At 40.2% G+C, this 57,671-nt stretch carries 48 protein-coding genes, 4 tRNA genes, 5 pseudogenes and 1 other annotated feature (1 of these 58 cut by a window edge); of the genes and pseudogenes, 17 read left to right on the top strand and 40 right to left on the bottom strand.

Annotation, left to right across the window (positions count from 1 at the left end; translation table 11 throughout):
• The 12 genes from nuoL to Q9Q86_RS00775 all read right to left on the bottom strand — a co-directional run.
• Window positions 1-698 carry the beginning of an NADH-quinone oxidoreductase subunit L gene (gene nuoL, locus Q9Q86_RS00830; RefSeq protein ID WP_112987351.1) on the bottom strand. Its footprint begins 1,198 nt before the window's first position, so only the first 698 of its 1,896 coding nucleotides appear in the window; its start codon is at window positions 696-698; the stop codon falls past the left edge of the window.
• Window positions 695-1,003 (bottom strand): NADH-quinone oxidoreductase subunit NuoK, encoded by a 309-nt coding sequence (gene nuoK, locus Q9Q86_RS00825; protein ID WP_004914285.1) that lies wholly within the window; start codon window positions 1,001-1,003, stop codon window positions 695-697. The genes nuoL and nuoK overlap by 4 nt, the downstream gene beginning before the upstream one ends.
• Window positions 1,003-1,521 carry an NADH-quinone oxidoreductase subunit J gene (gene nuoJ / locus Q9Q86_RS00820; RefSeq protein WP_171053817.1) on the bottom strand — a complete coding sequence of 173 codons (519 nt, stop codon included), beginning with the start codon at window positions 1,519-1,521 and terminating at the stop codon, window positions 1,003-1,005. Before nuoJ ends, nuoK begins: the two co-directional genes overlap by 1 nt.
• Complete coding sequence (nuoI, locus tag Q9Q86_RS00815) at window positions 1,521-2,063, bottom strand: NADH-quinone oxidoreductase subunit NuoI (protein WP_004914290.1); 543 nt, start codon at window positions 2,061-2,063, stop codon at window positions 1,521-1,523. Before nuoI ends, nuoJ begins: the two co-directional genes overlap by 1 nt.
• 18 nt (window positions 2,064-2,081) lie before the next feature.
• Complete coding sequence (gene nuoH / locus Q9Q86_RS00810; protein ID WP_004914292.1) at window positions 2,082-3,098, bottom strand: NADH-quinone oxidoreductase subunit NuoH; 1,017 nt, start codon at window positions 3,096-3,098, stop codon at window positions 2,082-2,084.
• A 3-nt stretch (window positions 3,099-3,101) separates the two neighbouring features.
• Window positions 3,102-5,786: an NADH-quinone oxidoreductase subunit NuoG gene (gene nuoG, locus Q9Q86_RS00805; protein WP_004952451.1), complete on the bottom strand. Its 2,685-nt coding sequence runs from the start codon at window positions 5,784-5,786 to the stop codon at window positions 3,102-3,104.
• 11 nt (window positions 5,787-5,797) lie between these two features.
• Window positions 5,798-7,123, bottom strand: a complete 1,326-nt coding sequence (gene nuoF, locus Q9Q86_RS00800) for an NADH-quinone oxidoreductase subunit NuoF (RefSeq protein ID WP_004952448.1) — start codon at window positions 7,121-7,123, stop codon at window positions 5,798-5,800.
• Window positions 7,120-7,629: an NADH-quinone oxidoreductase subunit NuoE gene (gene nuoE / locus Q9Q86_RS00795; protein WP_004638051.1), complete on the bottom strand. Its 510-nt coding sequence runs from the start codon at window positions 7,627-7,629 to the stop codon at window positions 7,120-7,122. The genes nuoF and nuoE overlap by 4 nt, the downstream gene beginning before the upstream one ends.
• Window positions 7,630-7,641: 12 nt before the next feature.
• Window positions 7,642-9,429, bottom strand: a complete 1,788-nt coding sequence (gene nuoC, locus Q9Q86_RS00790) for an NADH-quinone oxidoreductase subunit C/D (RefSeq protein ID WP_112987352.1) — start codon at window positions 9,427-9,429, stop codon at window positions 7,642-7,644.
• A gap of 88 nt (window positions 9,430-9,517) precedes the next feature.
• Window positions 9,518-10,195, bottom strand: a complete 678-nt coding sequence (locus tag Q9Q86_RS00785; protein WP_004881335.1) for an NADH-quinone oxidoreductase subunit B family protein — start codon at window positions 10,193-10,195, stop codon at window positions 9,518-9,520.
• 6 nt (window positions 10,196-10,201) lie between these two features.
• Window positions 10,202-10,753: an NADH-quinone oxidoreductase subunit A gene (ndhC, locus tag Q9Q86_RS00780; RefSeq protein WP_004914305.1), complete on the bottom strand. Its 552-nt coding sequence runs from the start codon at window positions 10,751-10,753 to the stop codon at window positions 10,202-10,204.
• 342 nt (window positions 10,754-11,095) lie between these two features.
• The gene (locus Q9Q86_RS00775) at window positions 11,096-11,245 is read right to left on the bottom strand and encodes a hypothetical protein (RefSeq protein ID WP_227540271.1); all 150 of its coding nucleotides are present in this window, start codon (window positions 11,243-11,245) and stop codon (window positions 11,096-11,098) included.
• Here Q9Q86_RS00775 and Q9Q86_RS00770 point away from each other — a divergent pair.
• A pseudogene (locus Q9Q86_RS00770) lies at window positions 11,205-12,568 on the top strand (GGDEF domain-containing protein). The gene Q9Q86_RS00775 and the pseudogene Q9Q86_RS00770 overlap by 41 nt on opposite strands.
• Before the next feature lie 92 nt (window positions 12,569-12,660).
• Window positions 12,661-13,017 carry a hypothetical protein gene (locus Q9Q86_RS00765; RefSeq protein ID WP_004914312.1) on the top strand — a complete coding sequence of 119 codons (357 nt, stop codon included), beginning with the start codon at window positions 12,661-12,663 and terminating at the stop codon, window positions 13,015-13,017.
• A gap of 37 nt (window positions 13,018-13,054) precedes the next feature.
• Here the strand turns inward: Q9Q86_RS00765 and bfmS are convergent, their stop codons facing one another.
• Entirely contained in the window at window positions 13,055-14,695 is a 1,641-nt protein-coding gene (gene bfmS, locus Q9Q86_RS00760) for a sensor histidine kinase BfmS (protein ID WP_004952440.1), read from the bottom strand.
• Window positions 14,696-14,805: 110 nt separating this feature from the next.
• Window positions 14,806-15,522: a response regulator transcription factor BfmR gene (gene bfmR, locus Q9Q86_RS00755; protein WP_004914319.1), complete on the bottom strand. Its 717-nt coding sequence runs from the start codon at window positions 15,520-15,522 to the stop codon at window positions 14,806-14,808.
• A 546-nt stretch (window positions 15,523-16,068) separates the two neighbouring features.
• Here bfmR and Q9Q86_RS00750 point away from each other — a divergent pair.
• The 4 genes and pseudogenes from Q9Q86_RS00750 to Q9Q86_RS00735 all read left to right on the top strand — a co-directional run.
• Window positions 16,069-18,903 (top strand): ribonucleoside-diphosphate reductase subunit alpha, encoded by a 2,835-nt coding sequence (locus Q9Q86_RS00750; protein ID WP_039047413.1) that lies wholly within the window; start codon window positions 16,069-16,071, stop codon window positions 18,901-18,903.
• A 62-nt stretch (window positions 18,904-18,965) separates the two neighbouring features.
• Window positions 18,966-19,097 carry a hypothetical protein gene (locus tag Q9Q86_RS00745; protein WP_004914326.1) on the top strand — a complete coding sequence of 44 codons (132 nt, stop codon included), beginning with the start codon at window positions 18,966-18,968 and terminating at the stop codon, window positions 19,095-19,097.
• A gap of 137 nt (window positions 19,098-19,234) precedes the next feature.
• On the top strand, window positions 19,235-20,518 hold the full coding sequence (locus Q9Q86_RS00740) for a ribonucleotide-diphosphate reductase subunit beta (RefSeq protein WP_004952432.1): 1,284 nt from the start codon (window positions 19,235-19,237) through the stop codon (window positions 20,516-20,518).
• Window positions 20,519-20,868: 350 nt separating this feature from the next.
• Window positions 20,869-21,729, top strand: a pseudogene (locus Q9Q86_RS00735) (malate:quinone oxidoreductase); the annotation flags it as partial.
• Between the two features lie 39 nt (window positions 21,730-21,768).
• On the opposite strand, the gene Q9Q86_RS00730 reads toward Q9Q86_RS00735, so the two are convergent.
• Window positions 21,769-22,988, bottom strand: a protein-coding gene (locus Q9Q86_RS00730; RefSeq protein WP_100833221.1) for an IS3 family transposase whose coding sequence is annotated in 2 segments (ribosomal slippage) — window positions 21,769-22,712 and window positions 22,712-22,988 — 1,221 coding nt in all. Because the reading frame shifts where the segments join, the coding sequence is not laid out codon by codon here.
• Window positions 22,597-22,713 (bottom strand) — a sequence feature (AL1L pseudoknot). It overlaps the preceding gene by 117 nt.
• Window positions 22,989-23,035: 47 nt before the next feature.
• On the opposite strand from Q9Q86_RS00730, the pseudogene Q9Q86_RS00725 reads away from it, so the two are divergent.
• The 3 genes and pseudogenes from Q9Q86_RS00725 to Q9Q86_RS00715 form a co-directional block, all read left to right on the top strand.
• A pseudogene (locus Q9Q86_RS00725) lies at window positions 23,036-23,821 on the top strand (malate:quinone oxidoreductase); the annotation flags it as partial.
• 69 nt (window positions 23,822-23,890) lie between these two features.
• Entirely contained in the window at window positions 23,891-25,132 is a 1,242-nt protein-coding gene (locus Q9Q86_RS00720) for an MFS transporter (RefSeq protein ID WP_112987430.1), read from the top strand.
• A gap of 36 nt (window positions 25,133-25,168) precedes the next feature.
• On the top strand, window positions 25,169-25,624 hold the full coding sequence (locus Q9Q86_RS00715) for a hypothetical protein (RefSeq protein WP_112987429.1): 456 nt from the start codon (window positions 25,169-25,171) through the stop codon (window positions 25,622-25,624).
• Window positions 25,625-25,660: 36 nt separating this feature from the next.
• On the opposite strand, the gene Q9Q86_RS00710 is transcribed toward Q9Q86_RS00715, so the two are convergent.
• Window positions 25,661-26,644: an alpha/beta hydrolase gene (locus Q9Q86_RS00710; RefSeq protein ID WP_112987428.1), complete on the bottom strand. Its 984-nt coding sequence runs from the start codon at window positions 26,642-26,644 to the stop codon at window positions 25,661-25,663.
• Window positions 26,645-26,849: 205 nt separating this feature from the next.
• Entirely contained in the window at window positions 26,850-28,910 is a 2,061-nt protein-coding gene (locus Q9Q86_RS00705) for a choline transporter (protein ID WP_112987427.1), read from the bottom strand.
• A gap of 419 nt (window positions 28,911-29,329) precedes the next feature.
• Here Q9Q86_RS00705 and betI point away from each other — a divergent pair, with 419 nt between their 5' ends.
• The 4 genes from betI (at window position 29,330) to Q9Q86_RS00685 (ending at window position 34,046) form a co-directional block, all read left to right on the top strand.
• On the top strand, window positions 29,330-29,956 hold the full coding sequence (gene betI / locus Q9Q86_RS00700) for a transcriptional regulator BetI (protein ID WP_112987426.1): 627 nt from the start codon (window positions 29,330-29,332) through the stop codon (window positions 29,954-29,956).
• A complete protein-coding gene (betB, locus tag Q9Q86_RS00695; protein ID WP_112987425.1) occupies window positions 29,949-31,418 on the top strand; it encodes a betaine-aldehyde dehydrogenase in 1,470 nt (489 codons plus the stop codon). The genes betI and betB overlap by 8 nt, the downstream gene beginning before the upstream one ends.
• Before the next feature lie 77 nt (window positions 31,419-31,495).
• Window positions 31,496-33,190: a choline dehydrogenase gene (betA, locus tag Q9Q86_RS00690; protein WP_112987424.1), complete on the top strand. Its 1,695-nt coding sequence runs from the start codon at window positions 31,496-31,498 to the stop codon at window positions 33,188-33,190.
• Window positions 33,191-33,254: 64 nt separating this feature from the next.
• Window positions 33,255-34,046 carry a TorF family putative porin gene (locus Q9Q86_RS00685; protein WP_112987423.1) on the top strand — a complete coding sequence of 264 codons (792 nt, stop codon included), beginning with the start codon at window positions 33,255-33,257 and terminating at the stop codon, window positions 34,044-34,046.
• Between the two features lie 51 nt (window positions 34,047-34,097).
• On the opposite strand, the gene Q9Q86_RS00680 is transcribed toward Q9Q86_RS00685, so the two are convergent.
• Entirely contained in the window at window positions 34,098-35,273 is a 1,176-nt protein-coding gene (locus Q9Q86_RS00680) for a zinc-binding dehydrogenase (RefSeq protein WP_112987422.1), read from the bottom strand.
• A 339-nt stretch (window positions 35,274-35,612) separates the two neighbouring features.
• Between Q9Q86_RS00680 and prs the strand changes: the two genes are divergently transcribed.
• The 3 genes from prs to Q9Q86_RS00665 all read left to right on the top strand — a co-directional run bounded on the left by prs (window position 35,613) and on the right by Q9Q86_RS00665 (window position 39,145).
• Window positions 35,613-36,491 carry a ribose-phosphate diphosphokinase gene (prs, locus tag Q9Q86_RS00675; RefSeq protein WP_112987421.1) on the top strand — a complete coding sequence of 293 codons (879 nt, stop codon included), beginning with the start codon at window positions 35,613-35,615 and terminating at the stop codon, window positions 36,489-36,491.
• A 24-nt stretch (window positions 36,492-36,515) separates the two neighbouring features.
• Window positions 36,516-38,003, top strand: coding sequence for a nicotinate phosphoribosyltransferase (locus Q9Q86_RS00670; RefSeq protein WP_112987420.1), 1,488 nt, complete (start codon window positions 36,516-36,518; stop codon window positions 38,001-38,003).
• Between the two features lie 374 nt (window positions 38,004-38,377).
• The gene (locus tag Q9Q86_RS00665; RefSeq protein ID WP_112987419.1) at window positions 38,378-39,145 is read left to right on the top strand and encodes an NUDIX domain-containing protein; all 768 of its coding nucleotides are present in this window, start codon (window positions 38,378-38,380) and stop codon (window positions 39,143-39,145) included.
• A gap of 23 nt (window positions 39,146-39,168) precedes the next feature.
• Here Q9Q86_RS00665 and Q9Q86_RS00660 read toward each other — a convergent pair whose 3' ends face one another.
• The 17 genes and pseudogenes from Q9Q86_RS00660 to rpe form a co-directional block, all read right to left on the bottom strand.
• On the bottom strand, window positions 39,169-40,773 hold the full coding sequence (locus Q9Q86_RS00660; RefSeq protein WP_112987418.1) for a GMC family oxidoreductase: 1,605 nt from the start codon (window positions 40,771-40,773) through the stop codon (window positions 39,169-39,171).
• 185 nt (window positions 40,774-40,958) lie between these two features.
• Complete coding sequence (locus Q9Q86_RS00655; RefSeq protein WP_112987417.1) at window positions 40,959-41,594, bottom strand: nuclease-related domain-containing protein; 636 nt, start codon at window positions 41,592-41,594, stop codon at window positions 40,959-40,961.
• A 113-nt stretch (window positions 41,595-41,707) separates the two neighbouring features.
• Complete coding sequence (locus Q9Q86_RS00650) at window positions 41,708-42,175, bottom strand: DMT family transporter (protein ID WP_112987416.1); 468 nt, start codon at window positions 42,173-42,175, stop codon at window positions 41,708-41,710.
• A gap of 316 nt (window positions 42,176-42,491) precedes the next feature.
• Window positions 42,492-42,568, bottom strand: a tRNA-Pro gene (locus Q9Q86_RS00645).
• A 17-nt stretch (window positions 42,569-42,585) separates the two neighbouring features.
• A tRNA-His gene (locus tag Q9Q86_RS00640) sits at window positions 42,586-42,661 on the bottom strand.
• Window positions 42,662-42,699: 38 nt separating this feature from the next.
• Window positions 42,700-42,776 (bottom strand) — tRNA-Arg (locus Q9Q86_RS00635).
• A 69-nt stretch (window positions 42,777-42,845) separates the two neighbouring features.
• Window positions 42,846-42,922, bottom strand: a tRNA-Pro gene (locus Q9Q86_RS00630).
• Window positions 42,923-43,054: 132 nt separating this feature from the next.
• Window positions 43,055-44,119 carry a quinolinate synthase NadA gene (gene nadA / locus Q9Q86_RS00625; protein ID WP_112987415.1) on the bottom strand — a complete coding sequence of 355 codons (1,065 nt, stop codon included), beginning with the start codon at window positions 44,117-44,119 and terminating at the stop codon, window positions 43,055-43,057.
• Between the two features lie 145 nt (window positions 44,120-44,264).
• Window positions 44,265-45,485, bottom strand: a complete 1,221-nt coding sequence (gene argJ / locus Q9Q86_RS00620; RefSeq protein ID WP_112987414.1) for a bifunctional glutamate N-acetyltransferase/amino-acid acetyltransferase ArgJ — start codon at window positions 45,483-45,485, stop codon at window positions 44,265-44,267.
• Between the two features lie 362 nt (window positions 45,486-45,847).
• A complete protein-coding gene (locus Q9Q86_RS00615) occupies window positions 45,848-46,336 on the bottom strand; it encodes a methylated-DNA--[protein]-cysteine S-methyltransferase (RefSeq protein ID WP_112987413.1) in 489 nt (162 codons plus the stop codon).
• Between the two features lie 63 nt (window positions 46,337-46,399).
• The gene (locus tag Q9Q86_RS00610) at window positions 46,400-46,717 is read right to left on the bottom strand and encodes a multidrug efflux SMR transporter (RefSeq protein WP_004952367.1); all 318 of its coding nucleotides are present in this window, start codon (window positions 46,715-46,717) and stop codon (window positions 46,400-46,402) included.
• A gap of 167 nt (window positions 46,718-46,884) precedes the next feature.
• Complete coding sequence (locus Q9Q86_RS00605) at window positions 46,885-47,430, bottom strand: hypothetical protein (protein ID WP_004914366.1); 546 nt, start codon at window positions 47,428-47,430, stop codon at window positions 46,885-46,887.
• A gap of 1 nt (window position 47,431) precedes the next feature.
• Window positions 47,432-47,926, bottom strand: a complete 495-nt coding sequence (locus tag Q9Q86_RS00600; RefSeq protein WP_112987412.1) for a hypothetical protein — start codon at window positions 47,924-47,926, stop codon at window positions 47,432-47,434.
• An 82-nt stretch (window positions 47,927-48,008) separates the two neighbouring features.
• A complete protein-coding gene (locus Q9Q86_RS00595; protein WP_112987411.1) occupies window positions 48,009-48,908 on the bottom strand; it encodes a copper resistance protein B in 900 nt (299 codons plus the stop codon).
• Window positions 48,895-50,763, bottom strand: a pseudogene (locus Q9Q86_RS00590) (copper resistance system multicopper oxidase). Before Q9Q86_RS00590 ends, Q9Q86_RS00595 begins: the two are co-directional and overlap by 14 nt.
• Before the next feature lie 76 nt (window positions 50,764-50,839).
• Window positions 50,840-51,239: pseudogene (locus Q9Q86_RS00585) on the bottom strand (hypothetical protein).
• A gap of 393 nt (window positions 51,240-51,632) precedes the next feature.
• On the bottom strand, window positions 51,633-52,319 hold the full coding sequence (rpe, locus tag Q9Q86_RS00580; RefSeq protein WP_004914382.1) for a ribulose-phosphate 3-epimerase: 687 nt from the start codon (window positions 52,317-52,319) through the stop codon (window positions 51,633-51,635).
• Window positions 52,320-52,500: 181 nt separating this feature from the next.
• Here rpe and Q9Q86_RS00575 point away from each other — a divergent pair, with 181 nt between their 5' ends.
• On the top strand, window positions 52,501-52,779 hold the full coding sequence (locus Q9Q86_RS00575) for a DUF2218 domain-containing protein (protein WP_042892920.1): 279 nt from the start codon (window positions 52,501-52,503) through the stop codon (window positions 52,777-52,779).
• A gap of 28 nt (window positions 52,780-52,807) precedes the next feature.
• Here Q9Q86_RS00575 and fghA read toward each other — a convergent pair whose 3' ends face one another.
• From fghA to tsaB, 5 genes are all read right to left on the bottom strand, one after another.
• Window positions 52,808-53,650 (bottom strand): S-formylglutathione hydrolase, encoded by an 843-nt coding sequence (gene fghA / locus Q9Q86_RS00570; RefSeq protein ID WP_112987410.1) that lies wholly within the window; start codon window positions 53,648-53,650, stop codon window positions 52,808-52,810.
• The gene (locus Q9Q86_RS00565; RefSeq protein ID WP_004914392.1) at window positions 53,619-55,064 is read right to left on the bottom strand and encodes a C13 family peptidase; all 1,446 of its coding nucleotides are present in this window, start codon (window positions 55,062-55,064) and stop codon (window positions 53,619-53,621) included. Before Q9Q86_RS00565 ends, fghA begins: the two co-directional genes overlap by 32 nt.
• Window positions 55,065-55,275: 211 nt before the next feature.
• A complete protein-coding gene (locus Q9Q86_RS00560) occupies window positions 55,276-56,079 on the bottom strand; it encodes a class I SAM-dependent methyltransferase (RefSeq protein WP_004914395.1) in 804 nt (267 codons plus the stop codon).
• Window positions 56,079-56,900 carry an undecaprenyl-diphosphate phosphatase gene (locus Q9Q86_RS00555; RefSeq protein ID WP_004914398.1) on the bottom strand — a complete coding sequence of 274 codons (822 nt, stop codon included), beginning with the start codon at window positions 56,898-56,900 and terminating at the stop codon, window positions 56,079-56,081. The genes Q9Q86_RS00560 and Q9Q86_RS00555 overlap by 1 nt, the downstream gene beginning before the upstream one ends.
• A gap of 8 nt (window positions 56,901-56,908) precedes the next feature.
• Window positions 56,909-57,601, bottom strand: a complete 693-nt coding sequence (gene tsaB, locus Q9Q86_RS00550) for a tRNA (adenosine(37)-N6)-threonylcarbamoyltransferase complex dimerization subunit type 1 TsaB (protein WP_112987409.1) — start codon at window positions 57,599-57,601, stop codon at window positions 56,909-56,911.
• Window positions 57,602-57,671: the final 70 nt, after the last annotated feature.

The following is a 57,671-nucleotide window of genomic DNA, read 5'->3' as shown; positions in this document are numbered from 1 at the left end:
ATTTGCGCTGATTTACCTGCTGCACCCAAGAACAACATTAATGCTGTCCAAATTGACAATGATGAGCTTTGCGTCATTACAGTCGCTGCATTTTCAACGATGTACTGAGTATTCAAAGTACCAAATTGTTGATAAAGCAAGAACAATGCGATGAGTAAGAATACGTCACCGACACGTGTTACTGTAAATGCTTTGATTGCTGCCCAACCATTTGCAGGATTAGAGTAATAGAATCCAATCAGTAAGTAAGAGCAGAGCCCCACGCCTTCCCAACCCAAGAACAATAACGCTAAGTTATCACCGAGTACCAACAACAACATGCTAGCAACGAATAGGTTGAAATAAGAGAAGAAACGCGCGTAATCTTCTTCACCACGCATGTACCATGATGCAAAGATATGAATCAGAAAACCTACACCTGTGATCATGCCCGTCATTAATAATGACAAGCCATCAAGATGTAAGCTAATACCTGGCTCAAAACCGCCAACACTGAACCAAGTCCATAAATGTTGAACAAAAACGGTTTGACCACTGCTCGTAAAAGCAAGACCAGCAATTAAAGCAAATAGAGCAGATAAACCAACTGAACCAACACCAATAATGGCAGCTACATTTTCAGAAAGTTTATTGCGCCCTGCCGCTAAAAGGATAAAACCAATGAGCGGGAATAAAACGGTTAAATATAATGTACTCATCCGCGCATCTCACTAGCAGCATCAACATCCAAGTGATGGAAGCGATGATAAAACTGAAGGACGATCGCAAGACCGATACACGCCTCGGCAGCAGCAAGTGTCAAAATTAAAATAAACATCACTTGACCATCTGGCTGAGACCAAACGCTACCTGCTAGGACAAATGCTAATGCAGCAGCATTCATCATGATTTCAAGGCTCATTAGCATAAATAATAGGTTGCGACGCACCATTACACCGTAAAAACCCAGTGCAAAAAGGATGGTTGCGACAATCAAACCATGTTCTAAAGGGATGTGTCCCATTATTCTTTATCCTCTTCTGCACTTGGTTCACGTTTGCCTAAGTGATATGCAGCAACTAAGGCTGCAAGCAACAACATCGCGGCAACTTCTACCAATAATAGATAGTGAGTAAATAACGCTTGACCTACGGCTTTAGGACCTACGATTTCTAAGCCCATTGGTGCAGAAATCGTGGTGTATTCACCGTTTAACATCCAAACAAGTGTCAAACCTAAGATAAAACTCAACATTGCAGGATATGCCCATGCATCTGAGGTTAACCATTTACTTTCTTGTTCAACTGTTTCTTGACCTAGGTTGAGCATCATCACAACGAAGACAAACAAAACCATGATCGCGCCTGCATAGACAATGATTTCAAGTGCAGCCGCAAACGGTGCACCCACAATCATGAAAATACCAGCAACAGCGAGCAATGAAACAATCAAGCTTAATAACGCATGTACAGGGTTCGTGTTAGTTACAACACGAACTGTCGAAACAATGGCCACAAGTGCCATCAAATAAAATGGCCACATCATGGTAATAAGCTCCGTACATCAACTGGTGCACTTTCTTTTTGTGCTTGGCCTTTGTCTTTACCTGTTACAGCCATACCTGTTACACGGTAGAAGTTATAATCAGGATATTTACCAGGACCTGAGATGAGTAAGTTTTCTTTCTCATAAACCAAATCTTGACGAACGTATTCAGCAAGCTCGAAATCAGGCGTCATTTGAATAGCAGTTGTAGGACATGCTTCTTCACACATACCGCAGAAAATGCAACGTGAGAAGTTAATACGGAAAAATTCTGGATACCAACGCCCATCTTCTTTTTCCGCTTTTTGCAATGAAATACAGCCTACTGGACAAGCAACCGCACAAAGGTTACATGCTACGCAACGCTCTTCACCATCAGGATCACGCGTCAAGATAATACGACCACGAAAGCGTGGAGGTACAATTTGTTCAGCTGGTACTTCTGGATATAAAATCGTGTCACGTTTACGTGTGGCATGGCTAAATACCATCCACAACGAACGTACAATCGATCCAAATCCAGCTAGAATTTTATACATTTTGTACTCCCTGCTGTCCTAGGCCTGATTCATCAGAATCACAGCACCAGTCACTAACAAGTTGACCAACGCCAATGGCAAACAAACTTTCCAACCAAAATTCATGACTTGGTCATAACGTGGACGCATTAAAGAGCCACGCGCCAAGACAAACATCATCACAAAGAATGCTGTTTTAATTACGAACCAGAAAACTGGTGGAACAAATGGAATTTCTAAGTTAAATGGAGCTAACCATCCACCGAAGAATAAAGTGACGATCAAAGCTGAGATTAATACCACGTTGACATACTCTGCAACGAAGAACATCCCCCACTTCATACCACCATATTCAACATGGTAACCTTCAGCTAACTCTTGTTCAGCTTCTGGTTGGTCAAATGGATGACGGTGAGTCACTGCTACACCTGCGACCACGAAGATCAAGAAACCAATGAATTGTGGAATGATGAACCACATATCACGTTGAGCTTCAACAATCTCACGAAGGTTAAATGATCCCGCAATAGCAACCACACCCATTAATGAGATACCCAAGAACACTTCATAAGAAATAGTTTGAGCAGCAGAACGAAGACCACCAAGCAATGAGTATTTGTTGTTAGATGCCCAACCACCAAATAACACTGCATAGACTGCGATACCCGCCATTGCCATAAAGAACAACAGACCGATGCTCATATCAGCAACGCCCAAATATGGACTTACTGGGATAACCATAAATGAAAGTACGGCAGTTGCCATTGCAACTGCTGGTGCTAGACGGAAAGTCAATTTATCAGCAAACTTTGGTGTCCAGTCTTCCTTAAACATGATCTTGAGCATGTCAGCTACGATCTGGAACATACCTCCAGGGCCGACACGGTTAGGACCATAACGATCTTGCCACAATGCCAAGAGACGACGTTCGATAAATGACATCAATGCAGCGATAAGAACCACAACCAACAAGATCACGATCGCTTGAATCACTGAATAAGCGATTGGCCAGTTCTCAGCCCAAAGTGGCGTTTGACGTATAATTTCTTGATTCATGAATTACACTCCTACCGCCACAGACACAGGCTCAGCCAATGAAACTGTTGGTGCTAAACCAATTGGATAACCAATATAGCCTGTTGGTAAATATTCAATCACTTGTACAGGTAAGCTAATGCTTGTTTCGCCTGCTTGTACTGTAATACGTTGACCGTCTTGAACATTTAAACGTGTTGCATCTTGTTCACCAACAGCAAACATCGCTTCAGGAATACGAGATTCCATTGCAGGTGTTTTAATCGTAAATTCACCAGAACCAAAGATATGGTGCATTGGTACAAGACGGAAACTTTCAGGGTTCACTACAACAGCAGTTGGTGCCACATAGCTACGTGCAGGACGTTTAGCTAAACGATCAAATAAACGCACACCTGAATCACCGCCTTTTAAGTGACCACCCACTTCATCTTGGTATTTATTCCAAGCTTGTGGTGAGTTCCAACCTGCAGACCATGCGAAAGGTACTAGCGAAGAAGCTGTCTGATTACCGACATAACCTTCCATAGAGAATGTTAATGCTGAATCTAGATCAGTTGGCTGTTTAGGTTCATGAACAGATAATGGCGCGCGCATTGCTGTACGACCAGAATAACGACGTGGTTCACGCGCAATCTTCAAGCCATGGATACGATATCCTGCATCAGGTGCAACATCTTGAATGGCTTCAAGCACAGGAACATTCTTCACGATGTCATCAATCACATCATCAAGCAGTGTCCAATCTACAGCTTTGCCTTTGAGACCAGTCTCAACGGCATGTAACCAACGCCAAGATTCTTTGATTGCATATTCAGGCTTGTAATAGCTTGGGTCATACACTTGATAGAAACGTTGCGCACGACCTTCTTGGCTCACAACAGTACCATCACCCTCTGCAAAACTTGCAGCAGAAAGAACGATATCTGCTAGTTTCAGAGTTTCTGTTTCACTATGATCCAATACGATTACGGCTTCAGCTTTCTCAAGTGCAGCTTTGACTTGTGCAACTGGTAAACGACGAGTTAAGTCATTTTCAACCACAACAACAGCATCATACTCTTGAGCAAATGCCTGTTCTAAGCTTAAACCACCGAATAATGCTAGACCCATTGAGTTCACTTCAGGAACCGTCAAAGACAAACCAGCATTTTCACCAAGATTCTGTGCAACTTGTGCAGCAGCTTCCATAATCGCTGAGTCTTGCAAGCTTGTACCAGAGATAATCAATGGTTTTTTCGCCGCTTTTAAAGTGTCAGCAATCGTTTGTGCAAATGCTTTTGCATCATCGTCAAGACCAGATACTGTTTCACCTTTTACAGCAGCAGCGACAGCAAAACCTAAACGTGCAATATCGTTTGGAGAAGCAACAACTTCACCTGTTGCAACATCCGCTAAACGCGTTTGTGTTGCAGCAAGAATATAAATCGGTGATTTTGCTTCTTGGCCAATACGTTGCACAGGCTCTGCTAACCAGTCAGGAGTACGCGTTTTCGCAGCCATTTCTTTCGCTTTATTTTTCGCAGCTTGGCGAACTGATAAAGCCATACGTGGTGCTGTTTGCGTTAAGTCTTCACCCAAGATTAGAACTGCATCATAGCTCTCAATTTCACGCATGTTCGGGTTATAGATACCCTGTGTTTGCATGATTGAAGCAGCTAACTCAACCAAGTTCTGCTCTTTTTGAGACATACCTGTTGAATAGTTGGCTTGACCAACAAGTTGGCGAAGTGCGTAGTTTGATTCCAAGCTTGCACGAGGAGAACCGATACCTAGAACTTTCTTACCTTTAAGCTGTGCAATTACTTGATCAAGTGCCTGATCAACACTCACAGTTGCAACAGTTTCACCGTTACGGAATTGAGGTTGGCGTGGACGATCTTCACGATTGACATAACCCGTACCGAAACGACCTTTATCGCAAAGGAAGTATTGGTTTACTGAACCATTAAAACGGTTTTCTACACGACGGATTTCACCATAACGCTCACCTGGAGAGATGTTACAGCCCGAAGAACAGCCATGACATACGCTCGGAGCATACTGCATATCCCATTTACGGTTATAGCGTGCAGAGTGCGTTTTATCAGTAAATACACCTGTTGGGCAGACTTCAGTCAAGTTACCAGAGAATTCAGATTCTAAAGTACCTGATTCCGGACGACCGAAATAAACACGTGATGCATTCGCATAAACACCAAAGTCGGTACCACCCGCATAGTCTTTATAGTAACGAACACAACGGTAACAAGCGATACAACGGTTCATTTCATGTGCAATAAAAGAACCTAACTCTTGGTTATGATGTGTACGTTTCGTAAAGCGATAGCGACGACGATCGTGCTGAGTCATGACCGTCATATCTTGTAAATGACAGTGACCACCTTCTTCACAGACTGGACAGTCATGTGGGTGATTCGTCATCAAGAATTCAACAATCGATGCACGAAACTCTGTTGCTTCTTTGTCTTCAATCGAAATGTAAGTATTGTCAGCGGCTGGTGTCATACAAGACATTACCAAACGCCCACGTGTGTCCTCAGGATTCGCGTATTGAGTTACCGCACATTGACGACAAGAACCAACAGAACCTAAGGATGGGTGCCAACAAAAATACGGGATATCGATGCCAAGGCTTAAACATGCTTGTAGCAAGTTCTCTGAGCCATTGACTTCATACGATTTTCCATCGACATGAATTGTAGCCATAGTCGAATTCCTTAAACCTGTTCTACATCGCGAGTAGCTGCGTGGGTTTTAACCTTTGCCTCAAACTCATGACGGAAATATTTTAATGCGCCCATCAGTGGCTCCATCGCACCTGGTGCGTGGGCACAGAAAGTCTTACCAATCCACAACTTTTTAGTGAGTTCAGATAGATGTTGAATATCTTCCATCTTACCTTCACCACTTTCGAGTGCTTTCAGTGCTTTAACAGCCCATGGCAAACCATCACGGCATGGCGTACACCAACCACACGATTCACGCGCAAAGAATTCTTCTAAATTACGGGTCGCTGAAACCATACATTGGGTTTCATCTACCACCATCAACAAACATGTTCCTAAACGTGAACCTGCCTTCATGATGCTTTCAGCATCCATTGGTAAGTCAATATGTTCAGCAGCTAAGAAGTCTGTTGATGCCCCACCCGGCAACCATGCTTTCAGTGTTAAACCATCACGCATACCACCTGCATGATCTTCAATCACTTCACGTGCAGTTGTACCAAATGGCAACTCCCAAAGACCAGGGAATTTCACCTTACCTGATGCACCGTAGATCTTCGTACCAGGGTCTTTAGACTTATGTGCAGAAAGGTTGATATACCATTCTGGACCACGCAACATAATCGCTGGCAAGTTATTGTAGGTTTCTACGTTGTTTACAATCGTTGGACGACCCCATGCACCCGCAACTTGTGGGAATGGTGGTTTAGTACGTGGATTGGCACGACGACCTTCAAGCGAGTTGATTAATGCAGTTTCTTCACCGCAGATATAACGACCTGCACCTGTATGAACATACATTTCGAAGTTCCAGCCACTACCTAGGATGTTTTCACCTAGATAACCTTTGGCACGAATTTGCTCTAATGCTTCATTCAAGTATTGAGCAGCTTCGATATATTCACCACGAATGAAGATATAACCATGAGTTGCCTCTAAGGTATAACCAGCAATCAACATACCTTCGATCAATTGATGTGGAAGTTTTTCCATCAACAAACGGTCTTTGAATGTTCCAGGTTCCATTTCATCAGCATTACAGATCAAATATCGTGGACCACCATCATTTGGTGCCATCAATGACCATTTAATTCCTGCTGGGAAACCTGCACCACCACGACCTTTAACCGTTGCAGCTTTAATGACGTCGAGTACATCTTTTGGAGGCATACTAAGTGCTTTTTTAAAGCCTGCATAACCTTCTAAAGCTTCGTATTCATCAGCATTGCGTACTGCATCTTGCTTACTCAAACGCCAAGTTAGCGGATGAGTTTCTGGATTACCGTCGCCATAAATTGGTTTTGGTTCAGTATTCATACATACTTCTCCAATAACTGTTTAACTGATGATACATCCACTAAACCGTGAGTATCTTCATCAATCATTAACGTTGGACCTTTGTCACAATTGCCTAAACAGCAAATTGGAAGCAAGGTGAAACGACCATCTGCTGTAGTTTGTCCGTATTGAATGCCTAACTCGCGCTGAAATGCTTCTGCTAAAGTTTCTGCACCCATTAAGAAGCAAGCAATTGAATCACATAATAAAATTACGTGACGACCTACAGGTTGACGATAAATACGGTTGTAGAACGTTGCTACACCCTCTAAATCAGCCACACTGATAGTCAGCAATTGCGCAATTGCATTCATTTGAGCGTCATCTACCCAACCATTACGGCGTTGTACACACTTTAAAGCATCCAAAGAAGCTGCGCGTGGATACGGATAGTGACCAATGTGATGTTCAATTTCATGGATTTCGTCAGCAGTCAAAATCCCTTCAACATTCACACGTGGTTTTTTATCAGTCAAAATCATCATAATCGTTTACCCCTAGCGATCCACGTCAGCCATAACCACGTCAATGGTAGCCAAATAAATGATCAAGTCAGATACTAAGCTGCCGTTAATAACAGAAGGCATTTGCTGTAAATGAGTGAATGTTGGCGTACGAATACGAGTACGGTAGCTCATTGTTGACTTATCAGAAGTTAGGTAATACGTACTCGCACCTTTCACTACTTCAGTCATGAATGAAGACTCACCAGCAGGCATAACAGGACCCCATGACACGCTCAAGAAGTGCTTAATCAAGGTTTCAATATCTTGTAATGTCTTATCTTTCGGTGGTGGAACTGCCAATGGATGATCAGCTTTATATGGACCAGAAGGCATATTATCCAAGCACTGTTGAATGATTTTTAGTGATTCAGTGATTTCACGGAAATGCACTAAAACACGCGCATATGCATCGCCTTCATACTCAACTGGAACATCAAAGTCGAAGTTCTCATAACCACTGTATGGACGATATTTACGGACATCAAAATCAATACCAGTTGCACGTAAACCAGTACCTGTCACACCCCAAGCTAACGCAGACTTAGCATCGTATTGCGCTACGTTACGCGTACGACCGATAAATACTGAGTTTTTAAGTGCAGCTGTGTAGTACTCGTTCAAACGTTTCGGCATCCACTCTAGCAACTCTTTAACAAGTTTTTGCCAGTTGTTTGGAAGGTCATGCGCCGTACCACCGATACGGAACCATGCTGGATGCATACGGTAGCCCGTAATCGCTTCAACGATGTCATAGACTTTCTGACGGTCTGCGAACATATAGAATACAGGCGTCATACCACCGGCATCCTGAATCGCTGTACCACAGAATAATAAGTGGTTATTGATACGGAACAATTCGTTCAACATCACACGAATCACTTGCGCACGCTCAGGTACTTTAATCCCTGCAAGCTGCTCAACTGCCATTACATATGGCATGTTTTGCGCACAACCACCTAAGTAGTCAACACGATCCGTATAAGGAATGAATGAATGCCAAGTTTGACGTTCAGCCATCTTTTCCACACCACGGTGGTGATAACCGATATCAGGTACACAGTCTTTGACTTCTTCACCGTCCAACTGTAAAACCACACGGAAAGCACCATGTGCAGATGGATGGTTAGGACCTAAGTTGAGGAACATGAAGTCTTCATCAGCGTTACCGCGTTTTAGACCCCAGTCTTCTGGTACGAAACGTAAGTGTTCTTGTTCGAAATCTTGTTTCGCTTGATCTTGCATATATGGCGTATATTCTGTCGCACGCGCAGAATATTCTTTACGCAACGGATGACCTTCCCAATAAGTCGGCAACAAGATACGACGGAGCATTGGATGCCCTTCGAAATTGATCCCGAACATATCGTAAGCTTCACGTTCGTACCAGTTGGCATTTGGCCAAATGTTGGTTGCCGTTGGAATGTTTAAATCATTTTCATTCAACGCAACTTTGATACGGATATCACTATTACGCTCAAGCGATAATAGATGATAGAACACAGTGAAGTCAGATGGAGGCAACCCATCACGGTGAACACGTAAACGCTCATCAACCGCAGACAAGTCAAACAGCATCACATAAGGACGTTCCACTTTACGGAGGAACATGAGGACTTCTTGCACGCGTGCGCGCTCAACCCAGACAGTTGGAAACTCTTCACAAGTCGCCTGCACGTAGAAGTTCTCACCAAATTTGGTTTTGAGCTCTTCTACAATTGCAAATGCTGGGCGTGAATCAACCTGAGTCGATTCTGGCATAGCAATGTCAGTTTCAGCCATTGGCTTGGCTTCCTATTTAATACAAATTCTGTCAATTTCCACGATGACCATATCCAATAAGCGATATGTCAAAAACTCATCGTTTAAATTATTTAATTTCATCCATAGAGCGTAGGTTTTTTACCGCAATACGATCAGCATTTTTACGGTCACGTTCTGGCATCATCTTTGGCTTATAAACAGGCTGAAGATCATCACCAATAACCGCTGAAAGTGGACGGCGCTCTAGTTGAATTTGGTCTTGAAGTAACATCAATGCTTGGATTAATGCTTCTGGACGCGGTGGACAGCCTGGGATGTACACATCAACAGGAATAATCTTGTCTACACCTTGCACCACAGAATAGATGTCGTACATACCACCAGAGTTTGCACAAGCACCCATTGAAATCACCCATTTTGGCTCCAACATTTGTTCATACAAACGTTGAATTACAGGTGCCATTTTGACAAAGCAAGTTCCTGCAACGATCATCAAATCCGCTTGACGAGGTGAAGCACGAATAACCTCTGCACCAAAACGTGATAAATCATGAACGCCAGTTAATGTAGTTGCATATTCAACGTAGCAGCATGATGTACCAAAGTTGAATGGCCACAAGGAGTTCTTACGCCCCCAGTTCACAGCTGTATGCAACACATCTTCAAGACGTGTCATCATCACACTTTTATTAACTTCTTCCTCTAATGGATCAGTTACGATCTGACGATCTTGCAATGGATATTGATCGGCATCTGGATTCGCACGGGTTAAAGTATATTTCATCCCGACTTACTCCTGTTTAAATGATGATGTAGTCGGTGTTTTAGATTTAACACGACCAGAAGACTGTGCTGGAATATGACCTGTAGGATCGACAACCAATTCTTCAATGTTATTGAATCGAGTGATCTCAGCAATATTCATATTTGGCGAACCAATTTTCATTGCAACACCTGCAGATTTACGACGATCTACTGGCGCCCAGTTCAACGCACCAACAGAAATGGCATAAATCAAGGCAATCAAGAGATCAACCACAAAAATCACAACCGTGGTAAATCCAAACCACCCTACTTCACGCACAGATGTAGACCACGCGTAGAGATAGAGAGCTTCAAGATCAAAAACAACAAAGAAAATGGCAACGAGATAGAATTTGGCTGACAAGCGAATACGAGCACCGCCCGCACCTACTACGCCTGATTCAAACTGCTCTTGCTTGGCACGCCCCCATGCTTTACCCCCAAGGAGTAAAGGGACTGTCAGCATAAAAACGCAAAGAAATGTAACGCCGATCACGAAAGCGATAATCGCCCAATCGTATGGAGTAATGGCACTCATGCGGGGATAACTCCTGGCAGGCCTATTTTTAACAAAGAATGTATGTATTGGCCTTCAAATACACCAAACACAAAATTAATCCCGCCAATTGTACCTGATTTCTAATTTCTCATGCTAGTTGAAGCGCTTTAGTCTTTTGGATGATTTTGTTCATAAATTTACTGATATATATAAGATCAGTGTTAATTCACCCTCAAAAATCGATTAATCAAATCACGCATAAGTTATTAATCATTTTTTTCTATATTTATGCGCCAAAAACATTCTTCTTTTACAAGCCATGCGCAAAAATATAACAACATGAACCAAATGATTGCATAAGCATAAATTTATGGTGAAATTTTAAACAAAGTTTATATAATAGCGCCACTCAAAAGCCATCAGGAACAGCGTTAGAATGCCCTCACTTAAAGTCGCATCAAAATCTCTTTCGCTTTCCCAATTATTTCTATTGTTCAGTGCAGTTATCTTGTTCTGCTGTTTACTTGGCATCGCAACACGCCAACTTACATTTTTAGCTTCATTTTGGCCAGCTAACTCCGTTCTTTTAGGTATCCTGATTCGCTTCCCTCAAACACGCCACCCCATCAGTTTTATTGGCGCTATAGCAGGATATTTAATTGCAGATTCAATGCAAGATACCCTTTTTTGCTGAATGTATGTTTAACCTCAGCCAATTTACTTTATGTCATCACCACATTAGCGCTCTATATTAGATTTCGGAATTACATTCGCTCATTACATCAAGGTTACTTTTATCTCTTTTTATTTAGCTTTTGCTGTATTGGGGCTTTATCTAGTTCATTATTCGCAGCGATTTCACTCCCCTATTTTAATACTAAATTTGCTTTGGGTACGTTTTGGATCGATTTTGGCTATTGGTTTACGGCTGAAATCCAAAATGCCCTCTTACTTCTTCCTGCACTACTTAGTGCACCAAACTTTAAAGAGTTAAAACAACAATTTATAGAATTTAAAACTCAAACTGTTCAACAGAGTTTTCCGTTATTTGCAGTTCTTATTTCAATTGTGATTGCATATTACGATACAGGACCAGGTTCGCTACTTTACCCAATTGCACCCTTGATTTGGTGTGCGCTTGCTTATCGACATTTTTCTGTTGCAATCATTACTTCGATAACCTGTGCTTTTATCATTGATCATGTTTCAGAAAATTATTTACAACTCTATCCACATGAATATTTAAACAATACCATCTCTATTCGATTTGGCTTGATTATGATGACGATTGCACCTCTTACTGTGTCCAATATCAATATGGTAAGGTCAAAGCTCATTCAAGAATTACAACACATCATTGCACATGATGAACTCACCTCTAGTTTAACTCGACGGCAATTCCTCCAGTCAGTACAACTCCTACATGCTCAAGCTCAAAAAGCACAACAAACCACTGCATTTTTGATGCTCGATCTCGACCACTTTAAAAAAGTGAATGATACCTATGGTCATCAAATGGGAGACAAAGCACTGAAATATTGTGTACAGGTGATTCATTCATTACTCAGACCAAATGATTTACTTGGACGTTTAGGTGGTGAAGAATTCGCAATTTTTATGAGTGATATCGACCCTGATACAGCTTTTCAATATGCTGAAAATATACGTTTAAACATCAGTAAGATGCCTATTCCACTCAATGATCAGCAGCAGTTTTACATACAAGTCAGCATTGGAATCTGTTTGTGTACTCCTGAAAATCAACAGTCTATTGATGCACTATTTAAACAAGCTGACGATGCGTTGTATCAAGCCAAACATCAAGGACGAAACCAAGTTGTGATGTCGACATAATATGTTTCAATTCAGCTACATGCTTTAATTAAGTTTATACACTCTTGTCTTCATTCATCGGTATTCTAGAGTTATAAAACAAGGAGAAAAATATGCAGCTAGAATACACACATGACACAGACTATTTCTTTTTCTCACAACTCTTAATGCGTCATATCGAAACTTATATTCAAAAACATCCTGACGCAGACAATGCGATTTTTGACCTAAGAGATATTTATGAAGTTTTTAGAGAGGATTTTGCTGCGACCACTACAAATCTAGAAGGTATTCTAAATATTGCAGATACATATAAAGTCGAAACACTTGATGGAGATAAACCACTCATTCGAAACTATAAGATTGATGTAAAAAATAACTCTCTATTGATTGATTTTAATGCAGATGCATTACAGCGTTTAAAATCGGGGTATCCACTTATCGAACCAGATGCTTCTGTGCAAGAATAATTAATTGTGACAAAGAGAAACCTCAGATATCTGAGGTTTATTTTTTTGCAGGCTGTTTATAACGTTTTGCTGGCCATGTCATGATAAAACGCGCCCCACCGAGATTTGGGCTTTGATCGACTTGTATATCACCACCAAACCAATATGCGATACGGCTTACAATTGACAACCCCAATCCATAACCACCTGAGGCACGAGTACGACTATCATCTAAGCGTGCAAAAGCTTCGAAAATACGTGAGCGCTCTTGCTCTGGAATACCAGGACCATCATCTTCGACGCAGACATAAGCTTTACCATCTGCACGAACACCACCACTAATTCGCACTTTATTGTCACAATAGCGAACCGCATTCCCCACAAGATTTTGTACGACTCGATGTAAATAGCGTCTTTCAGCATCGACACGAAGCGCTAAAGGAGGTGCAATGAGTTCGATCTCTTTTTGTGTTTTCAGTGCTTCTGTTTCCATCGCCACTTGATCCAACACTTCAACTAGCACGACATCTTCAAAATCTAATGATGGTGTACCCTGCTCCAATTTGGCATAAGTCATAATCTCATCAATCAAGGTATTCAGCGCTTCAATGTCTTTATCAATCATATCCACTTGCTGAATCCGATAATTATAATCATCTTCTTCGGCAAGCATTTCCATCCCAAAGCGTATACGAGCAACAGGTGTGCGCAACTCATGAGAAACCGCACGCATCAACTCACGTTGTGCCTCGATTAAACGCTGAATATGATCGGACATATTGTTATAACTGGATGCCAAGTTTGCCATTTCATCGCTTCCCTCGATCGGGACACGCAATGACAGATCACCAGATTTCATTTTGTTTAAGGCATGACGAACCTGACGAATCTTTCGTTCTAAAGGTAAAATCAATCCATATACGCCTAAACTCAACAAGAATAAGCTAAATAGAGTAATCCCTGCTGCAAGCTGGAATGGCATCCAATTGAACATTGGGACTGGACCTAAGACCAAAACTTGTGCTGGATGATTCGGCATTGGTGAAACAATCGAAATAGTTGTACCTCGAACAGTCGCACTGTCCTTATACAACAGGACACTTTGATCTTGGCGTAAACGACCAATTTGCTCTGAATCGAGATTAATCTCACGAATATCTAAAATATCAATCGGATAATAGAAGTGCTTTTTAATTTTTTCTAAGTATTCACGCTCTTGTCCAGGATAGAAAATTAAATAATCCAAGACAAATATAGGCAACGCCTTCATCTGACGTTCGCCAATTTTATCTACTTTAATATAGATAAAATGCTTTGGGTCATCTTTTAGACCAATAATAATATAACCAACCCCGTTGTTCGCATCGTAGCGCACAACAGACTTTTGCTCAGAAATTCGTCTTTTCTCAGTTCGAGATAATTCAACACGCGCAGCATCAACATAATAAATTGGAAGCTCTAACAAATCAGAAGCATCAGAAATCCAATCTAGCTTTTGCTGCTTGGCAGGTTGGCGAGATACCCCTTCACTAATTACGAATGAAATCCCATCCGTAAGTGATTCACGATATTCTTGCGCACGTTGGTAGTTAATGATTTGAACCAGCAAATAACAAAATGCGGCAACCACAACCACTAAAACGACCAAACCAGCATAGATACGCAAGAATATGCTGTTTTTGAGTACTCGACTTACCATAAGGTCAATAATTCCAAACTAATTAAAGTCCCTCCTGAGCAGTAAACTGCACAAGTCCCTTTTTTCAAGGGAGCCATCCCCCTTTCATGAAAAAGAGGGATTCGGAGGATTTAGACCCCGTTGGTTTCTTTTACAAATAAATAACCTTTACTACGTACTGTTTTAATACGTTTAGGGTTTTCTGGATCATCACCGATTTTTGGACGAATACGTGAGATACGTACGTCGATCGAACGATCTTGTCCATCGTATTCAATACCACGTAAGCGTTCAAAAATGTCTTCACGTGATAAAATACGACCTGCATTAGATGCTAATAACCATAATAAGTCATATTCAGCACTAGTGAAGTCTACTAATTCGCCATTTAAAGTGACTGAGCGACCACCATTATCAATCACAAGATCATCAAATTCGATACGTTGAGCAACTTCATCTTCTACTGTTTTGTCAGTACGACGTAAAAGTGCGCGAATACGAGCCAACAACACACGTGGCTGTACAGGTTTAGCGACATAATCATCTGCACCCATTTCTAAACCAAGTACCTGATCCATATCTTCAGTACGCGCTGTCAACATCAAGATCGGTTGATGGTAATGTGGGCGAACTTCACGACAAACTGTTAAGCCATCTGCGCCTGGTAACATCACATCAAGTACAACTAAATCTGGTTGTTCGCTAATAATACGACGAATGGCACGGTTACCATCTGTTTCAACACCAACTTCTAACCCATTACGGATTAAATACTCTTGTGTTAAACGCGCTAATCGTTCGTCATCTTCAACAATCAAAATCTTCGGTAACTTTTCTTCTTGGCTCATATGTTTGCCCCTACAATCAGAGAGAATCTATCTTTAAAAATCTGACAGATACATTGGTTTATGTTTTGCAATATACACACGTTTACATTGTAAACAAGTAGTCGTTCACCAAACTGATACACGGCAATATAGTTTTGTTATATTTTTATTAAAATTATGAATTTTAATAGGTTTTTAAATTTCAAGCTCAGTTTAAGAGCAGAATGAATTTTGAGTATAGATTTTGTACCAGTGTTAAACAATTTGTTTCTTAACTGATCGATACTGATTTAAGTGTTTGTTTTTTGAGTTATCCACAGAGTTATCTATAAGCCTTTTTAGGCGGCTTTGTTATGCTATGTGCCTGTGAATTCAGCAGTTAAGACATGAAAAAAAATTTACTAAAATGTCAAGGATTGATCTGCTGTTAAAAATCCCGTATCTTGTGTTGAAAATAAACTTTAACCACTAAGTATTGTGTTTATCCCTCAAACATCGTGGCATACTTTTTGCTCGATTCAAACGGTCCATGAACATAAAAATAGATGATAATGGAGCTATGCTGACATGAGCATCATCACTTCTACTCCTGGCCAACTTCAGGTTATTAAGCGCACTGGCGAAATTGCGACTTTTAATGCTGAGAAAATCTCTGTTGCGATTGGGAAAGCATTTTTAGCTGTTGAAGGTCAACAAGGAGCAGACTCAAGTCGCATCCATGACCGTATTTCTCAACTTACTGAAATGGTAATGAACACGTTTAAACGTCGTTTACCATCTGGCGGTACGATTCACATCGAAGAAATTCAAGATCAAGTTGAATTGGCACTCATGCGTACAGGCGAGCAAAAAGTTGCTCGTGCTTATGTGATTTATCGTGAACAACGTGCAACTGCTCGTCAGCAAACAGGTGCAAATCACCATCCAACATTACAAATCACCGATCACAATGGTCAGCTCCAACCGTTGGATTTAGGTGCGCTTACAGCAACGATTGAAACTGCAAGCGAAGGCTTGGAAGGAATTGACGTTCAAGCGATTGTCGATGAAACCGTTAAAAACCTTTATAACGGCGTAAAAGAAAGTGACATCGCAACAACGATGATGATGGCGACTCGTACGCGTATCGAACAAGAGCCAAATTATACTTATGTGACTGCACGCTTGTTATGTAATGAGCTTGTCGGCACTGGATTAGAATTCTTAGGTTTATCAACAGATACATCTGAGAATGATGCTTTAGAACCTTTCTTGAAGAAAGGGATCGAGCTTGATCTTTTATCTCCTGATCTTCTTAATTTTGACCTTGCTAAATTATCAGCAGCGATTCAACCTGAACGCTCAAATCAATTTACCTATCTAGGTCTACAAACTTTATTCGATCGTTACTTCATTCATTCAAATGGTGTACGTTTTGAATTACCACAATTATTCTTTATGCGTGTTTCAATGGGTCTCGCACTCAATGAAGAAAATAAAGAAGAGCGTGCAATCGAGTTTTATAACTTATTATCTAGCTTCGATTACATGGCATCTACGCCAACGCTATTTAACTCAGGTACATTACGCCCACAACTATCAAGCTGTTATTTAACAACAATTGGTGATGACCTATATGACATTTATGGTGCGATGCGTGACAACGCAATGCTTTCTAAATGGGCTGGTGGTTTAGGTAATGACTGGACACCTGTACGTGCTTTGAACTCATATATCAAAGGTACAAATGGTAAGTCTCAAGGTGTTGTTCCATTCCTTAAAGTAGCGAATGATACCGCAGTCGCTGTTAACCAAGGTGGTAAGCGTAAAGGTGCGGTTTGTGCGTACTTAGAAACTTGGCACTTAGATGTTGAAGAATTCCTAGAGTTACGTAAAAACACAGGTGATGATCGTCGTCGTACTCACGACATGAATACAGCGAACTGGGTTCCTGATTTATTCATGCAACGTGTATTTGAAGATGCTGAATGGACATTATTTACACCTTCAGAAACGCCTGATCTACACGATCTAACAGGTGCTGAGTTTGCTGAACGTTATACGCATTACGAAGCAGTAGCAAAAGAACAAAACATGCTACACAAGAAAGTACGTGCCAAAGACTTATGGCGCAAAATGCTTTCGATGTTATTTGAAACAGGTCATCCGTGGATCACATTCAAAGACGTATGTAACTTACGTTCACCACAACAACACGTTGGCGTGGTGCACTCATCAAACTTGTGTACTGAAATTACATTGAACACAAGCCAAGATGAAATCGCAGTTTGTAACTTGGGTTCGATTAACCTTGTACAACACGTTCAAGGTGGTGTGTTAGATCGTGAGAAATTAGCTCGCACGATTAAAACTGCGGTACGTATGCTCGACAACGTAATCGACATTAACTACTACGCTGTACCACAAGCGAAAAACTCGAACTTAAAGCACCGCCCTGTCGGTATGGGTATCATGGGCTTCCAAGATGCACTATATGAAATGGGCATTGCTTACGGTTCAGATGCAGCAGTTGATTTTGCTGATGAATCTATGGAAGTGATCAGTTACTACGCGATTCAAACATCAAGCGATCTTGCGCTAGAGCGTGGTGCTTATTCAACATTTAAAGGTTCATTGTGGGATCAAGGCATCCTACCAATCGACTCTTTAGAGTTAGTTGCTAAATCACGTCCTGAACGTATGTTCGAAGTTGATCGTACTCAACGTTTGGATTGGGATAGCTTACGTGCCAAAGTTCAAAAAGATGGTATGCGTAACTCAAATGTAATGGCGATTGCACCGACTGCAACGATTTCAAACATTTGTGGTGTGTCTCAGTCGATTGAGCCAACATTCCAAAACTTGTATGTGAAATCTAACCTTTCAGGTGAATTCACAGTGATCAACCCTTACCTTGTTCGTGCATTAAAAGAACGTGGTCTATGGGATACCGTGATGGTAAATGATCTGAAACACTTTGAAGGTTCAGTTCAGAAGATTGCGCGTATTCCTGAAGAATTGAAAGCAATCTTCGCGACAGCTTTTGAAGTGGAAACTCGTTGGATCGTTGATGCTGCATCACGTCGTCAAAAATGGATTGATCAAGCACAGTCGCTTAACCTTTACATCGCTGGTGCAAACGGTAAGAAACTTGACATTACCTATAAGATGGCATGGTTACGTGGTCTTAAAACGACTTATTACCTCCGTGCTTTGGGTGCGACTTCTGCTGAGAAATCAACAATCAATACTGGTGCATTGAACGCAGTTAAACCAGCATCAGTTGAGGCTCCTGTCGTTGCAGCTCAAGCGGTTGAAGATAAGAAACCAGAAGCTCAAGTTGAAGAAGATGGTTTCACTACAGCAGCTCCAGTTCCAATGGCATGTTCAATTGACAATCCAGACTGTGAAGCTTGTCAGTAATTTAATCCAATAAAGCACCCTTCTTTATAGCAAGAAGGGTTCTAAAGATTAAGGCAAAGAGTATGATGACTATGACTCATAACTATATGTTGGGATTAGCTGTTCTGATCTTTGCCTTTATTTTCTTTTATGTACCGATGGTTTATGCATTTTTAGCCATTCGTAAACAACAGCGTAAGCAAAATAAGTCTTAGGAATTACTGACGATAGCCCGTCAACAGCATAAATATTAATAAGACTTAATTTTGCTTACACAATATAAGCGTATAGTTAAAGACATCGTTGTTGAGAGATGTCTATTACGGCTACACACAACGAAGAGAGAACGAAAATGTCTATCCTAAGTTGGGACGATTTTGAAGATGATTCGCAAAAACCGACTACACCTGAACACAAGTCTGCGTCCCTCGACTCGCAAAAAACGGTTAATACGCAGGTGGTATCTAATGCAGAGCAATCATCGCCGAGCATGGCAGCTGCACAACCCGTTGGAGCCAGTGCCAACCGAGCAACAAATCCAACCGATTCGTTGGCTAGAGCATCTGCAGCCCTAGATCATTTGGACGTTGCACCGGGCTTAGAAGAGCTTGAAATGGGTGCTCAGCGTGTACAAGTTGACGACAAAGCCATGATCAACTGTCGTGCGGATTTAAACCAACTTGTTCCATTCAAATATGAGTGGGCTTGGCAAAAATACTTGGATGGGTGTGCAAACCACTGGATGCCACAAGAAGTTAACATGAACCACGATATCGCACTTTGGAAGTCTGAAAATGGCTTAACCGAAGATGAGCGCACTATCGTTATGCGTTCTTTAGGTTTCTTCTCAACAGCAGATTCATTGGTTGCGAACAACTTGGTTTTGGCGATTTATCGTCATATTACAAACCCTGAATGCCGCCAATACATCTTGCGTCAAGCATTTGAAGAAGCGATTCACACGCATGCTTACCAATACTGTATCGAATCTTTAGGTATGGACGAAGGCGAAGTCTTCAACATGTACCGTGAGATTCCAAGTGTTGCACGTAAAGCATCATGGGGCTTGAAATATACTCAATCTTTAAGTGATCCTACATTCCACACAGGTACGCCTGAAAACGATCAACGTTTACTTCGTAACTTGATTGCATTCTACTGTGTATTAGAAGGTATTTTCTTCTACTGTGGTTTTACTCAAATCTTGAGTATGGGTCGTCGCAACAAGATGAATGGTGTTGCTGAGCAATTCCAATACATCCTACGTGATGAATCAATGCACTTGAACTTTGGTATCGATATGATCAACCAAATCAAGATTGAGAACCCTCACCTTTGGACTGCTGAATTCCAACAAGAAGTGATTCAAATGATTCTTGAAGGTACGATGCTTGAGATCGAATATGCACGTGACACTATGCCACGCGGTGTATTGGGCATGAATGCAAGCATGATGGAAGAATATTTGAAGTTCATCTGTAACCGTCGTTTATCGCAACTTGGTTTACCAGAGCAATTCGCTGGTGTAACAAACCCATTTGCATGGATGTCTGAGATGATGGACTTGCGTAAAGAGAAGAATTTCTTCGAGACGCGCGTAACAGATTACCAAACAGGTGGTGCTTTGAGCTGGTAAGTATTTGCTCACCAAGTCACCCATATAAGAAAGCTGTCTCAAAGACGGCTTTTTTATAGCTATTAAAATGCCATGCCAGTTCTTATCAAATAAAATTAAACTAAGTAAATATAATTTCTTTTTTAACAATAAGCTAAATAAACCACTATTAAAGTAATCTTGAATCTTACATTTTTAAACATTTGGTAAACAAAAACACTGCCTAAATTAAAGTAAAATTCACAAACTTTTTTCTCTCGCATCAGTTGGGCAACCCCTGCGCTGATGTGCATTTGCGCTCACTCATCATTTAAATCTTTTCTCTCTATATCATCCATATAGGGGGTCATTTAATTTTTAAGGTAAATTGAATGAAAAAATTTTGGAAGTACTTATTAGTACTACTTCTAGTACTCATAGTTATTGCAATTGCCTTTCTTTTTAGACCTGTTACGTCTAAGGCAATTAAAACGAAAAACGACGAACCTGTGGTTGATGTTGTACTTATCGGTGGCGGTATCATGAGTGCCACGCTCGGTACATATCTCAACGAGTTACAACCTGACTGGAACATCCGTATGTACGAACGTCTTGATGCAGTTGCTCAAGAAAGTTCAAACGGCTTTAACAATGCAGGTACTGGTCACTCTGGCTTTATGGAAATGAATTATACCGAAGAGAAAGACGGTAAAATGGACATTTCTAAAGCTGTCAAAGTTGCTGGTCAATTCGAAATTGCTAAACAGTTTTGGGCATATCAAGTTCAGAAAGGTGTGTTAAATACGCCAAATACCTTTATCAATCCTGTTCCACACATTGCATTTGTATGGGGCGATAATGTGAACTTCATGGAAAAGCGTTATGCAGCCATGATTCAAGATCCATTATTTGCTGGCATGAAAATGACAGAAAACCCATCTGAAATTAAGCAATGGGCACCATTAGTCATGAATGGTCGTGATCCACAGCAAAAAGTTGCTGCGACACGTATGGATGTGGGTTCGGATGTGAACTACGGGGCGATTACAACTCAATTGGTAAGCCATCTTGAGAAGAGCCCGAATTTCCAACTCAGAACGTCAACAGAGGTTACTGGTATTAGTCGTAATGATGACAACACTTGGTCAGTTGCATTCAAAGATTTAAAATCTGGTGAAACAAATCACGTCAAAACACGTTTTGTATTTATCGGTGCTGGTGGTGCTGCAATTAAGTTGTTGCAAATGACAGGGTGAACCGTACCGGGTTTGTCGGAGACTTTTTTATTTAAGTTAGGCCACCTGACCTAACGGGTTAATCTTATCATAGTACATTGCTTCAAACTCAAAAGGTGATACATAACCCAGTGCACTGTGTACACGCTCTTTATTGAACCAATCTACCCAGTTTAGTGTCGCAAGTTGTACATCCGCTAAACCTTGCCAATCCGCTTTTAAATATTCAATCACCTCTGTTTTGTATAAGCCATTCACCGTTTCAGCCAAAGCATTATCGTATGAATCACCGGTCGTACCGACTGATGCTCGTAAATTTGCTGCTTCTAAACGATTGGTATAACGAATGGAAAGATATTGCACGCCTCTGTCACTATGATGAATCACGTTCTTTGGCATGCCTCGATCATGCAATGCTTGCTCCAGTGCATCGAGCACCATATCTGTATTCATACGTGTTGATACTTTCCATCCAACAATTGCTCGCGAGAACACATCAATAATAAAGGCGGTATAGACCCAGCCTGAATGAGTTTGAATATACGTGAAGTCAGCGACCCACAGCTGGTCAGGATGATCTGCATTAAAATTGCGTTTTACTAAGTCATCTGCTCGTTTTTGATCATCTCGGCTACGGGTGGTTTGTTTATTCTTACCACGCCAAACACCTTGTATACCTAGCTTCTGCATCAATCGAGCAACTGTACAACGTGCGATAACATAACCTTCACGTTTCAATTGTTGCCAGACCTTACGCACACCATATCGACCTAAACTTTCTTTCCAAATACGTTTGATTTGCTCTGCATGATGTAAATCATGCAGAGCACGTTTCGCTCGATGTTCTGGGTTATCAACGAGATCTAAAGCCCGATAATAGGTCGAAGCTGCAATCGGTAAAATTCTACAAATCGCTTCAACACCATATCGATCTTTATTGTTCTGGATAAAATCCACCATTATTTGTGTGGGCGGTCGAGCTCCGCCTGGGCGAAAAAAGCGGCTGCTTTACGTAGAATTTCGTTAGCACGTTGCAGTTCTTTATTTTCACGTTCGAGTTGTTTAATACGTTCTTGATCTGAAAGTTGCTGTACTTTAATTGGGTTTTGTTTATCTAAATATTTTTGATACCAAACACGTAGAGTTTCAGGAGTACAACCTATCTTGGGAGCAATAGCGGTGATTGCAGCCCAAGTAGAAGGATAATCTTTTTCAGATTCAATCAATAATTGAACCGCTCTATCTCTGATTTCAGGGGTGTATTTTACTTTTTTCATCGGGACATTCTCTCAAGAAAAGTGGTCTCCGACAAACCCGGTACGGTTCAGGGCTTCCAGAAGCACAACAATATGCAGGCTTCCCTGTGGGTGGTGAGTTCTTGGTGACTGATAATCCTGCGATTACAGCTCAACATACAGCAAAAGTATATGGTCGTGCAGATCTAGGTGCGCCGCCAATGTCAGTTCCACATATTGATACACGTTATATTGATGGCAAAAAATATGTCTTATTTGGTCCATTTGCAACTTATTCAAACAAGTTCCTGAAACAAGGTTCACAGCTTGATTTGTTAGCATCAACCAATAAAAACAACGTATTGCCAATGGCAGCGATTGGTCTACAAAATGCTGATCTTGTCCAATATTTAGTAAGCCAAGTGTTGATGTCAGACGAAGACCGCTTCAACGAGTTGAAAAAATACTATCCAGAAGCAGATCCGAAAGACTGGCATTTACGTCAGGGTGGTCAACGTGTTCAGATCATTAAGAAAGAACCAGGTAAACCTGCGAAATTGCAATTCGGTACGGAAATCTTTGCATCACAAGATAAATCTGTAACTGCATTGCTCGGTGCTTCTCCTGGTGCTTCAACGTCTCCTTACATTATGCTCAACTTGCTTGAAAAAGCCTTCCCTGAGCAAACTAAAGGTGTTTGGAATACCAAACTGCATGAGATTGTACGTTCTTATAGTCAGGATTTATCAGAAAATCCTGCATTGTTGGATCAAGTGCGTCAGTATACGAGTTCAACTTTAGGTTTGAACTATACAACGCCTAAAAACTTGCTACCTACAAAACAAGTTGCAAAAGTCGAAGCTGCTGCACATTAAGCACGCTTAAACTGAAACAGAAAGGGATGAGTTTCGACTCTTCCCTTTTTTATTTTCTCATTTTGAATTATGTCCACTGATTGTTCTCATTCTGCCTTTGCGGTATTTCGTTGTCGTGATTTTTCATTTTTAACGATAAATCAAGCTTGTTTGACATTTGCTGTGTTGATACAAGAGATTGTTATCGCCTTTCAACTGTATCAAATTACCAAGAATCCATTGATGCTTGGCTTGGTAGGTCTAATGGATTTTATTCCATTTTTGGTATTGTCTTTGTGGGGTGGTTATATTGCAGATCGTTTCAATCGTCAGCGGATTTTACAGCTTAGTTTTAGCCTAGCAATTCCATTATCAATCGCACTTTGGATTTGTTTTGATCTATTTGAGCATGATCATATCAATGCCAACATTCTACTGATTTCTAACTTTGGTATTTTATTCTTATTTGGATGTATTCGTGGAATTTACAGCCCTTGTTTCAATTCACTGCGCCCTTTTATTGTCCCAGAACATTTATATGCCCGCGCAGCCACTTGGACCAGCATGTGCTGGCAAGTATGTGGCATTCTAGCACCAGTCATTGGAGGATTAATGCTTGCACATTTGCGCTTATCTGTCGTGTTTAGTGTTATTACAAGCTTATTCCTCATAGGTAGCTTAGCTTTATGGGCTCTAACAAGTAGAACTTTTCCTGAGATGCAATCCGAGTCTGCCTTACTCAGTATCAAAGAAGCTTTTCTCTATATTCGTAAAACTAAAATCATTTTTTGGGCAATGTTTCTTGATTTAAGTTCAGTATTTTTTGGAGGAGTAATTGCCCTACTGCCTATTTTTGCCAGTGATATTTTGCAAGTCGGATCAACAGGTTTTGGCATATTACGCTCGGCACCAGCCTTAGGTGCTTTATTGACTATGCTGATTTTGGTTCGATATCCTCCAAAATATCAGCCATGGAAAATCATGTTGCTCAGCCTTACTGGTTTTTCATTATGTACTTTGTTATTTGCTGTTACTAGATATTACTTTTTATCTGTCTTGTTTCTCATTATTATAGGTTCGTGTGATAGTGTTAACATTATTATCCGCCAAACTTTACTGCAACTCATTCCCCCACGAGACATGCTTGGTCGTATCGCAGCGATTAATGGCATCTTTGTGACATCAAGTAATGAGCTTGGTGCTTTGCACTCAACGCTAATGACACGTTTCCTCACGGTTGTGCCAGCAGTTCTGATTGGTGGCTCACTTTCTTTAGCTTGTGTTGTTTTAGCAAAATTTAAGACCAAAGACCTCATGCGGTTTCACTTTTAGCTTTGCTTGACTACGCTTTCAAATCGTTTATGTGTTATGAAACATTCTTTGCCCGCTTCTTCTGAGTCGTCTAAATTTATTATTTCTTCTATTTTTATATGGCTGACTTTGTTATGGTTACAAGCAACCTATATTGTGATTATTGGCGGCAATAGTTATCTGTTTTGGACAGCACTAGGTTTATTCGTACTCACCGCATTAAGTTTCCGTCCAAGTTCTTTAAAAAATAGAATTGCTCTTGTACTGACACTGGTATTACTGGGCAATTTAGTTTTCCACTCCCTGTTCTGCACTTATTTAATCTTAGCTTTTTATTGTATTTTTTATTTATATTCAGGGCATTATAAATACAAAAGATTTATGAAACTCTTCTGCCTATTCTTCATTATGATTTTATTTGCACTGTATCAAACGCAGTCTTTGCAAGAATTAAAAAGCCATTATGCTCCCTATGAAACAGGTGAAACATGGCAAAAATATGGTGCGCTATAGACCATAACATTTATGTTTGTTGTGGTTTTGATCAAATCATTTTTGTCTATATGTATCCATAAACTGAAGTGTATCCTTCAGAGTGAGTTGGGCCGGTTTGGTGTCCAACAGAAATTGATATTCATGAGCTGTAGGATCAGTTTTCTGATCAAAATATCGTGATTTGGTTGCTACACCAACTTTCTGCAATTGTTTTTCTAGTTGGCGAGCTTGTTGTTCAAATGAAGCGGTATTGCCATCTGTTAAATAAATTGGTGGAAGTGCTGCGTTTAGATATTCAGACACCACTAATCCTTTATCCTCAGTACGAGTAAGCCAGTCTTTGTCCTCTAAATATGCCCAACCAATACGTCCAAATGCAAATCGGGTAATCGCAGAGTTTGCCTGTAGAACCATATTTTTCAAATCATAAGGACCACAATACAATAAACCACCTCGGATGTCGGATGGATTTAAGGTTTCCTGAATATTGAGCAAGTCTGCATATTGAGGGTTGGATTGAGTGAGTAAAAATTGCAAAGCGATCTGTGCTCCAGCGGAGTCCCCTGCAATAAATATATTCGCCATATTTAAATTATGTTGTTTAGCAAAGCTCGTTTTTATATAACGAATGGCTTCAGAAACTTGAATGACAGGTTCAGGATATTTTGCGGTCGGCACAAGTTCATAATTGAGCACAAAGACAGAGTAACCTTGTGAGGCTAATTCAGTTGCATAAGCTTTCACTTCAAGCTTATCTCCACCGACAAATCCGCCACCATGCACCCAAATTACTACGGGCTGATGAGCTAAAGGCACTTTAGTCTTGTAGAAGTCAAATGTATTTCTTTGAAACTTTGATGGATAGGTTATGTTTGTCGATACAATCACGTTCGGCTCTTGGTACTGAGCAGGTCGTGAATCTTTTGGAATGCTAAATAAACTGTGCTGCAATAACCAAATTGTCGGCTTAGGACTGACAAATAATACAGATACAAAGATCACAACCATGAGAGCACAAAATATCATTATTTTTTTCATTTGAAGTTCCTTCTAGTCTCATATTTGCGAGTTATCAGTTTATAAAACATTGATTCTTCTCTGTTGGCTGTTCGATTATGATCATTCGAACTACAAGATCAGCCAACACTTAATAAGAAAAAATAAGCTAGATTATGAAGCAAATTATACTTTGTAAAATCTTCACGATTTAAAAAAAACCCCACAGAAATGTGAGGTCTTGTAATTAGTCTTGTGAGTCAGGATAAAGAGGACGATTCCCTGGACTAATTCGGTTGATATGTAAGAAAGTCATATGACGCTCATACTTATCTAAAATGTCATTAATGACCTGCTCTTTGGTATATCCAACCAAGTCATTGTCTTGAGAACCTTCATACAAGAATGTTTCCAAACGATAATAATATTGCTTACCACGTTTGCCTCGTTCACTAAATGTCGGAGCGATATAGCGTACAGGCCAAATTTGATAGACAAAATTATGCTCATCTTCAATGAAAATCGTTAAGTCTAGGTGATACAGCTTATCGTGATATTCAGATTCGCCTTGATTAACCTCAACGTTCATCCCTCGTTTAATCAGTTCATCAGCAACCGTTTGCACTGCAGGTCTACATACATTATCGAGCATACGCAATGTTTCATGGCTACCAGGATGATGCATGACACGTGAAAGGCGTTGTTTCCAATTTAGAATATCGACATTAACCACTACAGGTGCAGCATTTAAGCTACGGCTAGCTTTACGATAATCTTCTAAACGGAGAGATTTATAGAGTCCAGCCATCACAAGCAGCATAACAAAGCTAAACGGTAATCCCATGATTACGGTTGCACTTTGTAAAGCAGTAATACCATTTGCCATCAACATCGCGATGGTCAATAAACCAATCGCAATCGCCCAAAACACACGTAACCAACGTGGCGCATCATTATCGACATTGGAGAATTTAGTTGTGAAATTTCCAAGAACTAATGCCCCAGAATCAGCAGAGGTCACATAGAACAGAAGCCCTGTAATGGTTGCTACACCAGCAACAAATCCAAACCACGGATACTGTGCCAATAAGTCATAAAACCCATGTGCAGGATCTGTCAAAACAGTTTGGGCTAAAGCTGTATTACCATCAAAAATAACATTGTACAAAGCACTGTTACCAAAGATTGATAACCATGTGATCGTGAATAGTAGAGGAATAATCAAAGTTCCACAGACAAACTCACGAATGGTACGACCACGTGAAATACGTGCCAAAAACAGACCTACAAATGGAGACCAAGCCACCCACCATGCCCAAAAGAATAATGTCCAACTATTCATCCACTCTTTCGGCTGTTCAAATGCAAAACTGTCTAAAGCTAAGCTTGGAAAGCGGCTGATATAGTCACCAAAGTTTTGTACCAAGGCATTTAATAAGAACTCTGTATTTCCTAAAAACAGCACAAATAGCATTAAACCAATAGCGGCGTAAATATTAATTTCAGGAAGTACTTTAATGCCTTTATTGACACCTGCTGTTACCGAAATAATCGTCACAATCACAGCAACTAAAATCAGTCCAGATTGAACCCATAAACCTTCTGGCCAATCAAATAAAACATGCAAACCATAATTGATTTGAACAACTGCAATACCACAAGTCGTTGCGATACCGAAAATCGTCCCAATCACGGCGGCGGTATCTACGGTATGACCAATCGGACCATCAATTTTTTTACCAAAAATCGGATAAAGCGCAGAACGAATGGTCAGAGGTAAGTTATAGCGATAACTAAAATATCCCAAAGCCATGCCGACTAAGGCATACATACCCCAGCCTGTTAGACCATAATGAAATAAAGTCCATACCATCCCTTGACGAGCGGCTTCATAAGTTTGCCCCTCACCCACCGGTGGATTCATATAATGTGACAGTGGTTCAGCCACCGAGAAAAACATTAGATCTGTGCCGATACCTGCGGCGAACAGCATTGCCGACCAACTCAGCAGGCTAAACTCAGGTTTGGAATGTTTAGGACCTAGCTTTATATCGCCATAACGAGAACAAGCGATAAAAACCACAAAGATGAGGTAAAGCGTTGCGGCAAGTAAGTAATACCAACTGAATTTATCACTCACCCAAGCCAGTACAACATTGAGCAAATGATTCGAAAAATCATTAAATAAAATCGTCGTCAGTGAAAATATTAAAATTATGAGCGCTGAAACATAAAAGACCACGCGATTTAACTGATCTTTTGTTTGAATAGATGAATCATCAACTGCTCTTGGATTATCTGTCACCATACAATCCTCAAGGAAAATTTAAATTTTGAAAGTTGTTTTTCTCAATAACTCGACCACGATTTATTGACGAAAACAACGAGAAGACACAGCATTTAAAAGATATTAAAAACAACACCAATCATTGCATAAGCTGCATTTTTGTAATTACCCGTGTGGATGCAAAGAAGCATTTTTAAGAGTAATTGAGCTTAAACCCAACCACTAAAAATCCATTCAATAAATCAACACTTTTGATACTTTAACAGGGATCTCCGATAACACAGTTAAGAGTTATGTAAAGCACCCTTGTTGCAAATACTATACTTTTAATTGATTGAACATTCAATCAATTAAAAGTATCATGATGTTGTGTTATCATTTTCTGCATCCAGATTTTAATCTAACGCCTTAATAATTTTAGGCATTTATGGCAACTACACATGACCAAACGCAGAGTTAAACCTGAACACGAACGCCGTGAAGAGATCGTTAATGCCGCATTTGAAGTGATTTATGAAGTGGGTTTATCACAAACCACCATTTCACAAATTGCAAAAAAAGCGGAAGTCTCAACAGGTATCGTCAGCCATTATTTTGGTGATAAGCAAGGGTTAATGATCAACTGTATGCGAGAGATGCTCAAGAGATTGCATCTCACCTCTCTGCAATACAAAGCCAATACAGCAGATCAACAACCTGAAAACCAAATTAAGGCAATCATTGATTCAAACTTTGATAGTAGTCAGGTCAATAAAACCGCTATGCGCGTTTGGTTAGATTTTTGGTCAGCCAGTATGCATAGCCCAGAGCTTGCACGTTTACAGCGCATTAATGATCGACGCTTGTATTCGAACTTAAAACATCACTTTTTAAAACTGATGCCAAGTGAAAGTGCAAGTACTGCTGCGAGTGGCTTAGCGGCACTGATCGATGGGTTATGGCTACGAGGCGGACTCGTGGGGAATGATCATTTCGATCGGCAGAATGCAAGACGAGTTGCCTATGACTATTTAGACATGCAACTTCAACTGGCTAAACCCTTATTTCAGGAGAGACAAAATGAATGATGTGCAAACTCATCCATTGTATATCCACGGTCAATATGTCAATGCCACAAGTGGTGTGAGTTTTGACAGTATCAATCCAGCCAATGGCAACGTAATTGCCCATATCCAACAAGCCTCTCAACAAGATATCGAAAAAGCTGTTCAAAGTGCTCAACAAGGTCAAAAAGTTTGGGCGGCAATGACAGCAGTTGAGCGTTCTCGTATTTTACGTCGAGCTGTAGATATTTTACGTGAACGCAATGATGAACTAGCAAAACTTGAAACCTTAGATACAGGTAAAGCTTATAGCGAAACATCGACTGTCGATATTGTGACAGGTGCTGATGTGCTCGAATATTACGCAGGTTTAGCGACAGCCATCCAAGGTGAACAAGTTCCATTACGCGAAAGTAGTTTCTTCTATACTCGCCGTGAACCTTTAGGTGTCGTTGCAGGCATCGGTGCTTGGAACTATCCGATTCAAATTGCTTTATGGAAATCCGCTCCTGCGCTCGCTGCGGGCAATGCCATGATTTTCAAACCAAGTGAAATCACTCCACTCACTGCATTTAAACTTGCTGAAATTTATACCGAAGCAGGTGTACCTGATGGTGTATTCAACGTCGTACAAGGGGCTGGTCGTGATATCGGTCAATGGCTGACAGAACATCCTGTCATTGAAAAAATTTCGTTTACTGGCGGCGTTGAAACTGGCAAAAAAGTGATGGCAAGTGCTGCTGCTTCGAGCTTAAAAGAAGTGACTATGGAACTTGGCGGTAAATCACCACTGATCATCTGTGAAGATGCAGATATGAATAAAGCCGCAGATATTGCGGTGATGGCGAACTTCTTTAGTTCTGGTCAAGTCTGTACCAATGGTACGCGTGTCTTTATTCCAGCATCATTAAAAACAGAATTTGAAAATGCAGTATTAGAACGTGTGCAACGTATTCGTATCGGCGACCCAATGAACGCAGATACCAACTTTGGCCCATTGACCAGTTTCCCACATATGGAAAAAGTTCTTTCCTACATCAATGCAGGCAAACAACAAGGTGCTAAATTGCTGATCGGTGGTGATCGGGCAGATGGTGAATTGGCCGAAGGTGCATATGTATTACCGACAGTATTTACAGACTGTACTGATGATATGCGAATAGTGCAGGACGAAATCTTTGGTCCAGTCATGAGCATCTTGAGCTACCAAACTGAAGATGAAGTCATTCTTCGTGCCAATAACACCACTTTTGGTCTAGCAGCAGGTGTGGTGACACCAGACATTAACAAAGCACATCGCATTATTCACCAAATCGAAGCTGGTATTTGTTGGATCAATACTTGGGGCGAATCCCCTGCTGAGATGCCAGTCGGTGGTTATAAACAATCAGGTGTAGGTCGTGAAAATGGGATCTCGACCCTATCTCACTACACACGCATTAAATCCGTTCAAGTTGAGCTTGGTGATTACCAAAGCATTTTCTAAAAGCATTGCGCTTTATCTTATCTTGATCAACTGAGTCACATGTATTCAGTTGATCTTGCAACAAATAAAGGCAGATTATGAATAAGCAAGAATACGATTATATTATTATTGGTGCAGGCTCAGCAGGTAACGTCCTTGCTGCACGTTTAACTGAAGATGCAGATATCTCAGTATTATTATTAGAAGCAGGCGGTCCAGATTATCGGCTTGATTTCCGCACGCAAATGCCAGCCGCTTTGGCATTTCCACTACAAGGCCGTCGCTACAATTGGGCATATTTGACCGACCCTGAACCACATATGAACAATCGCCGTATGGAGTGTGGTCGTGGTAAAGGTTTAGGTGGCTCATCACTGATCAATGGTATGTGCTATATCCGTGGTAATGCGATGGATTTAGACCAATGGTCAACCCATAAAGGGCTTGAAGATTGGAGCTATGCGGATTGTTTGCCTTACTATAAAAAAGCAGAAACACGCGACATTGGTGCTAACGATTATCACGGCGGAGAAGGTCCTGTTTCAGTCACCACCCCAAAACAAGGCAATAATGAACTGTTTCATGCCATGATCGAAGCAGGTGTACAAGCAGGTTATCCACGTACAGATGATTTAAACGGTTTTCAGCAAGAAGGCTTCGGTCCGATGGATCGAACGGTGACACCGCAAGGGCGTCGTTCGAGTACTGCTCGCGGTTACTTAGATATGGCAAAAGGTCGACCAAATTTGACGATCGTCACCCATGCCATGACCAATAAAATCTTATTTAGTCATAAACAAGCAATTGGTGTCGAATACATTATCGGTGCAGATCAAGCCAACATGAAACAAGCACATGCCAAACGTGAAGTCTTGTTATGTGCAGGGGCAATCGCATCACCGCAAATTTTACAGCGCTCAGGTGTTGGACAAAGCACTTTCCTCAAATCGATGGATATTGAAGTCATTCAAGACTTACCTGGCGTGGGTGAAAACCTGCAAGATCATTTGGAAATGTATTTACAATACAAATGTAAAAAACCAGTTTCACTTTACCCAGCGTTGAAATGGTACAACCAACCTGCGATTGGTGCAGAGTGGTTATTTCTCGGCAAAGGGATTGGCGCAAGCAATCAATTTGAAGCTGGTGGATTCATTCGTTCATCTGATGAATTTGAATGGCCAAATATTCAGTATCACTTCTTACCCGTTGCGATTAACTACAATGGTAGTAATGCCGTGAATGAGCATGGCTTTCAAGCCCATGTTGGTTCAATGCGTTCACCGTCACGTGGTCGGATCAAACTCAAATCCAAAGATCCATTTGAGCATCCAAGTATCTTGTTTAATTACATGTCCACCGAACAAGATTGGCGTGAATTCAGAGATGGGATTCGTATCACGCGTGAAATCATGCATCAACCTGCACTTGACCCTTATCGTGGCGAAGAAATCAGCCCAAGTATGCAGTTAAAAACCGATGCTGAACTAGACTCTTTTGTTCGAGAACATGCCGAGACAGCCTACCATCCATCATGCAGTTGCAAAATGGGTGAAGATGAAATGGCTGTTGTCGATGGTCAAGGTCGTGTTCACGGCGTACGCGGGCTACGTGTAATTGATGCCTCTATCATGCCAATCATTATCACAGGCAACTTAAATGCCACCACGATTATGATGGCAGAAAAAATTGCTGATCAAATTCGTGGGCAAAAATTACCACCTTCGCAAGCACCTTATTTCAAAGCAGGATCAAGCCCTGTTCGTCAGACTCCTTTACGTCCATTTGCATAACCTAGTCCAGTTATGTTCAGCACCTTATGACACTAAGATGCTGCCAACCATTAGGAAAATTCAAATGAAAAAAATTTTATTGCTACTCCCTTTGGGCTTCTTCTCGCACACTGCATATGCCACTGAAGCAAGCACAGAAATAGCATCACCTTATAGCGCTAATCTAACACTCGCAAGTCAATATGTATCACGTGGTTTTCAACAAACTTGGGGCAAACCTGCAATTCAAGGTGGAATAGACTATAACCATGATAATGGTTTTTATGCTGGAACTTGGGCATCGACTGTGAGTGATCATTTTATTCGTGATGCATCAGTAGAGTGGGATGTGTATACAGGTTACAGCCGTAGTTTTGGAGATTTAACTCTAGGCACTAAAGTCGCTTACTACTATTATCCTGGCGCTAAAACTACAGCAGAAACAGGAAATACTCGCTTTGATTACGGTGAAATAATCCCAGAAATCAGTTATGGACCATTAAGTGTTAAATATTCCATTACCTACACCCAAGATTACTTCGGGAATAACTCGGATACTTTAGGTATTGGTACTAATAAACATTCTCGTGGTTCAGGTTATCTTGATGTCAGTTGGCATCAACCTTTAGGGCAAGGTTGGTCGGCAGATGCTCACTATGGTCATCAGCGAATCAAAAACTTCTCTGATGCAAACTTTCAAGACGTCAGCTTTGCCATTAATAAACAACTCCCGTACAACCTTTTGGGAAGTTTAAGTTACAGCAAAGCATGGGATAAAGATGATTACTACAAGCAATATAGCAATGGCAATCCTAATGCCAAAGTCTCAAATCCAATTGATTCCACGGTGGCTGTCTCACTGACAAAAAGTTTTTAATCCGCACAATAAAAAAAGCTGCAATCAATGCAGCTTTTTATTCAATATGATTTAAGCATTGATCAACTCAATATCTGATCCTGCTCGTTTTGGATCGATCAGAATTTTTGCATGTTGCTCTGGATCACGTAAGGCATCAAAGGCATTCCCTACACCTTCCAAACCAACCACACCTGTAATCAGTGGTGATACATCAATTTTACCTTCAGCAATCATATGCAGGGTGTCACGGAACTCAAGTGGTGTATAACCCAACACATATTGGATTTCCAATTCTTTATTGATCGCCAATGCAGGTTCGATCTTATCACTTTGCATACAGACACCTACCCCCACAATACGTGAGAACAATGGTGCGCCTTCCAAGATTTGCTGCATGATACCAGCGACACCCACACATTCAAAAATCACAGGACGTTTAGGCAATAGACCAAGCTTATCCCCCACGCGCATAGCATTAACCCATGGCAAAGAGAAAGTCTGAACTTTATCAAAAATACCCATCCCCATATTGATTGCTTCAGAAACATTGCCGAGTAGACCAAGCTCTTTCCAACTACTAAATGGAGATTGTTGTTTAGGATCAATTAAGACATCTGCACCACACAGTTCAGCGAGTCTACGACGATTTGGTGAAAAATCACTAGCAACTACCGTTTTAACTCCCGCGGCTTTAAGCATAATAATTACGCCTAAACCAACAGGACCACAGCCAATTACAATTGCTGGTTCATTTTTCTTAATCCGACTACGGCGAACTGCATGTAAAGCAACAGCCATCGGTTCAGTTAACGCTGCGCTGTCGGCATCTAAGCCATTTGGCACTTCAAACATTAAACTTGATTGGACCAAGATTTGCTCAGCATAACCACCCGTAGCACTCGGCGATAGACCAGTTGGGACATAACCTTTTGGATCAACGTTTAATAGCGGCATCGCACAAACTAGTGTGTCTGCTTTTAATTTACGGCGCGTTTTTGGACCATAATCTAAGACTTTACCGCAGAACTCATGACCGAAAACCAGCTTATCTGAGGATTTTGCTACCCCATTAAAACCCACACGTGCTGCCAAATCATGCATATGATCACAGTGATGTTGCATGTGTAAATCAGAACCACAGATTCCACAACGTACCACTTCAAGTAACACCTGTCCTTTAGCAGGAACTAATTGAAGACTATCTTCAAGCTTCAATTCAGCGTTATGACAAACTAGAGATTTCATAGGATGCTTTCCTTATTGTTTTATTGCATGTGTTAACTGTTTTAATTTTTTCATTTAAAACAGTTTAGCTCACTTATTTCATTTTTAATTTTGAAATACAGCATTGTCAGAATATATGACTTAAAGATCAATATCCCTATCAAATAAGGTCAGCTTTATAAATCACTCGATAATGCAGTTTAAAAATCATTTTCTTTTAACTTCAAATAGATGAATCTTTTTTTCTAAATTACTCCCTATTTTTATTAAAAAAGATCAAATTTAACACTTGCCTTAAATAGTGTTATTATGCCAATATATATTTACTGGCTTTAAGCCACTATAAAAGAGAAATTAAAAATGACGATCCAACTTATGACAGCTCAAGCGAATGTTCCCATCGAGTTTTTGCAGTTTTCAGGTGGCGAACGTCATATTCAACTACAGCCTGAGTTACTGAACCAATTACAGGCTGATACTCAAATCAAAGCCTCACTACAGAACAGCGCAGATGTAATGGACTATCTATTACTGGAAAGTGTGTTGTTAGAACAAGGCTCGCGCCTTTCGGTGGAAATCCCTTATTTTCCTTATGCACGTCAAGATCGTATCTGTGCACAAGGTCAGGCTTTCTCACTGGATTTAATGACCAAGTTATTGAATAGCAATAGTGAAAAATTTGCAGGGCAACGTCAAAAAATTGTGGTGTGGGATTGTCATAGTCCAAAGACCATAGAGCTATTACGCAAAAATACCAACTTCCAAGAGGTAATCAATATTGAACCGATTGAGATTATCCAGCAAAGCTCAACATTGATGCAGATCTTAAGCGCAGATAATACCGTGTTGATCTGTCCTGATGCAGGTGCAATACAACGCACCCAAGCGATTGCCAACGGCATCAATTCGCAACGCCAACAGGCGATTGACATCATTCACTGTGAAAAACAACGTGATCCAAACACTGGAAAAATTAGAGCAATAGCGGTGAATAGCCCTGATTTGACAGGAAAAACAGCCGTGATCACCGATGATATTTGTGATGGTGGTGCAACCTTTATTGGTATTGCCAAACAACTACGCAGCCTAAACTGCCAAAACATTATCTTGTATGTCACACACGGCATTTTTAGTAAGGGGCTGGCGGTATTTGATGGCTTGGTCGATCAGGTCTTTACCAGCAATAGCCTGCCACAAGCAGAAGCAAACAAACTCAATATCATCAATTTTCAAAATTAAGCTCTTAAGTAAGAGGCCTATAAAATGACTATTAAAATAAATCCACTCAATGCAATTGATTTCTACAAAGCCGATCACCGTCGTCAGTATCCAGTGGGGACTGAATACGTCTATGCTAACTTTACCCCTCGCTCATCACGTTTAGCCAAAATGTTGCCTGATTTTGACGACAAGATTGTGTTCTTCGGTTTACAAGGTTTTATCAAACATTTTTTAATTGAAACTTGGAACGAGGGCTTCTTTAATCAACCTAAAGCCAAAGTAGTCGCAGCCTATAAACGTCGCATGGACAATTCTCTAGGTGAAGGTGCTGTTCCCGTTGAACACATCGAAGCCCTGCACGATCTTGGCTATTTACCATTAAAGATTAAAGCACTAGAAGAAGGTAGTCGAGTCAATATCAAAGTGCCTGTATTGACCATTATCAATACTGATCCGAATTTCTTTTGGTTAACCAACTATATTGAAACTGTGCTCAGTGCCGAATTATGGAAAAGTTTTACCACTGCAACAATTGCTTATGAATACAAACGCTTATTAACTCAATATGCAGAAAAAACAGGTGCACCATTAGACTTTGTTCCTGTTCAGGGTCATGATTTTAGTAGTCGTGGTATGAGTGGCATCTATGATGCAGCCCAATCAGGCGTTGGACACTTGACCAGTTTTATCGGTACCGATTCAGTTGCATCAATTGACTATGCTGAAGAATATTATAACGCCACTGGTGTCGTCGGTGTTTCGGTGCCTGCAACAGAACACAGTGTGATGTGTATGGGCAGTGAAGAGAGTGAAATCGAAACCTTTAGACGTCTGATCTGTGAGCTTTATCCTGCTGGGGTAGTCAGTATCGTTTCAGATACTTGGGATTTCTGGCGTGTGATTACCGAGTTTAGTGTGGAATTAAAAGCAGAGATTTTAAAACGCAAACCGAATGCCCTCGGACTCGCCAAAGTGGTGTTTCGTCCTGACTCAGGTGATCCCGTGAAAATTATCTGTGGCGATCCTGATGCAGAGCGAGATAGTCCAGCTTATAAAGGTGCAGTGCAATGTTTATGGGAAATTTTTGGCGGCACAGAAACAGCTCAAGGCTATAAAGTACTCAACGAGCGTGTTGGTTTAATCTATGGTGACTCGATTACTCTAGAACGTGCCCAAAATATCCTAAAAGGCTTAGAAGCCAAAGGCTTTGCCTCGAATAATCTAGTCTTTGGTATTGGCAGCTATACCTATAACTATTTAACGCGTGACACCTTTGGTTTTGCCGTAAAAGCCACTTGGGGTCAAGTCAACGGTGTAGGTCGTGAGCTGTTTAAAGACCCTATGACAGACTCAGGTGTTAAAAAATCAGCCAAAGGTTTATTAAGGGTTGAACAAACTAATAATGGCTTTGAGTTATTCGATCAACAAAGCTTTGAACAGGAAAATATGGGGGCATTGCAAACAGTATTTGAAAATGGTCAATTATTAAGAGAATGCTCTCTTGACCAAATTCGGGAGAGATTGGTCTAGGCAAAACTCTCTATGATTAAAACACATCCAGTGATTAGATACTTGGAAAAGTCATCCGCAACCTGAACAAGCCAAAGCGACTAAAGCTTTGGCGTAGTGCAAGATAAATGAAATGAATAGTTAAGCGCTTAGGCAAAGCTTTCGCCTTACGATACGGCAAAGATTATCAATCTTTGCTATTTCGTACCTCAGGTTTTGCCTACTTTTGCCAAAATACTTGCGAAGCTTTAAACACTTCTCAGGTCGAGCCTGAACAAACTAATGCGATTAAAGCTTTAGTGAAGTGCAAGACGTAGTGGCTTATCCTAAAATATGATGAGAACCCAATAAGACTCCGCTATGATGTTACTTTATTCCGATTTCTTAATATTTCTATGAGTAAGGAAACTATCCATACGTCCGAACAGGAATACCTTGCCCACTATCAAAAAACAGATTACGACACACCCCTGTTTAGGGTCGATATGGCAATTTTTTCTGTGACAAAAGGTCAATTACAGGTTTTAATGATTCAACGCTCTAACTTTCCCGAAAAAGGAAAATGGGCACTTCCAGGTGGTTTTATTGATTTAAAAACTGATCCAGATTTAATGGCAACAGCTCACCGTAAACTGCTTGAAAAAACAGGGATTCACTCCCCTTATCTAGAACAAGTTGAAACCATCGGCAATCAGCATCGTGATCCACGCGGTTGGTCGATTACATCACTGTATTTTGCACTGATTGATTTTAGTAAATTTGAAATTCAAAAGACTTCAACAACTGAAATGAGTAAATGGATTTCTATAGAAGAAGCCTTGCAACTAGAATTAGCTTTTGACCATCAGAAATTACTAAAATTAGCATTTGATCGCTTGTGCAATAAAACCCGCTATACCGCACTCCCAGCTAGCCTCATGCCTGAATTATTTACCCTGACCGAATTACAAACAATCTATGAAATTATTTTAGGTCAAACCTTAGAAAAAAAATCATTTAGACGGCGCATGCAGGAAGCGGGAGCAGTTGAGGAAACAGGGCAACAAAAAATTGTCGGTAAACGCCCTGCTCAATTATTTCGTTATGCACTAGATGATTTTAATTTCACCTTTCCACGTATGTTGGAAACACCGCGTAACGCAAATAATAATGAAGAGAGCTAAGGCAAAACCTTAGCTCCATATACTCACTTCCAAGTTTCGCGAATCATATCTACTGCTTTTTCAGCAATCATAATTGCAGGTGCATTGGTATTACCATTTACCACTGTTGGCATAATCGACGCATCAATCACACGCAAGCCTTGAATACCATATACTTTCAGCTCAGGATCAACCACAGCCATCTCATCTACACCCATTTTGCAACTACCAACTGGGTGATACACCGTATCGACACGTTGACGTAAAATCTCACGAATCTCATCATCAGATTGTACGTTTGCAGTAAACATATCTTCTTTAATTTTTTCACTCAAAGCAGGTGCTTGCATTAACTTTTGCGTGACTTTAAATCCATCAACCATATCTTGAAGGTCTTGCTCATCCTCAAGGAATTTAAAGTCAATTAATAGCGGATCATCTACATTTTTGCCACTGAGTTTGACCGAACCACGCGCACGAGGATTGAGCAAACATACGTGGCATGAAATACCGTGTCCTGTATGCATGGTTCGAGCATGGTTATCTACTACAGCAATGACGAAATGCAGTTGTAGATTCGGTTTATCTAACTCAGGACGGCTCTTTAAGAAACCACCACACTCTGCATAATTAGTCGTAATTAAGCCTCGACGCTCCTTACGATAACGCCCAATTTGTTTGATTAAATCTAAACTACCACCAACAGAAACACCGAAAGTTCCATCTATTTTTTTAGTCTTATAAGCAAAAATAAAGTCAGGATGGTCATGTAGATTTTCACCAACTCCAGCTAAATCTTTAACCACAGGAATACCGTGTTTTTCTAATTCTTGACGAGGACCAATCCCCGAAAGCATCAAAACTTGTGGTGATTGGAAAGCCCCTGCAGAGAGTAAAACTTCTTTATTTGCACGAACAACTGTGACTTGTCCTTTATGCTTAAATTCCACGCCTACAGCACGACCATTTTCGATCACAATTCGCGATACCATCGCTTGTGTGATCACATGTAAATTTGGACGCTTACCGATATAAGGCAATAAATACCCACGTGCAGCACTCCAACGTTCACCATTCTTCTGGGTAACTTGATAGACACCTACGCCTTCTTGCTCTGCGCCATTAAAATCATCATTCAGTGGATAGCCTACTTGTTTAGCTGCTTCAATAAAGGTTTTTTGGTATGGATTATCTGAATGTAGTTCACTTACATTGAGTGGACCATGCTGTCCATGATACTCATTTTTAATTCTTTCGTTATGTTCTGATTTTTTAAAATATGGTAACACTTCATCATAGGACCAACCGGTATTTCCTAAAGCTGCCCAATGATCATAATCATCACGATGCCCGCGAATATACACCATTGCATTGATCGCTGAACTCCCCCCTAAGCATTTACCACGTGGTTGATATCCTTTACGTCCATTTAAACCTTTTTGCGGCATGGTTTCTAGTGCCCAGTTATTCAGTTTCGTTGGGATGCTAATCACCGCAGCTGCTGGTGTATTCACTAACCAGCTATTGCCGTCCCCACCCGCTTCCAATAAACATACTGAAATATTTGGATTCTCCGAGAGTCTACCTGCAAGCACACTACCCGCCGAACCACCACCTATTACTACAAAGTCAAATGCTGTTTGTGTCATTGCTATCCCTGTTATTTTCATTCTTTAAAAATGCAAAAAGATTATGCTCAAATGCACATCTAAATATTGGTTTACTTGTCTAACAGACTTGATTATTCCTCATAAAAAGTAACTGGATATGGGGCAAAGTACAATAGCCAAATCTGGCAATACGATTGAGTTAAATCATCAATTTCTACAGCCACTTATACAGTGGATTCCTTTTCTATTTGCTTTTGCTTTAAATGCTCAACATGCAAACGATTTGTCTTCCAAGAAGGTTCTAATACTTCTTTTTCAATTCGATATTTAATTCTTTTGAGCTTCATAGGACTAATCACCTGTTGATCAAAACGTTTTACGTATTCAATCCAAGCTTTACTACGAAAGACATTTTCAGGCATATCTGTTTTAAATTCGCTTCGAGCTGTAAATACAACAATAGAATGTAAATACTGCGGATCAACAACATCACTTAAAACCATTTCCAATACTTTAATATGCTTATAGTTTTGGTGTAACGGATTCTGAAATTTATAACTTTTCTTATAAATTTTTTGTGTCCACTGCTTCTGGCGAGCATTTCCAAAAATCCATCCCGTATAGTTTTTAGTTTCAACAATAAAAACACCATAAGGACTTATTAAAATATGATCAATTTGAGTCGTCCCGTCTTTCTGATCAGGTAAAGTACAATTATTGAGCAATATATATTCAGCACTTAAATACTTAGCAACATGCTCAGAAACCATAAACTCACCAACTTTCCCCTTGAAATTCGGTGATTTGAGATATGTAACTACAGCAAGCATAAGAAGAATTAAAATAATATAAAAGAACATACTTCCCCATGAATATTTTATTTTTTAGAAATTAAAATCAACAGCATCAAATATACAATATATTTATCAAAATATTATTATAAAAACTGAGTTAAGAACCGATCAGTAATATTTTATTTGATCGTACCTCTATATTCGCCAAATAGCATAATCAACCCACCAATAAAAATAAAAAGTAATCCAAATAATTTGAAAGCATCTATTTTCTTTATTTGCATCCCTAATAAACCACTATGATCAATTAAGGTAGCAAAAATCATTTGCCCTAAAAATATCCATAATAGTGTATTGGTTGCACCGATATGTGGAGCTGCAACAAACATACACAGAATATAAAGTGAACCCAAGAAACCTGACAACCACATCCACCAAGATGTATTTTGATAAAATGGTGGTTTCACCGTTCCATCCATCCACAATGCAATAACAAGCGAAGCAATCGCACCGCCTATATAAAGAAAAAATGTCGATTGTATTTGGCTTGCACCACTGCTATGACGAAAGGCATTAATGACTGCCAATTGTAATGGAACAACTAGCCCACCTAATATACTAATCAAAACATAATGAATATTTTGCATTCATTGACTCTCATTTTTAGGTTTCTAATTTTTATGAACTAATTTGATTGAGAAACTTATGATCATGCTTGTAGATGGTTTCAACATAATGATTGAGTAACTCTTACTCCAAACTATCTTATAAAAACAAATACTGCATCAAACATTCTATAGTTCAATTGTGACTAAAATGCTTTTGATTAAATAATGAAAGCTTGGAGATAGAAATAATTTCAGAAGAGTAAATGAATTTTCGTTATTTAATTAAATAAGATATAAAAATACAGACGTAAAAAAAACCGCTGATTAGCGGCATTTTATCTCATCTTTAAGATGATGGTCGGAGCAGTAGGATTCGAACCTACGACCCCCTGGTCCCAAACCAGGTGCACTACCAGGCTGTGCTATGCTCCGATTACTCTATAAAAGAGTGGGGTGAATGACGGGATTCGAACCCGCGACAACTGGAATCACAATCCAGGGCTCTACCAACTGAGCTACATCCACCATAACGTTTGGTTCTATGTACCAAGCTACCAACTAAATGGCGCGCCTGACAGGATTCGAACCTGTGACCATCCGCTTAGAAGGCGGATGCTCTATCCAACTGAGCTACAGGCGCATAACGATGATAATACTATCAAGCGATACTTCGCCGATCTTAAAATAATGTTTTTCAACATCTTTTAAATGGTCGGAGCAGTAGGATTCGAACCTACGACCCCCTGGTCCCAAACCAGGTGCACTACCAGGCTGTGCTATGCTCCGATTTATCTCAGCTTTTATTGTATCGCACATCGTGCGGTACGGTGTGCATTCTAGGCTTGACGTCGCATCACGTCAACACCTAGTTTTAAAAAAAATGATTTTTCCTTATCAAATGTATATTTAACAAGCATTTTAACGCTTTAGAGAAGCACTAAAGTTCAACATTCGATCGAGTGGTAATTTTGCGCGCTCAGCCAATACTGGATCGACGTGTATTTCTTGATCAGCGTGTTGTAACACGTGCAAAATACCATCTAACTCATTCATTGCCATCCAAGGACAATGTGCACACGAACGACATGTTGCGCCCTCACCCGCCGTTGGCGCTTCGAATAATTCTTTATCTGGTGCTGCTTGCTGCATCTTATAGAAAATACCGCGATCAGTAGCTACGATCATTTGTTTATGCGGTAAAGTTTGCGCTGCTTTGATCAATTGCGAAGTACTTCCCACTGCATCTGCAATATCTACTACAGATTCAGGCGATTCAGGATGAACTAAAACTGCTGCATCAGGATATAGTGCTTTCATTTGTGCAATACCACGTGCACGGAATTCTTCATGTACGATACACGCGCCATCCCATAACAACATATCAGCACCCGTTTTCTTTTGGATGTAACGTCCTAAATGCTGATCAGGTGCCCAAATAATTTTTTCACCCAAGCTATCAAGATGCTCAATAATCTCGACTGCACAGCTTGAAGTTACCACCCAGTCAGCACGTGCTTTCACAGCTGCCGAAGTATTGGCGTACACCACGACAGTATGATCGGGATGTTGATCACAGAATGCTGTAAACTCATCTACTGGACAACCTAAGTCCAAAGAACAGGTTGCCTCAAGTGTAGGCATTAATACTGTCTTTTCAGGAGATAAAATTTTTGCTGTTTCTCCCATGAACTTTACCCCAGCAACTACGAGAGTTGATGCAGCATGATCACGACCAAAACGCGCCATTTCTAGAGAATCAGAAACACAACCACCTGTTAATTCTGCAAGCTCTTGAACATCAGGATCACAGTAGTAATGTGCAACAAGGACAGCATCACGCTTTTTAAGCTCAGCTGCAATTTGTGCGAACTTTTCTTGTTTCACTTCTGGGCTGAGGCTATGGTCCTTTGGCTCACCCAAACGATCTAAATGCGCCTGCACAATATTTTTGGCTTCGTTCGCAATTAAATTCGCATCATTCATAAAACGTCTTCTCTATCCTGCGTGCTTGCATCACAGCAAACATATAACGTGGGTATCTAGGGTGATCATTTGGGATGAATCACTTCGTCCACACATGAGTGATATAAAAAAAGCCCCACTGTGGAGGCTTTATTATAACGCATATTTACGAACGATAATCGGCATTAATTTTGACGTAGTCATAAGAAAAATCACAGGTATAAACTGTGTCTTTCGCTTCACCTCGTCCTAAATCAATACGAATCGTGATTTCTTTCGCAGCCATCACAGCAGCGCCTGCTTCTTCAGTATAGTCAGGATTCGCACCACCATCCAAGCAAATCTGGACATCACCTAACCACACTTGAACCCTACTGCTATCTAAGTTTGGAACACCAGCTTTACCAATTGCCATCACAATACGCCCCCAATTTGGATCAGAAGCGAACAAAGCTGTTTTAATGAGTGGTGACTCAGCAACACTATAAGCAACATCACAACACTCTTGGGTATTGGCTCCACCCTCCACCTGTACCGTAATGAATTTAGTTGCACCTTCACCATCACGCACAATCAATTGTGCTAAACGATTCATAATACGCGCAAGTACATCCAGCACTTGTGGGTAACGAGGGTCATCTTGTGATTCAATTTCCGCACCACCAGCTAGACCTGTTGCTACAAAAACACATGAGTCATTGGTTGAAGTGTCGCCATCGATTGTGATGCGGTTAAACGAATGTTCGACAGTCGTTTGTAACAGTTGCTGAACAAGTACTTTTGATATTGGTGCATCTGTTGCAACAAAGCTCAACATGGTTGCCATGTTCGGGCGAATCATACCCGCACCTTTACTGATTCCAGTCATGGTGTATGTCACACCATCAAGCTCAAACTGTTCAGATGCACCTTTCGGAGTAGTATCTGTGGTCATAATGCCAGAAGCAGCTTCAGCCCAACGATCCGCATTTAAATCATTTAATGCAGGCTGAATACCTTGAACTAAACGCTCAATCGGAAGTTGCTCACCGATTACACCTGTTGAAAAAGGTAGAATCTGATTCGCTTGGACACCTGCTAATTCCGCTAATTTGGCACACGTCGTTTCTGCATTTTTATAACCTACAGTTCCTGTTGCCGCATTTGCATTACCAGTGTTAATAATCAAATAACGTGGTGTATTTTCTGCCAAGTGTTTTTTACTAAGCAAAACCGGCGCAGCAGCAAATGCACTTTGAGTAAATACACCTGCAACATTTGAACCTTCAGCAAATTCAAAAATGACTAGATCTCGTCGATTTGGATAACGTACATACGCCTCAGTTGAGCCAATTTTTACACCCTGCACCACATGCATAAGTGGCATTGTTACGTCACCAACAGCCATTTTTAAACTTCCATTCAATTTAATAAGAAAAAGATCGGGAAAATAATCACCATAAAACTATACCCCCACCATTAGATACTCGGTAAAGTCATTCACAGCCTGCGTGGTATCTGCAATATATTGTTTCTGCGACAGAATCAAGAGAATGCAAGAGTCCAACAGGTTCTGTGAATGACAATGGTTTTGCCTACTTTTGCCAAAACAAAAGTAGGTCGAACCGAAGGTTTATCCGACAATTGATATACTTGAGACAAGACACCGCCATGCTAGTAATTATTTATCAATTATTTAGATAGGGTCTTACAGCTTACATCCGTAGCTTATTCCAAAAAGCAATGAAAATCGAGTATTAACAATACAGATTATGGAATTTGACTTTGCTCTAAACTGAGTAAAATCTGCTTCTTATCCAACCCACCAGCAAAACCAACCAATGCCCCACCTGATCCAATCACTCGATGACACGGCGCAATAATCGAAATCGGGTTCTTACCATTCGCAGCACCCACTGCACGTACAGCTTTTTCATTACCAATCTGGAGTGCAATCTCTTTATAACTACGTGTTTCCCCGTAAGGAATCGTCAATAAAGCCTTCCAAACCTGCTGCTGAAAATCAGTGCCTTGAAAATCAAGAGGTAAATCAAATTGTTGACGCTGTCCTACAAAGTATTCTTCTAATTGTTTTTTAACTCGCTGTAACATCGGATGTTGATGATCTTCTAAGGGCTTTGCTAAACGAACTCTTTTATGATCTTCATTATCCCACATGACTGCAACTAAAGCCTGGTCATGTGCAACCAGTTTTAATGTACCCACAGGAGAATCCATATACATATAAACCAATTGCATTAAAAATTCCCCATAGGCTTTGTTTTATTCAGCTTACTCAATCCGATAAGATGCTGAATTTTCTTAATTTGAAGACAATTTCATTAAAATCAGACCAGATACGATCAACACTGCTGCAATCATTCGCATTGCGGTCATCGGCTCATTCAAAATGAGAATACCCACCACGAAAGAGCCAATTGCTCCAATCCCTGTCCACACCGTATATGCTGTACCTAAAGGAAGTGAACGCATTGAAATCGACAATAAAACAACACTTAAAATCATGAAAACAATAGTCACGATGCTTGGCGTTAGCTTTGTAAAACCTTCAGACATTTTCATAGAATATGCCCAAATAATTTCAAAAATACCCGCCAAGATTAAAATTGCCCAAGCCATTTTTAACCGTCTACTTTATCAATAGTCGGGTCGTCCCAACGTGATTCTTTGCAAGGAGGTCGTCCACCTTCGTTGAACAGTTTACTGTAAAATGCGCAATTGTGTGAATTATTGTGTATCTAGATAATTTAAACATTTGAAATAATTAAAATTTCTTAACACAACTATTACTGCCAAACGATACTTTCAACTTTCATGAGTTCACAAGCACCATTCCCTGTATCTTCTCGAGATAGAGAGCTTTTCCATCGCCAGCCATCTGAAGCCTGAATCTCAATCAATGAACCTTTTAAATAGACCAAATCATCTTTTTTTATCTTCTTCATTTGCGATGCCACAGAAGGATTTGCTGGGACTAAATGCATGTTGGCACTATGTGTTGCAATCTCTCTTAATGAAATAGGCGGCTCATTTTTAACTTTCCAATAATACCAACGATTACTTTGAGAAATATCAATGTGCTCATACACTTGCGGTTTCGCCATCTCTCCCCAACCGACTGCAATGTCGATCGGTGAAAATTCAGCTTCTCTTCCCCAATGATAATCTTCTTTGGATAAGACACGGAAAGAACCTTCATACTTTTCTAATTCAATGATTTGAACATTCTGTTGTGTCTTGAGTTGATCTAAATCAGGAACAGGTTTTAAAAAATTTGTCCAAATTAACCATGCAAATGCGACTGCTAATACCCAATACATCCATTTAGGCATCTCATTTATCCCTTTTGTTTCGTATCGCATTCATCCATTGATTTAAATGCTGAAATATAGTCTTCAAAAAAATCTGGAATTGGTAAAAATAATTATGCTTAGATGAATCTATAGATTCCTCTTGTATCGAATCCTTATGTCGATCAATCATGATCTGAATCGGTTCGTAATGCGACATGGTTTGTTGCAACTCCACCCCTAAATTCAAACACTCAAGTTTATAAGTGAGCTGAGATAAATCATCTCGATGGTACAACGTGAGGTGCTTACAGTTTAAATCTATATGATGCTCGATTAATACTTCCGAGAAAGGAATTAATGCTTTTCTGATTCGTTGTACATCCTGATCATCTTTCATCAGAGGGATATAATAATAGCTCACCTGCATAGAACTATTATTGCTCCGCTGTGAATCTAAAAAAGACGATTGATTGCTAATCTTTTTGAGGGAATCTGTTATTGCTGTTATTTGATTGTTTTGTTGTTCTAAAGCCATTTATACACCATCAATGACTCAAAAAAGATACTGCTAGTATAAACCAACAGTATCTCAGTAAAGTGACTTTTTAGACAAAGTATCAGAACTTTAGCGTTAATCCTGTAGCATATAACCAACCCTTTTCACTTTCAGAAGCAGATTGCCATGGTGTTTGCTCCGCACCTTTATGATAAGCATATGCTACATCTACAAAAGGCATAAGTTTTTTATTGATCTCATAACGCACTTGTACGCCCGTTTGTAGTTTAGATAACCCTGATTTCTTTGCATATTTTGATTCATCACTCAATACCACATCTGCATTCAAATAGGGTTGAGCAATTAACTTTTGTGTAAATAGCAAGTCTCGGCTAGTTTCTAAACTCAACTGCCATCGCTGATCTTGTCCAGCAAAAACATAAGCTTCTGTTTCAAAGAAATATGGTGCTAAACCATGCAAACCGAATACAGCACTCCATTGATCTTGATCAAGCTGATGTTCTGGTTGATATTGATAACGTACACCCGCCTGTATATCCCAAAAATCTGCAATATTTCTGCTATATAAAGTCATTGCTTCAGTTTCAGCTTTTTCTGATTCAGCCTTCTCAACATGGGCTTTGATGAAGATTTTATTTTCATCTGTACCCACCCATGTTTTTAACTCGGTGCTTACACTACCATTTCCATCTTCATCTACCGTCCAAGTATTTTCTAAACTGGTTGATTGGTATATTTGCCCGCCATGCTCGTTATGATGGCTATGCTCTGCATCTTGAACATCGCTTGAATATGCAAGTTTGGACTGTTCATGTTTGTGATGATCTGCCTTTGACGTTTCCATCACAACCGTCTGTTGCTGTGAAGCTTGATTCATCTGCAACATTTGATTATGAGCTTCATGGGCATGGGCAAATCCTCCCAAAGAGGATGCAATACCACTCACCACGATCAACTGTGTATATCGTTTCATCTTCGAAGACTGCTTAATGATGTGCATGGCTTTCTCCTATCGATGGTTGAACTGATGTAGATGTGGGTTGAGTGGCTGTTTTTGCCTCATTGACATTCGCAACAATCAACTTACTCATCATTCCTGCACTCATGTGATAGAGCAAATGACAGTGAATGGCCCACTCTCCTAATTCATCAGCTGTCAGTAATGCAGTTACGGTTTTACCGGGTGGTACGATCACGGTATGCTTATTTGGCATATCGGCTGCGCTTTGTCCATTTTCTAGCTGCATAAACATGCCATGTAAATGCATAGGGTGTGCCATCAAACTTTCATTGACAAACTTCAAACGAATTCGCTCACCGTACTGCACTTTCAATGGTTCAAAATCTTTATCACTGAATTTTTTACCATCAATTGTCCAAATATATCGTTCCATCGTCCCACCTAAACGAATCACGAGTTCTCTTTCTGCAGCGCGCGTATCTGGCTGAGGAGTTAATGCTCTTAGATCAGTATATTGCAATGCTTTATGGCCGACAGGTGTGGATGCATTTGCCCAACCTTGAACAGCTTGTGGTTTATGTTGGTTTGTTACGGACATAGAGGATTGTTGCTTATCCGAATGATGATGCATCTGGCTCATATTCATGTCGGCATGAGATTTATGGTTCATATCGCCCATATCCATTTCACCATGCGCATTATGATTCATTGCCATCTTACTCATCTGAGTATGTTGGCTATGATCCATTTTAGACTTATCCATTTCAGCGTGCTGGCTATGATCCATTTTGCTCGTTTCATCTTGCGCATGCGCTCCATGTCCCATATCGTCCATGGTCAATAAAGCACGTGGACGCGCTGCTGGCATCGTCACGGTCTGTTGTGCTGGCTTCATCTCATTCTGCAATGACGCGATTGCAAAACCAGAACGATCAATTGACTCTGCTTGAATTTGATAATGCGGTTGAGTTGGTTCAACAATTACATCATAAGTTTCTGCTGCACCAATTCTAAATTCATCGACTGGAACAGGTTGGACAGGCTGACCATCAGCACTGACAACCATCATTTTTAAATTAGGAATTCGCACATCAAAAAAAGACATCGCCGAAGCATTGATAAACCGTAAGCGAACTTTTTCTCCTGCTTTGAAAGCACCCGTCCAATTTTGTTGTGGTGTCTTCCCATTCACTAAAAAGGTTTAGCCAGTGACATCCGATAAATCAGTTTTCAGCATGCGCATCTGATTCCACATCGAACGATCTTGCCATGTAGCTTTCAAACCTTGATCTTTCACTTGTGACCAAACATCAGCGACAGTTTCTCTTTGATTTTGATAGTACTCCGCTGATTTTTTTAGATTTGCCATGATCTTGTCACTTTTCGTTTCATGGAAATCGGAAAGCATCACAACATAATCACGTTCAGCATTCTCATGTTTGGCTACAGGCTGTTTTCCTTTGGGATAAATGACCAAAGGACCATATAAACCATCCTGTTCCTGACCTTTACTATGTGCGTGATACCAATAAGTTCCGTTTTGTCGTACTTTAAAACGATACTCAAAACTACCATTAGGCTTAATACCTTTAAAGCCATTGAAGCCCGGAACACCATCCATAAGCCCTGGTAAAAGTAAACCATGCCAATGTAGAGAGGTGTCTTGATCTTTAAGTTGATTATGGACATGAATGACTGCTTCATCCCCTTCTTCAAACTCCAGCAAAGGCGCAATAAATTTGCCATTCACTGTAATTCTTTGAACAGGTTTTCCTGTGACATTCACCATCTCTTGATTGATATTAAGATGATACTCTTTGATTGCAGCAATGCTATAGGGCGCGAATAAGAGACCGAAACTCGCAATAACGCCAGCATATAATTTTGAAGACATGAAATAATCCTAATCTATTGATTCATCAAATTTCCCTAACTATAAGAAGTTAAGAAAAGACAGAGTGGCTGATAGATTAGGCTTTGGGAGGACGAAGAATTTCTTGCCAATATCCAGCTAAGTGTCGAGCTTGGTATGCTGTTATTAGATGAATAGGTCGTTCAAAAACAGATAAAGCAGATAGTTCAGGTATATTTTGATCGAGTGTAAAACTCACCGTTTGACAATGTGATGGATGATTACAATCTTCACAATGTTGCTGATTTGGCACTTGTTGGTCATGACATTTAGTCATACTCGTCATGTCTTGATGTGCCATTTGCATTTGATGATGCTGTTCACTTTTCATTTGCATCTTGTGACACGGCATATCCTGAGTCGTTACAGTGGATTGCTCAGTATGAATTGCATGTACAGCTGCAATGGCGACATTACTCCCCCCCGATGAAAAATATCATCAGGAACACAAACCACATATGTTTGTATCTTTTGAGATGTAGCACTGAATATTCCTATCCACAGATCAGAATCTTTATCTATATTAAGCATAAGTTGTTTCATAGTTATGCACAATCATGTTTATGTTCAAATTATGCAATATTCAACAACTTTAAACAGAGTGATGCTGTTTTATTCTACAATATTTGCAAAAATCACTCATGAGTAAAAATAGAGCAAAATAAATAATTTAGCGCACAAAAAAAAGGACAAAAACTTGTCCTTTTTCGTTCAAACTGCTGTGAATATAAACAACTGAAATCATTTTGTTTATTTTAACAACATCTTATCCACTCGCTTATCAACACGGTTATCCACGTAGTTATAAACAAAGTTATCCACAGCCCAATGTATATAATAGGTTAAATAGACTAAATTTGTTTTGCACCAACTTTAGCCAACTCTGCACGCATTTGGTCGATCACTGTTTTGTAATCTGGCTGACCAAAAATTGCTGAACCAGCAACAAACATATCCGCCCCAGCTTCTGCTATTTCTCGAATATTTGCAGGTCCTACACCACCATCCACTTCTAAACGAATATCACGACCACTTGCATCAATAATTTGGCGTGCTTGGCGAAGTTTTTCTAATGTCATCGGAATAAATTTCTGCCCACCAAAACCAGGGTTTACACTCATTAATAAAATTTGGTCAACTTTGTCTAAAACATAATCAAGATAATGTAATGGTGTCGCAGGGTTGAAGACCAAACCTGCTTTTGCACCACCTGATTTAATCAACTGCAAAGAGCGATCAATATGATCTGTCGCTTCTGGGTGGAAAGTAATGATATCGGCACCTGCTTCTAAGAAGTCACCAATCATACGATCCACAGGAGAAACCATGAGGTGTACATCAATTGGTGCTTTGATACCGTAATTTTTTAATGCTTTACAAATACCTGCACCGAAGGTCAGATTCGGAACATAGTGATTATCCATCACATCAAAATGTACAACGTCTGCGCCTGCAGCTAGAACTTTTTCTACATCTTCACCTAAACGAGCAAAATCAGCAGATAAAATTGAAGGAGCAATGAGATAAGGCTTGGACATGGATAACCTGACAATGACGAAGGAATGATTCCGTGATTATAACAAATTCATACTGTTTAGGGCTGTTAGAAAGTGATTATTCGAGCATTGCAAACATGCAACACCACGTTGCAGAGTTACTATTTTTTTATCATTGGTTATTTGCTAAGGTAATTTTCGATACAAAAAATGAAGTCGTCTGATGAAGAGTACTACACAGATTGAAACAGTCGAAGGTAAACGAATCGCTAAACGTTTGCTCAATCACTGGAAACATAAATTTGAAGTTGAAGAAACTGAAATCTATTCAAAAATTTTGATGCCTACTGCAACGGTGACACTCACAGCACAACAGCAACACTTAGAGGTCATCATTGAAAATCAACAAGATGATGTCGAGCGACTAGAGCAAGTTGTAATAGATCATTTGAATCGAATGGCTCAGCAGGAATTCGCTGTCAATTGGACTCATCAAGAATAAGAAGCTCATAATGAGCTTCTTTCAAAGATTAAGCATTCTTTTCTAATTGAATAGCATGAAATTGCAAATGATCATCTATAAAGCTTTGAATAAAATAGTAACCATGATCATAGCCTTCATGCAAACGTAAAGTAATATGCTGGCCAGACTCTAAACAAGCTTGTTTAAATTTTTCAGGATTTAACTGCGCAAAGAATTGGTCTTCTAAACCTTGATCAATCAGAATTTCTTCAAATTGAGACCCTTTCTGCTGTACTAATGCTGTTGCATCGTGTTCTGCCCAACGTTGTTGATCCTGTCCTAAATATTGACTAAATGCCTTTTCACCCCAAGGACAAATACTTGGTGCGCAAATCGGTGCAAATGCCGAGACCGATCTAAAAAGTTCTGGGTACTTAAATGCTAATGTTAAGGCACCATGACCACCCATTGAGTGTCCAAAAACCCCAACCTGATTTTCAATGATTGGAAATTCTTGCAAAACATGAGCATAGAGTTCATCAACAATGTATGACTCCATTTGATAATGCTCAGCCCAAGGTTGTTGAATCGCATTAATATAAAAACCAGCACCCTGCCCAATATCCCAATGATCGCCTTGAGCAACGTGCTCTCCACGTGGAGATGTATCAGGAGTAATCAAAATAAGACTTAATCTTGCTGCCATGCGTTGTGCATGTGCTTTTATTGCAAATGTTTCTTCAGTACACGTAAGCCCTGCAAGATAAAAAAGCGCAGAACAAGGTTTGCCATCTAAAGCAGCTGGTGGGAGATAAACACCAACGCGGCTTGAGCCTTTGAGATGTTGTGATTCAAGTTGATAAATCCTTTGTTCACCTTCAAAACAACGATTTTTTTGCAGTAGCTGCATGTTGATCATCCTGTGTTTTTGTAATGTCTGTTGTTGTAATATTTTGAGTAGGGAATAAATATGGTTCTAATTGCGGCAGCATGAGTTCCATATTACGACCAATTGACCATTGTGGTTCAGATGGCTCAAAACCTTGTGCAGTTTCCCACTGTGTCACCGTTTGTTTGGCTTGTTCGAAGGCTTTTTTCATTGAAGACTGTTCACGCATCGCCAAATCAAAAAAAGCTCGACCGAAATAAGTATAATCTGCTTCATTATTACAGCCAAAAGAAGTCTTATCCGCTGCTGATGCGGTAATAATCAATGTTTCTGGAGACTGTAATGCAGGAATAAAACTTCCAGAATAACATGCAGAGATTACAATCACTCGCCAACGAATACCTGACTTATCCAGAGTTTCACGTAACCATTTTGGATCGACCTGACCTAATTCAAGTGGTGCATTTTCTAGTTCAAAATGATTTTTTTCACCATGTGATGTCATATAAAGAAATAAAACATCACTATCACGATTCATCTGTTGACCGATACGGCGCAAAGCAAGCTCGATACTTGTCTTTGAAGCTATTGGTACTTCTAAACGCGTGGCAGGGTTATTGACCAGCATGATAGAACGGTCGACAGTTCCAAAGCGTGTATCAAACTGCTCTTTTATACGCTCAACTTCAGATTTAAAAACATCCACATAACTATCACCTGCAACACCTAAAAAGTACCAGTGACTTTGGGCAATGTCGCCATATTGGATGTTATCTAATGCTTGTTGCAATAAATTGCTCTGAGCATAAAATGCTTCCTCTGAAAAGCTTGGCGGAGTTTCTTCGACTTTCCAAATCGGTTGATCTTTCACCGATAATTGCCAAACCACCATCGTTGCAATCGTTGCGATAAAAACGAGAGCTCGCTCCCACCAAGGCCAATTCAGCGCACGTGAGAACACCCAAATTACGGCTAAACTTTGCCAAACAAATAAAGCCACAAAGAATGGTGGTAAAAAACCATTATAGATACTATCAGGAATGAAGTTTAGATAACCATTTGATCCTAAATACTGAATCAAGCACTGTAAGAGCAAAATATTGGTATCAAGAACCAACCAGAGTAAAGCAGGCACTAACATCAACCGTGCTTGGTTCATCCGTTGAGATAGAAAAATCCCGACAATCAAGGCAATGAACGGCCAAAGCGCATAGCCAATGAGACCTTGAGGGTTAAAATCACCTACTTGACCAGCTACTAACCAACTATACAACGAGTTTGTACAGCCACCTAAAATCCCCCAAAGGATCAGCTGGGTGATAGAGGGATGAACCACTTGTAATGAACGGCGGGACCCGAGGAACAACCACATTCCAGCAATTTGGTTACTTTTGAAATCATGCCAGATATTAATGGAGGGTTTGAGATCTATCATAGAATTCTTCGGGAGTATCTCTTCTTAAGCCTAAACTAAAAAATATGCCAAACGTTATAGATTAAATGTCGCTTTTTCAAAATCGTTAATATATGCAACCGTAGTGTAAGCTTAGCAAGAATTTTTTAGCAATCATGCTTTTGAACTATATCACAAATTTTTACCGAGCATTGATCTAAGCCAAACAATCATCTGATAAAAAGACTCAAATTTAACCTTTTGGAAAATAAGCATCAAATCGACAAGCATCCCCTAACCATTGATGATGAGGATGTTGTTCAGCAAGATAAACTGCATGGCGTGGTCGTTTAACAATCACTCTTTTTGCAATTTTCTTAGCTAAATCGAGTAGTTGATCACCCAAATCCATTTCACCATCTTCGGGTAATAACATATGCAACAACTGCATTTGTTTTTTGACTTGTGCCTGTTTTTTTATCGCTTGCTGATTTTGATCACGCTGGGGAAACATCGGATCAAGATAAACAACATCTAGATATTCACCTTTTTGTGCTAACTCATTTAAATAGCAATTTGAGTCTGCATGTATAAGTTGAATGCGCTGCATAGTGGCTTGTAAAAAGGGATCTCTTTCCGCTTGTACCTTAGCATATTCGAGTAATACAAATAAAATCGGATGTCGCTCAATTAAGCGAACATTGGCACCCAAATGTGCCATAAGCAAGCTATCGTGTCCCAACCCTGCTGTAGCATCAATAAGTGTTGGTTTCTCTCCAAGTTGGCATGCCCTCGCTATCATTTCTGATTTTAAACTTGCTCTTTTTAAACGAGGAATTTCAGCACACCAATCGGGCTGCATTTTCATGCCACTTGCACTGAGACTTAAACCATCTTCATCCAATACCAATGCCATATCTGGATTCAAACGTAAAAATCTTGAGTTAATTTTCTCTACAACATGACCCTCAAGTTTTACATCTAGTTCAGCAAAACGAGCTTGAAGTTGCTGAAATGAGTGTTCATATTCTGCTTGATACCAACATATCATTCGCATTACCAATGCACCCAACCTGTCCACCATGTTGCAAGGATAAATACCCCAAAACCGATACGATAATACGCAAATGCCGTAAAATCGTGTTTAGAAACATATCGAATCAAGGCACGTATCACGATCAAAGCAGAAATAAAAGCAACTACAATCCCAACTGCAAGTACCGCTAAATCATTACTATGTAAATCATTTCGCATTTTATACATATCGAGTAAACCTGCACCCATCAATACAGGAATACCTAAGAAAAATGAAAATTCAGCGGCAGCTTTACGTGATATCCCTAAAAATAAAGAACCAATTATCGTTGAACCCGATCGTGAGGTACCAGGGATCAAAGCAAAACATTGAATTAACCCAATCAACGTTGCTTGTTTAAAAGTCAAATCATCCACTTCAGAACTGACAACTAAATGCTTGCGTCTTTCCGCCCAAAGAATAATAAAACCACCAACGATTAAAGCGATAGCAACAGTAATGGCATTAAATAAATAAGCTTTAACCACATCACCAAATGTTAATCCAATAATCACAATAGGAATTGAAGCAATAATTAAATTTAGGCTTAAACGTCGACCTTGCTCCTGACCTTTCATTGCTCCGATCAAAGCACCCCATAATTTGCCCCAATACTCATAAATAACTGCAGCAATCGCACCGATCTGAACTGCAACGGCAAACATATCTCTTTTTTCTACAGTCCAAAAATCTAGCAACTGTCCAGACAAAATAAGATGACCTGTACTTGAGATGGGTAAAAACTCTGTTATGCCCTCAACCAATCCCATTATGGCAGCTTTAAATAGCAATAAAAGATCCATAACTCACCTTAATTTGGTTTACCCTGATCAGCAATTTTTTTCCAAGCGTCATCACGTAAATAAACTGGCAAGGCATGTTCTGCGTCAACCCATTTTTGTTGAGTTGCATAAACTCTTGCGATGGTTGCGATATCGTGCGCAGTTGCTTTGATATCAGCAACAGTTTCATTCAACGCTTGGGAGTCATCTTTTTGCATAAACTCTATAAGAGTTGCACCTGAACCAATTGGTGTAAACTTACAGTATTCGCTAGCACGCTCATAAGCTAATAGTTTTTCTTCATCGATTGCTTGCATAATCCCAAACTGATCTAAGCTGTAATTCGCAATGTACACTTCTTGCATTCGTGCATCTAAAACAGCAGAAACTTGTTTCAAACCCGTTAATCGATATGCTGCTTGAGCTAAAGCTTGTAAAGTAGAAACAGGTATAACAGGCAAATCATGCGACCATGCTAAAGCTTGTGCAACTGCAGCATTGATGCGCACACCACTAAACGAACCAGGACCTCGGCTAAATGCAATTGCTGTTAAATCAGAAAGTTGTGTCTGTGTCTGAATTAAAGCCTGCTCTGTTAAAGGCAAAATGGTTTGAGTTTGTGCCTTTGTTCGCTCATCCAACTGAAAATAGAGTTCTTGTGTGTCATCAATTAGTGAAACTGAACACTGCTCATTTGCAGTTTCCAATGCAAGCAATTTCATGCAAAAACCTTGGTATAAAAGAGATGAAAAACGTCGAGTATCATACTCCACTCAGACATCATAGGCGAGC

It is taken from the genome of Acinetobacter sp. A22 (genome assembly GCF_030913345.1).
GTDB lineage: Bacteria > Pseudomonadota > Gammaproteobacteria > Pseudomonadales > Moraxellaceae > Acinetobacter > Acinetobacter junii.
Note: the sequence above shows the minus strand (reverse complement) of the source record. Positions and strands in the feature narration are given on the sequence as shown.

Coding starts and splice junctions, on each gene's coding strand:
- Q9Q86_RS00785 (WP_004881335.1), bottom strand. CDS start 10,195: ATGAAATATACTTTAACCCGTGCGAATCCAGATGCCGATCAATATCCA.
- nuoK (WP_004914285.1), bottom strand. CDS start 1,003: ATGGGACACATCCCTTTAGAACATGGTTTGATTGTCGCAACCATCCTT.
- Q9Q86_RS00610 (WP_004952367.1), bottom strand. CDS start 46,717: ATGGCTTGGGCAATTTTAATCTTGGCGGGTATTTTTGAAATTATTTGG.
- Q9Q86_RS00655 (WP_112987417.1), bottom strand. CDS start 41,594: ATGTTCTTTTATATTATTTTAATTCTTCTTATGCTTGCTGTAGTTACA.
- Q9Q86_RS00555 (WP_004914398.1), bottom strand. CDS start 56,900: ATGGATCTTTTATTGCTATTTAAAGCTGCCATAATGGGATTGGTTGAG.
- Q9Q86_RS00680 (WP_112987422.1), bottom strand. CDS start 35,273: ATGAAATCTCTAGTTTGTCATAACGCTGAATTGAAGCTTGAAGATAGT.
- Q9Q86_RS00765 (WP_004914312.1), top strand. CDS start 12,661: ATGCAGCTAGAATACACACATGACACAGACTATTTCTTTTTCTCACAA.
- nuoH (WP_004914292.1), bottom strand. CDS start 3,098: ATGAATCAAGAAATTATACGTCAAACGCCACTTTGGGCTGAGAACTGG.
- Q9Q86_RS00740 (WP_004952432.1), top strand. CDS start 19,235: ATGTCTATCCTAAGTTGGGACGATTTTGAAGATGATTCGCAAAAACCG.
- betA (WP_112987424.1), top strand. CDS start 31,496: ATGAATAAGCAAGAATACGATTATATTATTATTGGTGCAGGCTCAGCA.
- Q9Q86_RS00650 (WP_112987416.1), bottom strand. CDS start 42,175: ATGCAAAATATTCATTATGTTTTGATTAGTATATTAGGTGGGCTAGTT.
- fghA (WP_112987410.1), bottom strand. CDS start 53,650: ATGCAGCTACTGCAAAAAAATCGTTGTTTTGAAGGTGAACAAAGGATT.
- argJ (WP_112987414.1), bottom strand. CDS start 45,485: ATGGCTGTTGGTGACGTAACAATGCCACTTATGCATGTGGTGCAGGGT.
- nuoG (WP_004952451.1), bottom strand. CDS start 5,786: ATGGCTACAATTCATGTCGATGGAAAATCGTATGAAGTCAATGGCTCA.
- rpe (WP_004914382.1), bottom strand. CDS start 52,319: ATGTCCAAGCCTTATCTCATTGCTCCTTCAATTTTATCTGCTGATTTT.
- Q9Q86_RS00685 (WP_112987423.1), top strand. CDS start 33,255: ATGAAAAAAATTTTATTGCTACTCCCTTTGGGCTTCTTCTCGCACACT.
- betB (WP_112987425.1), top strand. CDS start 29,949: ATGAATGATGTGCAAACTCATCCATTGTATATCCACGGTCAATATGTC.
- ndhC (WP_004914305.1), bottom strand. CDS start 10,753: ATGAGTGCCATTACTCCATACGATTGGGCGATTATCGCTTTCGTGATC.
- Q9Q86_RS00565 (WP_004914392.1), bottom strand. CDS start 55,064: ATGATAGATCTCAAACCCTCCATTAATATCTGGCATGATTTCAAAAGT.
- nadA (WP_112987415.1), bottom strand. CDS start 44,119: ATGAATGATGCGAATTTAATTGCGAACGAAGCCAAAAATATTGTGCAG.
- Q9Q86_RS00600 (WP_112987412.1), bottom strand. CDS start 47,926: ATGGCTTTAGAACAACAAAACAATCAAATAACAGCAATAACAGATTCC.
- Q9Q86_RS00710 (WP_112987428.1), bottom strand. CDS start 26,644: ATGAAAAAAATAATGATATTTTGTGCTCTCATGGTTGTGATCTTTGTA.
- bfmR (WP_004914319.1), bottom strand. CDS start 15,522: ATGAGCCAAGAAGAAAAGTTACCGAAGATTTTGATTGTTGAAGATGAC.
- Q9Q86_RS00575 (WP_042892920.1), top strand. CDS start 52,501: ATGAAGAGTACTACACAGATTGAAACAGTCGAAGGTAAACGAATCGCT.
- Q9Q86_RS00660 (WP_112987418.1), bottom strand. CDS start 40,773: ATGACACAAACAGCATTTGACTTTGTAGTAATAGGTGGTGGTTCGGCG.
- Q9Q86_RS00670 (WP_112987420.1), top strand. CDS start 36,516: ATGACTATTAAAATAAATCCACTCAATGCAATTGATTTCTACAAAGCC.
- Q9Q86_RS00715 (WP_112987429.1), top strand. CDS start 25,169: ATGAAACATTCTTTGCCCGCTTCTTCTGAGTCGTCTAAATTTATTATT.
- tsaB (WP_112987409.1), bottom strand. CDS start 57,601: ATGAAATTGCTTGCATTGGAAACTGCAAATGAGCAGTGTTCAGTTTCA.
- betI (WP_112987426.1), top strand. CDS start 29,330: ATGACCAAACGCAGAGTTAAACCTGAACACGAACGCCGTGAAGAGATC.
- Q9Q86_RS00615 (WP_112987413.1), bottom strand. CDS start 46,336: ATGCAATTGGTTTATATGTATATGGATTCTCCTGTGGGTACATTAAAA.
- nuoI (WP_004914290.1), bottom strand. CDS start 2,063: ATGTATAAAATTCTAGCTGGATTTGGATCGATTGTACGTTCGTTGTGG.
- Q9Q86_RS00595 (WP_112987411.1), bottom strand. CDS start 48,908: ATGCACATCATTAAGCAGTCTTCGAAGATGAAACGATATACACAGTTG.
- Q9Q86_RS00720 (WP_112987430.1), top strand. CDS start 23,891: ATGTCCACTGATTGTTCTCATTCTGCCTTTGCGGTATTTCGTTGTCGT.
- Q9Q86_RS00750 (WP_039047413.1), top strand. CDS start 16,069: ATGAGCATCATCACTTCTACTCCTGGCCAACTTCAGGTTATTAAGCGC.
- Q9Q86_RS00775 (WP_227540271.1), bottom strand. CDS start 11,245: ATGCCAAGTAAACAGCAGAACAAGATAACTGCACTGAACAATAGAAAT.
- Q9Q86_RS00705 (WP_112987427.1), bottom strand. CDS start 28,910: ATGGTGACAGATAATCCAAGAGCAGTTGATGATTCATCTATTCAAACA.
- Q9Q86_RS00560 (WP_004914395.1), bottom strand. CDS start 56,079: ATGCGAATGATATGTTGGTATCAAGCAGAATATGAACACTCATTTCAG.
- nuoE (WP_004638051.1), bottom strand. CDS start 7,629: ATGATGATTTTGACTGATAAAAAACCACGTGTGAATGTTGAAGGGATT.
- bfmS (WP_004952440.1), bottom strand. CDS start 14,695: ATGGTAAGTCGAGTACTCAAAAACAGCATATTCTTGCGTATCTATGCT.
- nuoJ (WP_171053817.1), bottom strand. CDS start 1,521: ATGTGGCCATTTTATTTGATGGCACTTGTGGCCATTGTTTCGACAGTT.
- prs (WP_112987421.1), top strand. CDS start 35,613: ATGACGATCCAACTTATGACAGCTCAAGCGAATGTTCCCATCGAGTTT.
- Q9Q86_RS00605 (WP_004914366.1), bottom strand. CDS start 47,430: ATGCCTAAATGGATGTATTGGGTATTAGCAGTCGCATTTGCATGGTTA.
- Q9Q86_RS00665 (WP_112987419.1), top strand. CDS start 38,378: ATGAGTAAGGAAACTATCCATACGTCCGAACAGGAATACCTTGCCCAC.
- Q9Q86_RS00745 (WP_004914326.1), top strand. CDS start 18,966: ATGATGACTATGACTCATAACTATATGTTGGGATTAGCTGTTCTGATC.
- nuoF (WP_004952448.1), bottom strand. CDS start 7,123: ATGAATACTGAACCAAAACCAATTTATGGCGACGGTAATCCAGAAACT.
- nuoC (WP_112987352.1), bottom strand. CDS start 9,429: ATGGCTGAAACTGACATTGCTATGCCAGAATCGACTCAGGTTGATTCA.